Annotated in this window: 39 protein-coding genes and 1 pseudogene (1 of these 40 cut by a window edge); 28 read left to right on the top strand and 12 right to left on the bottom strand. The window is 55.0% G+C overall.

The features are described from left to right. The first annotated feature begins 386 nt into the window (after positions 1-386). The 3 genes from typA to K239x_RS10030 all read left to right on the top strand — a co-directional run bounded on the left by typA (position 387) and on the right by K239x_RS10030 (position 3,626). Entirely contained in the window at positions 387-2,201 is a 1,815-nt protein-coding gene (typA, locus tag K239x_RS10020; RefSeq protein ID WP_145417678.1) for a translational GTPase TypA, read from the top strand. A gap of 285 nt (positions 2,202-2,486) precedes the next feature. Further along, on the top strand, positions 2,487-3,107 hold the full coding sequence (locus K239x_RS28425; RefSeq protein ID WP_419189893.1) for a hypothetical protein: 621 nt from the start codon (positions 2,487-2,489) through the stop codon (positions 3,105-3,107). 12 nt (positions 3,108-3,119) lie between these two features. Continuing rightward, positions 3,120-3,626 (top strand): hypothetical protein, encoded by a 507-nt coding sequence (locus K239x_RS10030; RefSeq protein ID WP_145417679.1) that lies wholly within the window; start codon positions 3,120-3,122, stop codon positions 3,624-3,626. A 54-nt stretch (positions 3,627-3,680) separates the two neighbouring features. Here K239x_RS10030 and K239x_RS10035 read toward each other — a convergent pair whose 3' ends face one another. Beyond that, positions 3,681-4,196 carry an acetolactate synthase gene (locus K239x_RS10035; RefSeq protein WP_145417680.1) on the bottom strand — a complete coding sequence of 172 codons (516 nt, stop codon included), beginning with the start codon at positions 4,194-4,196 and terminating at the stop codon, positions 3,681-3,683. A 145-nt stretch (positions 4,197-4,341) separates the two neighbouring features. On the opposite strand from K239x_RS10035, the gene K239x_RS10040 reads away from it, so the two are divergent. From K239x_RS10040 to K239x_RS10095, 12 genes are all read left to right on the top strand, one after another. Further along, a complete protein-coding gene (locus K239x_RS10040) occupies positions 4,342-4,752 on the top strand; it encodes an acyl-CoA thioesterase (protein WP_419189894.1) in 411 nt (136 codons plus the stop codon). A 229-nt stretch (positions 4,753-4,981) separates the two neighbouring features. Further along, complete coding sequence (locus K239x_RS10045) at positions 4,982-7,498, top strand: DUF1592 domain-containing protein (RefSeq protein WP_145417681.1); 2,517 nt, start codon at positions 4,982-4,984, stop codon at positions 7,496-7,498. Between the two features lie 88 nt (positions 7,499-7,586). Further along, positions 7,587-8,969, top strand: coding sequence for a DUF1552 domain-containing protein (locus K239x_RS10050; protein ID WP_145417682.1), 1,383 nt, complete (start codon positions 7,587-7,589; stop codon positions 8,967-8,969). A 93-nt stretch (positions 8,970-9,062) separates the two neighbouring features. Further along, positions 9,063-9,818: a bifunctional demethylmenaquinone methyltransferase/2-methoxy-6-polyprenyl-1,4-benzoquinol methylase UbiE gene (gene ubiE, locus K239x_RS10055; RefSeq protein WP_145417683.1), complete on the top strand. Its 756-nt coding sequence runs from the start codon at positions 9,063-9,065 to the stop codon at positions 9,816-9,818. Beyond that, positions 9,811-10,467: a UbiX family flavin prenyltransferase gene (locus K239x_RS10060; protein WP_145417684.1), complete on the top strand. Its 657-nt coding sequence runs from the start codon at positions 9,811-9,813 to the stop codon at positions 10,465-10,467. The genes ubiE and K239x_RS10060 overlap by 8 nt, the downstream gene beginning before the upstream one ends. Positions 10,468-11,490: 1,023 nt before the next feature. Then, positions 11,491-11,841 (top strand): cation transporter, encoded by a 351-nt coding sequence (locus K239x_RS10065; RefSeq protein ID WP_145417685.1) that lies wholly within the window; start codon positions 11,491-11,493, stop codon positions 11,839-11,841. Positions 11,842-11,945: 104 nt separating this feature from the next. Next, entirely contained in the window at positions 11,946-13,100 is a 1,155-nt protein-coding gene (locus K239x_RS10070; RefSeq protein WP_145417686.1) for an ABC transporter permease, read from the top strand. Positions 13,101-13,158: 58 nt separating this feature from the next. Next, the gene (locus K239x_RS10075) at positions 13,159-13,680 is read left to right on the top strand and encodes a hypothetical protein (RefSeq protein WP_473163577.1); all 522 of its coding nucleotides are present in this window, start codon (positions 13,159-13,161) and stop codon (positions 13,678-13,680) included. Between the two features lie 19 nt (positions 13,681-13,699). Next, positions 13,700-15,259, top strand: a complete 1,560-nt coding sequence (locus K239x_RS10080) for an efflux RND transporter periplasmic adaptor subunit (RefSeq protein WP_145417687.1) — start codon at positions 13,700-13,702, stop codon at positions 15,257-15,259. Between the two features lie 52 nt (positions 15,260-15,311). Continuing rightward, positions 15,312-16,034: an ABC transporter ATP-binding protein gene (locus K239x_RS10085; protein ID WP_145417688.1), complete on the top strand. Its 723-nt coding sequence runs from the start codon at positions 15,312-15,314 to the stop codon at positions 16,032-16,034. Between the two features lie 62 nt (positions 16,035-16,096). Beyond that, on the top strand, positions 16,097-17,230 hold the full coding sequence (locus K239x_RS10090; protein ID WP_145417689.1) for an ABC transporter permease: 1,134 nt from the start codon (positions 16,097-16,099) through the stop codon (positions 17,228-17,230). Positions 17,231-17,515: 285 nt separating this feature from the next. Further along, positions 17,516-19,897, top strand: a complete 2,382-nt coding sequence (locus K239x_RS10095) for a heavy metal translocating P-type ATPase (RefSeq protein WP_145417690.1) — start codon at positions 17,516-17,518, stop codon at positions 19,895-19,897. A gap of 837 nt (positions 19,898-20,734) precedes the next feature. Here the strand turns inward: K239x_RS10095 and K239x_RS10105 are convergent. Continuing rightward, entirely contained in the window at positions 20,735-20,971 is a 237-nt protein-coding gene (locus K239x_RS10105; RefSeq protein WP_145417691.1) for a hypothetical protein, read from the bottom strand. A gap of 495 nt (positions 20,972-21,466) precedes the next feature. On the opposite strand from K239x_RS10105, the gene K239x_RS10110 reads away from it, so the two are divergent. From K239x_RS10110 to K239x_RS10120, 3 genes are all read left to right on the top strand, one after another. Beyond that, positions 21,467-23,026, top strand: a complete 1,560-nt coding sequence (locus K239x_RS10110) for an efflux RND transporter periplasmic adaptor subunit (RefSeq protein ID WP_145417692.1) — start codon at positions 21,467-21,469, stop codon at positions 23,024-23,026. Between the two features lie 72 nt (positions 23,027-23,098). Continuing rightward, positions 23,099-26,467 carry an efflux RND transporter permease subunit gene (locus tag K239x_RS10115; RefSeq protein ID WP_145417693.1) on the top strand — a complete coding sequence of 1,123 codons (3,369 nt, stop codon included), beginning with the start codon at positions 23,099-23,101 and terminating at the stop codon, positions 26,465-26,467. A 178-nt stretch (positions 26,468-26,645) separates the two neighbouring features. Then, positions 26,646-27,167: a hypothetical protein gene (locus K239x_RS10120; protein WP_145417694.1), complete on the top strand. Its 522-nt coding sequence runs from the start codon at positions 26,646-26,648 to the stop codon at positions 27,165-27,167. A gap of 146 nt (positions 27,168-27,313) precedes the next feature. Here K239x_RS10120 and K239x_RS10125 read toward each other — a convergent pair whose 3' ends face one another. From K239x_RS10125 to K239x_RS10140, 4 genes are all read right to left on the bottom strand, one after another. Next, positions 27,314-28,216, bottom strand: a complete 903-nt coding sequence (locus K239x_RS10125) for an alpha/beta hydrolase (protein WP_145417695.1) — start codon at positions 28,214-28,216, stop codon at positions 27,314-27,316. A gap of 190 nt (positions 28,217-28,406) precedes the next feature. Then, the gene (locus K239x_RS10130) at positions 28,407-31,238 is read right to left on the bottom strand and encodes a serine hydrolase (protein WP_145417696.1); all 2,832 of its coding nucleotides are present in this window, start codon (positions 31,236-31,238) and stop codon (positions 28,407-28,409) included. A 60-nt stretch (positions 31,239-31,298) separates the two neighbouring features. Further along, on the bottom strand, positions 31,299-32,993 hold the full coding sequence (locus tag K239x_RS10135; RefSeq protein WP_145417697.1) for a DUF4886 domain-containing protein: 1,695 nt from the start codon (positions 32,991-32,993) through the stop codon (positions 31,299-31,301). 79 nt (positions 32,994-33,072) lie between these two features. Then, positions 33,073-38,886: a PVC-type heme-binding CxxCH protein gene (locus tag K239x_RS10140; protein WP_419189895.1), complete on the bottom strand. Its 5,814-nt coding sequence runs from the start codon at positions 38,884-38,886 to the stop codon at positions 33,073-33,075. A 295-nt stretch (positions 38,887-39,181) separates the two neighbouring features. Between K239x_RS10140 and K239x_RS10145 the strand changes: the two genes are divergently transcribed. Genes K239x_RS10145 through K239x_RS10155 form a run of 3 tightly spaced genes read left to right on the top strand, consistent with a single transcriptional unit; the run spans position 39,182 to position 43,317 of the window. Further along, positions 39,182-39,910 (top strand): FadR/GntR family transcriptional regulator, encoded by a 729-nt coding sequence (locus K239x_RS10145; RefSeq protein ID WP_145417698.1) that lies wholly within the window; start codon positions 39,182-39,184, stop codon positions 39,908-39,910. A 42-nt stretch (positions 39,911-39,952) separates the two neighbouring features. Further along, positions 39,953-41,365 (top strand): DUF1501 domain-containing protein, encoded by a 1,413-nt coding sequence (locus K239x_RS10150; RefSeq protein ID WP_145417699.1) that lies wholly within the window; start codon positions 39,953-39,955, stop codon positions 41,363-41,365. Further along, entirely contained in the window at positions 41,365-43,317 is a 1,953-nt protein-coding gene (locus K239x_RS10155) for a DUF1549 and DUF1553 domain-containing protein (protein ID WP_473163578.1), read from the top strand. Before K239x_RS10150 ends, K239x_RS10155 begins: the two co-directional genes overlap by 1 nt. An 85-nt stretch (positions 43,318-43,402) precedes the next feature. Here the strand turns inward: K239x_RS10155 and K239x_RS10160 are convergent, their stop codons facing one another. The 5 genes from K239x_RS10160 to K239x_RS10180 form a co-directional block, all read right to left on the bottom strand. Beyond that, positions 43,403-45,493 carry a transglutaminase family protein gene (locus K239x_RS10160; RefSeq protein WP_145417700.1) on the bottom strand — a complete coding sequence of 697 codons (2,091 nt, stop codon included), beginning with the start codon at positions 45,491-45,493 and terminating at the stop codon, positions 43,403-43,405. 351 nt (positions 45,494-45,844) lie between these two features. Next, on the bottom strand, positions 45,845-46,336 hold the full coding sequence (locus K239x_RS10165) for a CBS domain-containing protein (RefSeq protein ID WP_145417701.1): 492 nt from the start codon (positions 46,334-46,336) through the stop codon (positions 45,845-45,847). Positions 46,337-46,339: 3 nt separating this feature from the next. Beyond that, positions 46,340-46,813, bottom strand: coding sequence for a CBS domain-containing protein (locus K239x_RS10170; RefSeq protein ID WP_145417702.1), 474 nt, complete (start codon positions 46,811-46,813; stop codon positions 46,340-46,342). 568 nt (positions 46,814-47,381) lie between these two features. Beyond that, the gene (locus K239x_RS10175; RefSeq protein WP_419189896.1) at positions 47,382-48,692 is read right to left on the bottom strand and encodes a hypothetical protein; all 1,311 of its coding nucleotides are present in this window, start codon (positions 48,690-48,692) and stop codon (positions 47,382-47,384) included. Positions 48,693-48,972: 280 nt separating this feature from the next. Next, positions 48,973-49,851 (bottom strand): helix-turn-helix domain-containing protein, encoded by an 879-nt coding sequence (locus K239x_RS10180; protein WP_145422288.1) that lies wholly within the window; start codon positions 49,849-49,851, stop codon positions 48,973-48,975. Between the two features lie 169 nt (positions 49,852-50,020). Here K239x_RS10180 and K239x_RS10185 point away from each other — a divergent pair, with 169 nt between their 5' ends. The 7 genes and pseudogenes from K239x_RS10185 to K239x_RS28440 all read left to right on the top strand — a co-directional run bounded on the left by K239x_RS10185 (position 50,021) and on the right by K239x_RS28440 (position 57,447). Further along, a complete protein-coding gene (locus K239x_RS10185) occupies positions 50,021-51,304 on the top strand; it encodes an L-rhamnose isomerase (RefSeq protein ID WP_145417703.1) in 1,284 nt (427 codons plus the stop codon). 89 nt (positions 51,305-51,393) lie between these two features. Further along, entirely contained in the window at positions 51,394-52,890 is a 1,497-nt protein-coding gene (locus K239x_RS10190; RefSeq protein ID WP_419189898.1) for a purine-cytosine permease family protein, read from the top strand. 61 nt (positions 52,891-52,951) lie between these two features. Further along, complete coding sequence (locus tag K239x_RS10195) at positions 52,952-53,149, top strand: hypothetical protein (protein ID WP_145417704.1); 198 nt, start codon at positions 52,952-52,954, stop codon at positions 53,147-53,149. Between the two features lie 194 nt (positions 53,150-53,343). Further along, positions 53,344-55,686, top strand: coding sequence for a family 78 glycoside hydrolase catalytic domain (locus tag K239x_RS10200; protein WP_419190073.1), 2,343 nt, complete (start codon positions 53,344-53,346; stop codon positions 55,684-55,686). 76 nt (positions 55,687-55,762) lie between these two features. Then, complete coding sequence (locus K239x_RS28430; protein ID WP_419189899.1) at positions 55,763-56,053, top strand: glycoside hydrolase family 78 protein; 291 nt, start codon at positions 55,763-55,765, stop codon at positions 56,051-56,053. A gap of 102 nt (positions 56,054-56,155) precedes the next feature. Further along, positions 56,156-57,020 (top strand): annotated as a pseudogene (locus K239x_RS28435) (alpha-L-rhamnosidase N-terminal domain-containing protein). Positions 57,021-57,045: 25 nt separating this feature from the next. Beyond that, a complete protein-coding gene (locus tag K239x_RS28440; RefSeq protein WP_419190074.1) occupies positions 57,046-57,447 on the top strand; it encodes a family 78 glycoside hydrolase catalytic domain in 402 nt (133 codons plus the stop codon). A 167-nt stretch (positions 57,448-57,614) separates the two neighbouring features. Here K239x_RS28440 and K239x_RS10210 read toward each other — a convergent pair whose 3' ends face one another. Then, positions 57,615-57,671: the final stretch of a sialidase family protein gene (locus K239x_RS10210; RefSeq protein ID WP_145417706.1), read on the bottom strand. The gene runs 1,344 nt beyond the window's last position; the window shows 57 of its 1,401 coding nt (coding positions 1,345-1,401); its start codon lies beyond the right edge, outside the window; its stop codon occupies positions 57,615-57,617.

Consider the following 57,671-nt stretch of genomic DNA (forward strand, 5'->3'; position numbering starts at 1 on the left):
GGTGTCCCGCAACCCGCCCGTAGGTCACCCTTTCGGTCGCGCTGCTGATCAGAAGCGTCGCTGCAATGATTTGCCGCAGCGGTTGATATGTGCGAGCTGATCACTAAGTGAACGCACGCCCCCGTGATGATCGTTAACGCTCCGCTGGGTCGCATCCGCTGGCTTGCTATTTCGCAGATGCTCAAGAATCGCCACACTTCTGAACCAAAACCCATGCCTGTCATGAGCGATCATTTCCGCTCGAGCAGCCATTTCAACTCAGACGCGAACCGCCAGCGAGCGACGAGGCAAAAATCCTGCCGCTCTCTGGCGGTTCGCGTTGAGAAACTGACTTTACGGCTTGGGGATTATTCGTTCGCGTCCTTTGAAAATTTGAGTCCTGTCCGTTGCGCCGCACCGACATCCGAAACGTCGTCATCATCGCCCACGTTGACCACGGAAAAACCACCCTCGTCGATTGTCTTCTGCGTCAAAGTGGCCAGTTCCGCGACACCGAACTCAAAGGCGAACGAATTCTCGATTCGAACGACCTGGAACGCGAACGTGGCATCACGATTCTTTCCAAAAACATCGCGATCCCGTATCGCGGCGTCAAAATCAACTTGATCGACACTCCAGGTCACGCTGACTTTGGCGGCGAAGTCGAACGGGTCGTCAAAATGGCCGACGGTTGCCTTGTGCTCGTCGACGCCGCCGAAGGCCCGATGCCACAAACCCGCTTCGTGCTCGAAAAAGCTCTGGAAGCCGGCGTGCAGCCGATTTTGGTCGTTAACAAAGTGGACCGACCGGACGGGCGTCCCACCGAAGCTCTCGATGAAGGCTTGGAATTGCTGGCCGACTTGGGCGGCGAAGACATTCTGGATGACGTCAAGTACGTCTATACCAGTGCCAAAGAAGGCTACGCGACGACGGATCCCGAATCGCCAACGACTGACATGCGTCCGTTGCTGGACTTGATCGTCGACTCCTTGCCCGGGCCTGAAGTGGACGCTGATGCTCCGCTGCAAATGATGGTCACGACGTTGGACTGGAGCGAGTACGTTGGCCGAATCGCGGTGGGACGCATCAATGCAGGCACGATCCAGGCCGGTCAAACCATCGAACTGCATCAAACAGGTGGCCCCAAGAAGCAAAAGATCGCCGCGCTCTACACGTTTGACAATTTGGGGCGGGCAGCGGCTGAACAGGCCGAAGCCGGCGACATTGTTTCGATTGAAGGTCTGCTGGACGTTGAAATCGGCGACACGATTAGTGCGGTCGACGCGGACAACGCTCTGCCGCGACTGACCGTCGATGAACCAACTTTGGAAATGGTGTTTAGCGTCAACTCGTCACCCATGGTTGGTCGTGAAGGCAAGTATGTGACGACGCGTCAAATCAAAGGACGTTTGGAAAAAGAACTGGAACGCAACGTGGCGTTGCGAGTCGAAATGGTGCCAGGCACCGAAGCGTACGCTGTCAAAGGCCGCGGCGTTTTGCACCTGGCGATTTTGATCGAAACCATGCGCCGCGAAGGTTACGAACTGAGCGTCGGAAAACCTCGCGTGATTTTCAAAACGGTCGACGGCAAAAAGCACGAGCCGTTTGAAACTTTGCGAGTCGAAGTTCCTACCGACGCGATGGGCCCAGTCATGGAGTTGGTCGGTCACCGCCGCGGACAGTTGGACGAGATGGCACAGCGCGGCGATTATAGTTTGTTAAGTTTTACGATCCCGTCGCGTGGATTGATCGGGCTGCGAACACGTTTGCTGAACGCGACTCGCGGAACAGCGATTATCAATCACCGGTTCGAGAGCTATCGCCCATTCGAGGGTGATTTGCCAAGCCGAGCCAACGGGGTCTTCATCTCGATGGTCCCCGGAAAAGCGGTGCCGTTCGCGATGTTCAATTTGCAGGACCGCGGCGAATTTTTGATTCCGCCAGGCGTCGAAGTCTACGAAGGAATGATCGTGGGTGAGAGTGCGCGTGACAAAGACGTCACCGTGAATCCCTGCAAGGAAAAGAAGCTGACCAACATGCGAGCTTCGGGGAGCGACGAGAACGTCTCGTTGAAGCCGCCGCGCGACATGGGCTTGGAAGCAGCTTTGGAGTACATCGAAGAAGACGAGCTCGTCGAAATTACTCCCGAGAACATTCGTCTGCGAAAGATCTTGCTCAAAGAAGCTGATCGTCGCCGCCAAGGCCGAAGCGCGTCGGCGTAAGTAGCAAGTCTGATCTCGGTTTTTCCGTTTGACTGCTCCACTGCGCATAGTCGTATGGGCGAAGTTTTTGCGTTTGAATTCGCGATTGTTTTTATGTCCTAGGTCCTTATTGGCGACTTAGGCACAGAGGGCGATTTGCGAAGGTGCAAGCGTGGTTGCGGGTTTGAACCGGAGGGCGTGCTTTGCCGATTCCCTGGCACAAACTTTCGTGCTGAACCAAACGGAACGGATCGCGTATCATTAGTGCAACAACACTTTTTGCACTTACACACGCAGGGACATTCGATGCGAATCACTCAAGTTACTCACGCATTTTTGCTGGGCTTTTGCCTGGTTGGTTTCACGGGTTGCGGTGGCGACACCGCCACCGAACCGGTCGCCGAATCGCATTCGGAACATGATCATGACCACGGTGACCATGATCATGAAGGTCATGATCACGATGAGCATGCGGGCCATGATCATGAAGGGCACGACCATGATGGAGACGGGCACGATGATCACGCGACTACCAAACAGATCGATGCCAGTGCGGCAGGCCTGACGACGGACGACTTGGTGTCGCTGGACGAACCGCCGTTGCCCGAAAGTTACAGCGCCGCTGTCGCTGAGCTGGATAAATTGTCATCCAAGATCGCGCAGCAAATCAAAAGCGGCGACATCAAGGACGATCACGGGGCGTTGCATGGCGTGTCCGCTTTGCTGGATGGCGTCGATGCACTTGCTAATAAGTCTTCGATGGATTCGGACGCCAAGGAAGCGATTCATCAGTCGGTCGAAAAACTCTTGGATGCCTACGGTGACGTCGACTATCGACTGCACGATTCCAGTAAGGGAAAAGACTACTCGGATGTTGCCGAGCAGATCCAGTCAGCGATCAAAACGCTTCAAAGTTACGCTAAGTAAACGATAGAAATCATGTTTCGAACGAGCACTTTTTTCGCGGTCGTGTTGTTGGCGGCCGTCGGTTGCCATTCGTCTACGGACACCGGTTTGGACGAGCAGCGCGATGCGTTGATGCTGTCACAGGAGCCTGCCGATGCGATCACTCCCACGGACGCGATCGAAGCGGCCAGTGATTCAGTCGAGCTCACGTTGGCGGGGCGCATTCACGCTGGCGACATTGATCCGTTCCAAGCTGGTCAAGCCGCGTTCATGTTGACGCAGTTGCCAGATGAAGGCCACGGTGCCGACGATCCTGACCACGCCGACAACTGTCCGTTTTGTAAACGACGATTAGAAAAGGCGCCCAAGGCAATCGTTCAGTTCAAGGACGACGACGGCAAAGTGCTTGATGTCGATGCCAAAGAGTTGTTCGGTATCAAGAAAGGTGACGCCGTGGTCGTTCGCGGAAAGGTCGCTTACCAGGAAGCGACCAACACGCTGACAGTCGACGCGACGGGCTTGTTCAAACGCAAGTCGTAGCGAAGCAGCGAGCCTGACTCACTAGCCGGCCACAGGTCGCTGGTTGGATAAGGGTCACTGTTCGACGGTTGGGTCGTCTTCCAGGTCGCCTTCGGTGATGATGGTGAATCCTTCTTCGGTCAACGTCTCCATCGCCATTTCGATGTTTTCCACCATGATCGCGACGGCAGGTTTGCCGTTGGGCCGAATGATCAACGGGTACGCCTGGATGATGTTCAGTTCCGCCTGCAGCAATGCCGTGCAAACGCGTAGCAGTGGTTGAGGGCCTTCGGGCAGTTCCACCCCGACCAGATCGGTTTCGATCATTGCCAGCCCGCTTCGCTCCAGGATCTCACGTCCACGGTCGGCATCGCTGACCAGAAACCGTACAAAAGCACATTCCGCAGCGTCGCTAATGGAAAGGGCGCAGATGCGAATTCCGGTGCCTTCAAAACGACGGACAACTTCTAGAAGCTGTCCGACGCGGTTTTCTAAGAAGATAGTGAACTGCCGTATTGCGGGGTAATTTCTACCGCGAATGGTTTCAAAATCAGTTCCACTCGAAGAGCCTGATCCCTTATCAAAACTCATCACAAACTCTTTCGTTATGGGCGTACATGGGCGTCAGGTAGTACCTGAATCGACGCAAGTGTAGGCTGCCACAATGGTAAGGGTCAATTGAGACACGGTCGGCGAGCAATCGACGCGGCCTTGCACCGGCGTGAAGGAGCATCAGATGACGCAAAAAGGCAGCATGGGACTGTATTCCGCCCACCAAATTCAAATTCGTGTCGGCTATCACGAAACCGACGGACAGCGACGGGTTCATCACGCCAATTACCTAAATTACTTCGAACGCGGGCGTGTCGAAATGCTGCGAGCGGTCGGATTGAGCTACAAAGCCTTGGAGGACGCCGGGAATATGCTGGTCGTCACCGAGATGAATGTGCGGTATTCCGCCGCGGCCGAATTCGACGATTTGTTGACGTTGACGACCAAAGCAATCGAAATCCGCAAAGTTCGCATCCGTCACCATTACCAGATCCATCGCGATGACGAACTGATTGTCGACGCAGACTCCACAATCGCTTGCATTAACAGCAGCGGAGCCCCAAGTCGTCTGCCGCCAGAATTTTCGCGGTTTTGACTCGCCGGGGATTGGTCTGACCCTCAGCGGAGTGTGTGCGTGTGATCACTTCGCCAAGTTCTGAGTTGGCATCATTCGACGGTTCTTCTACAATAAAGCGAGTCGACGAGTTGCGACCTTCGCATCGGTTGGCTCCTACCTAGAATCCCTCCCCACAGGCCAAGACTGGTTTTTCGTACTTAGGACGATTGACCAAAGCAATTTCCCTGGCCGATCTATCCCTCCTGGAATGTCCTCACTCGTGATCGATCACCTGATCGCTGCACGACGGCGATTGCTTGCTGCAATCCTGTTGATGCTCTGCATTCATACGCCAACGACCCAATCGGTCGTCGCTGACGAAGTGTCTCAAGCGACGGCTGCCAAGGAAGCGACCAGCGATTGGAAGAAGACTGGCTGGCCGATGGTCAAGCGATTCTGCATTGACTGTCACAACGCTGACTACCAAGAAGCCGAAATTGATTTGAGCCTGCTAGAGAATCTTGACGGAACGGATTCGTCCAGCGCATCGATGCAGCGAGTCTTGGAAATGGTCCGTTTTGGTGCGATGCCGCCTGACGATTCCGATTTGCCAACCGATAGCGAGCGAAAAGAAATGGTGCGGTCGATTGACCGCGCGTTGTTCAGCGTCGTGTGCGACATGCGTCCACGACCGGGCAAAGTGACCGCGCGTCGATTGAACCGTGCCGAGTACAACAATTCGATTCGCGATTTGTTTGGAATGGATTTGCGTCCCGCCGATAAATTTCCGTCCGATGAAGTCGGCGCGGGTTTTGACAACAACGGCGACGTCCTTTCGCTTTCGCCGCTGCAAATCGAAAAGTACATCGCAGCGGCTGAATCGGTTGCCGAAAAAGTCATCATCGATCCTGCGACTTTGCCACAAATGGAGCTTTCCATTGCACCGGATCAAATCTTGGTTCATGGCGATACACGAACGGGCAGTTTCAACGGTCGCTTTCTTGCGCCCGACGCGTTTGCATGGGTTGACGTCACAGTACCGGTCAAAGGCGAATACGAAGTTCGTGTTCGCGGCGGTAAGACGTCCAAAGGCAAACCCAAGACCAACGTTGCGGTGTACGACGAACGAGGTACTTTGGTCGAACTGGATGACTTGGAGTACTACGGCGGCAGTGGTCGCGCCGATACCTTTCGCTTTCACGTCAATTTGAGTAAAGGAAAGCACCGGTTCGCGATGGAGCCTTTGGAAGAGAAACCCGAGGGGTTGAAAATAGGCAAGACTTATTCCAAACGTTTCGACACGATGGACAAAAAAGTGGTTCGTGATGCTCACGAACGCCGCAAGAAACCGCTCAAGCCGGATCGCGATATTGAGCCGAGTGATTTTCCGTTCATGCTTCGAAGTGTCGAAGTCGAAGGGCCGATCAAGACGCCAACTCATCTGCTGCCTCCGTCGCAGTCAAAGATCATTCGCCGAACCGCGAGCTATTCGCGAGGAAAATGGAGCAAGGTTGAGGAAGCGGCCAAGGAGAGCTTGAAGCCGTTGATGCAGCGTGCTTTTCGTTCGGATGTCAGTGACGAAGAAGTCGCTCGATACGCGAAGCTGGTTCAGATGATGTGTGACCGTGACAAGAGCTACTACCGCGGCATGCAGGTCGCGGTCAGTGCGATCCTGACTTCGCCACGATTTTTGTTTCGAGTCGAAACGCCCCCTGAAGACTGGAAGGCCGATGGTGACGACAACTCCGCTCCTTTGACTCAGCACCAACTTGCCACGCGGTTGTCGTATTTTTTGTGGAGCAGCACGCCGGATGATTGGTTGCTAGCCGAAGCTGGGAAGAACCGGCTCAACGAAAAAAACATGGACGCGGTCGTTCGCCGGATGTTGGCGGATCCAAAGTCCGAGACGCTATCGAGTCAGTTTGCCGCACAATGGTTGGGGCTGAGGAATTTGGCGGAACACGAAGCCGATACAAAAATGACGTTCAAAGATTTTGACCCGAAGCTGATCGGTGCGATGTCGCGCGAGACGGAGATGCTGTTTATGCATATGGTCCGCGAAAACAAGCCGGTCGCTGAAATGTTGACTGCCGATTACACGTTTTTGAACGGCGACTTGGCTCGCCATTACGGCATGAAACTGGATGCCGAAGAATTCCAAAAGGTCTCACTGAAGGGAACGCCTCGTCGTGGCATCCTGGCTCACGGCAGCATGCTGACGTTGACCAGTAATCCGACACGCACGTCGCCCGTCAAACGTGGCAAATGGATTTTAGAAAATGTGCTCGGAACGCCTCCGCCAGATCCACCAGCCAACGTGCCCGAATTGGACGAAGCGAAAGTGGCAAGTCAAAACGCGTCGCTGCGTGAACAAATGGAACTGCACCGCGAATCGCCTTCGTGTTCGTCTTGCCACCGAGTCATGGACCAACTGGGGTTCGGGCTGGAGGAATTCGATGCGATCGGACGATACCGGAAGATGGACGGAAAGCTAAAAGTCGATGCGAGTGGCGTTTTGCCGGGCGGACGAAAGTTTGCCGGGGCCGCTCAATTGAGTGACGTGCTGGGAAAAACCGAGCGTGAAGCGTTTGCAAAAACCGTGACCGAACGTTTGTTGACGTTTGCGATTGGCCGCGAGCTTTCGCCATCGGATCGCTGCGTGGTGGACGAAATTGTTTTGGGTACACGCCCAAATGATTTCCGGTACGTCGACATTATCCTTGCCGTCGTTAGAAGTCGTCCGTTTCAGTTTTACGATTGGCAACCGCCCTCCCCTTCATCCTAGTGCGCAGCAATACAAAACGCTGGCACTACAAAACTAAGACGTTCTCCCCATCAAACAATCACACCTCGACTCGAGTAGAATAAAGATCATGAATAATTCAAACGATCCGAAGCCTCTGCATCGTAAAAATGTCGACCCCAAACTGGTTGATCGGCGCACGCTCTTGCGTGGTGCCGGACTAGCCGTTGGGCTGCCGCTGCTTGAAGCGATGACGCCGATGGCTCGCAGTGCGTTTGCTGCGGGCAAGCCGGAATCGGCGCCGGTGCGAATGGCGTGTGTGTTCTTTCCCAATGGCGTGATCGTTCCGGATTGGACGCCTGACGGCAAAGGCAAAGGTGATCAATGGAAACTTTCCAAGACGCTCAAACCGCTTGCTCCGTACAAATCAAAGATTAATGTGCTGGGCAATCTTGCTCACGACAACGGCCGCGCTCATCGCGATGGCGCCGGCGATCACGCTCGATGTGCCGCCACGTATCTGACCGCAGCGCGACCCGTCAAAACTAGCAGCAACATCCGCATCGGTGTCTCGGTGGATCAACTTGCTGCTTCTCAGTTGGTTGGCAAGACTCGGTTGCCATCGATCGAACTGGGCTTGGTTGGTAGCCGCAACGCGGGAAGCTGCGACTCGGGATACAGCTGTGCATATTCGTCCAATATCTCGTGGCGCAACGAGACGACTCCCATGCCGAAAGAGGTGACTCCGCGAGCTGCCTTTGATCGAATGTTTGCCAGCGGTGATGTGGGGGATCGACGCGAGCAAAATTTTGTTCGCCAAAGCATCTTGGATGTGGTTCGCGACGACGCGCAGCGAATTATGAAGCGAGTGGGCGCGACCGACCGACGAAAACTGGACGAGTATTTCACCAGCGTCCGCGAAATCGAACAACGGATCGTGGCATCAGAACAGCAAGACGCTGCTGCCATGCCTGATTTGGACGTGCCGCACGGCCGCCTCGAATCGTTCCGCGAACATGCTCGGCTGATGTATGACATCATGGCGGTGGGGTTCGAGACCGACACGACGCGAGTGGCCACGCTGATGTTGGACCGCGCCGGCGGTAACCGCCGCTACACAGAAATCGGTGTCAACGATGATCACCACGGCATGAGCCACCACCGCAACAAAGCCGAGCTGGTGGAGAAACTGTCCAAGATTGATCATTATCTGGTGGAGCAGTTCGCCTATTTCCTGGGCAAGCTGGATTCGATCAAAGACGCCAACGGAACCCTGTTGGACCAATCAATGATCCTGTACGGCAGTGGAATCAGTGATGGGAATCGTCACCGGCACGAAGACTTGCCTTTGGTGTTGGCTGGTGGAGCAGGCGGCCGGATCGAAACCGACCGGCACATTGCACCCGGCGGCGAAATTCCGATGGGCAACCTGTTTTTGTCAATGTTGGACATTATGGGAACACCGTCCGAATCGATTGGTGACAGCAGCGGTCGGCTGGATCAACTGGCGTAAGCAACGCCGCTGGCGCGAACGGGGTTATGCATTGGCAGCGGATGCGGTTCAATAGGCAATCGCTATGTCCGTATCCTTTCTGACCGCAATTTTATGGCTACCGCCCAACTGCCTCCCTCAGAAAACGCATCTCAGCTTGATAAAAGCAATTCTCGTGTCCGAGAAATGTTCCGTCAGATCGCGCCGCGATACGATCTGATGAACCACGTCTTGTCGGCGAATGTCGACAAGTACTGGCGCTGGCGTGCGGTTCGTCGCTTAAAAATGAATTCAGGTAGCCCCGTGCTGGATACCTGCACCGGCACCGGTGACTTGGCGATCGCGATTGCCGGCAAGGCTCCCGAAAACGTCGACGTGGTCGGAACCGACTTTTGTTTTGCGATGCTGGAAATCGCGCGTAAAAAGACAGCTGCCGACGACATCGTTTTCTTGGAAGCGGATTCGCAGCAGTTGCCGTTCGACGACAATTCATTTCAATGCGTGACGGTCGCGTTTGGTCTGCGAAATGTGGCTGACACGGATCGTGGAATCACCGAGATGACGCGAGTCTGTCGCCCCGGAGGCCAAGTGATGGTGCTCGAATTTTCCCGGCCGCGTTTGATTGGGCTTCGGCAGATTTATGGATTTTACTTCACGCACGTCCTGCCTCGAATCGGTCAGCTGTTCGCACGCAACGACAAGTCTGCGTACAGCTATCTGCCTGAATCGGTGGGCCAATTTCCCGACGGGCAAGCGTTGGCAGATCGCATGATCGCTGCAGGACTAAAAAACGTCGGGTTCAAGTCAATGACATTTGGCGTAGCGACGATCTACGAAGGCTTCAAACCAGGTGAATCCAGCAATGCCTGATAATGGCGAGAATCGAATCGTCCTGGCAATCACTGGAGCAAGCGGCGCGATCTATGCCATCCGACTGCTGGATGCATTGTGTCGAAGTGATTTAGAAATTCATTTGACGATCAGCCCCAGTGGTGCAGCCGTCATCGGCGAGGAAACGGGGCTCGCGGTCGATGTTCGCAAACCTAACTTGATCGAGCTAATCAGCCACGTGCCGAAGTGGTCTTCGGTGGCGAAGCCTGATGCAGCAAAGTTGGAAACAGCGATTTCGCAGCGTGTCCGCTTTCATCAGTACGATGACTACATGACTCCCATTGCCAGCGGATCCTTTCGAACGCGAGCGATGGTCGTGTGTCCCTGTAGTGGTAGTACGCTAAGCGGGATCGCTCGCGCCGCTTCAACGAACTTGGTCCAGCGTGCTGCCGAAGTCCATTTAAAAGAACACCGTAAGCTCGTGTTGGTGCCTCGCGAAACTCCGCTCAGTTCGATCGCGCTGGAGAACATGCACCGGCTTTCCGTCGCCGGAGCCGTCCTGCTACCAGCGATGCCAGGTTGGTATCACGGAGTGGACTCGCTCGATTCATTAGTCGATTTTGTTGTCAGCCGGATTCTGGATCAGCTGCAAATCGACAACAGCATGATCGCTCGTTGGGGCGAATAGAGCGGCCGCGATCGATGGACGCGCGTTCTTCGCTGTTAGCCGCCTGCCGAGGACGGAGCGTTAGCCCAATTTGGTGTCGAAGCAAAAACGCGATTGGGGGCGATCATTGGCGGCATCGGTGCTCGCGAAACTTTTCACGGCAACGCATGGGAACTTCGGAACGAAAAGAAGTTCGCTTTACCGAAATCATCGCGGACAAAAGTCTGTAAAGTTGCCGTGCTCGGTCCGCCTAACGCGTCTCGGTTGGCAGGATGTACTTGCCCCAGCGCCCTCGCAAAATTATAGTAACAGTATGGGACGTCTCGTTTTTGCAATCCTGTTGTGCGTCAGTTTGTTGGCGTGCCCGTTGCGTTGTTATTCCTGCCAAGCAGGTGCGGCGTCCGGCGGAGATTGTGCGGCGACTGTTTGCCCTTGTTGTCACGACTCCGGGAATTCGGACGAAACCGAAAAGCCTGCGGACGCTCCGAGCGACGAATGTTCTTGTCCCAGTTGCATTTGCGAAGGGGCAACCGTCCAGGCTGCCCCTGAGTTGCCTGAGCCAGTTTCGCACTTCGTCAGCTTCGTCGACCGGTCGGATTCGAACAGCGCAGATGTTCGTGAACTTTCGTCCCGACGTTTGCATGTTTTGGAGCCGCCATCTCTTTGTTCTCTCTACGGTCGCGATGCGCTGGTTGCGTACCAGTCTTGGTTGATTTAGACGACCTGATCTGCGGTTCGCTATACCGCAACTTTTAGTTCCGCGTTGAATTCGTTTCCGCCGGAATCATCTGTGTTTGCCCTTTCGTGCAACCGGTTTCTGCGTTGCGCGATTGGCGTCACCTACCACACGATTGCTCCTTCCCCAGGAAGATCGTATTCCCGAATTTGGTTCGCATTCGAGCGCGGGATGCATTGACGTTCGTTGAATATCGTCGGGCGTGAAGTTGTTTTTTTACTGTTGGAAGAGTCGTTTGAAGCACGTTCGGCGTTCGCTCGTCTTCACGGCTCAGGGCTACTTTGCCTTTTACAAAATGGAGTGTTGGAATGTTGTTATTGAATCGTCGAACAGCGTCGTCAATCGTTGTTGCTTTGCTGGCCGTTGCTGTTTGGTTTCCTTCGGTGGCGTCGGCGGCGGGAACTGAGAAGACAAACACCTTGATGACGGTGGGCGAAATGTGTGGTGGTTGTGTGAAAAAGATTAATGCACGTTTCGATGGCGTGACGGGCATTGCCAAAGTGCAATGCAGCATCGAGAAGAAATCCGTCACGCTGATCCCTACCAAGGGCGTTCGGTTGAGTCCCAGAGGGGGCTGGGAAATCATGGAGAGCATCGGCAAAACGCCTAAAAAAATGGTGACCCCCGTTGGGACGTTTACTTCCAAACCAAAGACATAGTTTGAGAAAGTTGGGGACGGGAGAGTGCGCGCAGGTGCCTCGCTCTGCCAGTTCCGCCTAGGAGTTTCTTCCGTTTCAATCGCAAACTGCAGACGTCCAACTTCATGCTTCTTCCTTGGGAATACGGTGTTCGCAATCTGGCCCGACGGCCGGTACGGACGGCATTGACGCTCGTGGCATTGGCCACGGTCGTCATGTTGGTATTCGTCGTCGTTGGATTTATCCGCGGACTAGAGCAGTCGCTGTCGGTCAGCGGCGACGACGATGTCGTGCTGGTCTACTCGGTCAACTCGGAAGAGAACATCGAAAATTCCTCGATTGCAGCTCGTACGCCAGCACTGCTGACAGCCAGTTTGGATGGCACGGTCAAGCGTTTTGGCATCACCTGTGTCTCGCCCGAACTGTATTTGGGGACGCGAGTAACAACGGAGCAAGATGATGGTGGTCTCGGTTTGGTGCGTGGCGTCACCACCACTGCACCGCTGGTTCGCCGGTCCGTCAAGCTGATTGAAGGGGAGTGGCCCAGAGAGGGCGAAGTGATGGTTGGACGATTGGCAGCCGCCAAGATGGGCAGTAAAGATGAGGCAGTTGCAATCGGCAAGAGCATCGCATTTGAAGGACGAGATTGGCAAATCAGCGGACGCTTTGCCGCTGGCGGCGCCGCGTATGAATCTGAAGTCTGGTGCCGACTGGGTGATTTTCAGACGGCAACCAAACGACAGGATTTGAGTCTGGCGGCGATGTTGTTGTCGCCGGGAAAGTCGCCGGCCGAAGTGTCGTTGTTTTGCAAAGAACGCACGGACTTGGAGCTAAGAGCGATTCGCGAAACCGACTACTACGCATCGCTTCAGCAGCACTACAAGCCCGTGCGATTGTTGGCATGGTTCGTCGTCATTCTTGTGTCCGGCGCAGGCATCTTTGCTGGGTTAAACATGATGTATGGCGCGGTGGCGGGACGTATTCGCGAGATCGCCACGTTGCAGGCGATCGGTTATCGCCGCCGAGCGATCCTCCTCAGTTTGGTTCAAGAAGGCGTTCTGTTGGCCGCAGCCGGATCGTTACTGTCAGGTGTGATTGCGTTAACCATGCTCAACGGTATGGCGGTACGTTTCACGATGGGAGCGTTCGTGTTGCGGATAGATAGCGTTGCGATTTTGATCGGTTGCGGCGTTGGATTGTTACTAGGTGTCTTGGGCGCGCTGCCACCGGCGCTGAAAGCTCTCCGTGGATCGGTGGCGATCAGTTTAAAGGCAGTCTGAATAATGAAGACTGCTGGTTTTTGATTGAAGATTTAACACTCTATGGGATTGAAGAACGATGATGAAAATTTTGAGATGGATTGCGGTTTCGTTTGCTTGCTTAACCCTGAGTTTCGTTGGGTGTGGGAAATCACAGACGGCGCAGGATGCCGATTCGACGAACGTTGATTCGCAGTACGTGGTGCAAACCGAACCCGATGGTGCGGTCGCCGTCGGTGAAGCAAGGAAGTCGGTCGAAGACGAACAGACGATCACGTTGGTTGGCACAATTGGTGGGTCATCGGATCCTTTTGTTGAGGGTATCGGCGCGTTTACGATCGTCGATCCGAAAGTGCCTTACTGTTCGCCGGACGAAGGTTGTCCTACTCCCTGGGACTACTGCTGCACTCAGGACCAAGTCAAAGACAACATCGCGACCGTGAAAGTCGTCGATGACGGGGGCAACCCGGTCACTCAAGGCGCGCGCGGATTGTTGGGTGTGAAAGAACTTTCGACGGTGGTTGTCGAAGGAAAAGCCAAGCGTGATGAGCAAGGCAACCTCACCATCGCCGCAAGCAAAGTGTTTGTCAGAAAACCATGAACGTGTTTGTTAGAAAACCATGAACGAATCAAAACTCGATCTCAGCCAGCTTGCTCTGGACCGTTCGCCCACCGGTGAATCATCTTCCAAGATGCCGCGACCAAAGCGGTGGTTGTCTCGGTACGTTTTGCCAATGGGGATCTTGCTGGGGTTCATTGCCCTGCTAGGTGCAGCGGCCGGGCGGCAAATGCTGCCTTCGCAATCCGTCACGGTCACGCCGGTGATCGTCAAACGCTCTGCGGTTCAACAAGCCGGGACGACGCTCTTTCAATCGCCCGGCTGGATTGAACCTCGGCCGACGGCAATTGAGATTGCGTCGCTTGCGCCGGGGGTAATCGAGGAACTCTTGGTCGTCGAGGGGCAATCGGTTGAGGATAATGAGCCGATTGCAAGATTGATTACGATCGACGCTGAGTTGGATCTCGAGCAAGCCAAGAACTCGCTCGCGATCCGAGAAGGCGAACTCAATCGTACGAAAGCAGAACGTGATGCGGCTCAGATTCGTCTGGACAATCCCGTCCATTTGCAGGTCCAACTGGCTGATGCACAGAGTTCACTCGCAAAAGCACAAACGGAACTTGCCAAGTTGCCGTTCTTGATCCAAGCGTCCGAGGCGAATGCCAAGTTCGCCCGCGGAAGTTTGGAGAGGCGACGTGCTGCAAAAGGCGCCATTGCAGGACGCATTTTGCAGGAATCCGAAAACAATCACGCTGCCGCGGACGCCACGCTTCAGGAACTGTTGCAGCGTGGTCCGAATCTGCGGAAAGAGGTTGATGCCTTGCAGGACAAAGTAGCCGCGCTCGATAAACAATTGGAGCTATTGGTCGAAGAGACTCGTCAGTTGAACGAAGCCGAAGCCAAGGTAATCTCCGCAGCTGCGCTCCGCGACGATGCGAAATTGCGAGTCCGTCAGGCGGCGTTGACCCTGGAGCGAAATACGATCCGGGCTCCGATGAAGGGGCGTATTCTCCGGCTCGTCGCTTCACCGGGGACGCGAGTCATGGGACCTGGCACCACGCCGGGACAAAGCTCCAGCACGGTGGTCGAGATGTATGACCCCGCGCGGTTGCAGGTGCGAGCCGATGTCAGGTTGGAAGACGTGCCGATGGTGATTAGCGGTCAACCAGTCGAGATCGAAACAGCATCATCGGCAGGAGTAATCCACGGGCGAGTGCTGCAAGCAACGAGTTCGGCGAATATTCAAAAGAATACACTCGAAGTCAAAATCGAATTGATCGACCCGCCGTCGACCGTCAGTCCCGAAATGTTGGTGACAGCCACGTTTCTTGCGCCGATGGTGGCAGACAGTGTCGCCGAATCCACGGAGACCGAGCGGATGTTTATTCCAAAATCACTGGTGCAGTCCGACGGCGAAGGCGACTTCGTCTGGATCGTTGATGCTGATGAACTTGCTCAGCGGCGATCGGTCACGCCAGCGAAAGTCGGCGCCGACGGTTTGGTGCATATTGAATCCGGCCTACGAGCGACGGACAAATTGATTGTCGGCGGAGTGGATGGACTATCGAGTGGCAGCAGGGTGAAGGTGACGGGGGACGACCAAACGTTGGGGTTGAAGTAGTTGCGGGACTCGAAGTAGCGGACGGTCGATCGTAAATAATTGGAAATCAAGCATGGCATTAGTAGAACTTCGTGGCGTCAGTAAAAGCTTTCGCAAAGGTGATGAAACAATCACGCCGTTGGACAACATCGATTTGGTAATCGAAGCGGGAGAGTTCGTTTCGCTGATGGGGCCCAGTGGTACGGGCAAAAGCACGCTCTTGAATTTAGTCAGCGGAATTGACCAGCCGGACTCCGGAACAATCTCGGTGGCTGGGACGGTCGTGACGGGATTGTCTCGTAGTAAGCTGGCCGATTGGCGAGCCGCGAACCTGGGCTACATTTTTCAGACGCACAACTTGATTCCGGTACTTACCGCCTACGAGAACGTCGAACTGCCAACGTTGTTGCTAAAGTTGACGTCGTCGCAGCGGCGACAGCGAGTCGAACTGGCTTTGGAAGCGGTGGGCCTGAACGATCGCGCCGATCACTATCCACGCCAGCTTTCGGGCGGTCAGGAGCAACGTGTCGGAATTGCCAGAGCGATCGTTGCGCATCCCAAAGTCGTTGTTGCGGATGAACCCACGGGCAGCCTTGATACCGAAACCAGCGAACAGGTGCAGGATCTGTTGCAGCGACTCAACCGAGAATTGGACATCACGATGCTGATGGTCACGCACGATAGTGACGCCGCCTGCATCGCCTCGCGTCAGCTGATTTTGGATCGCGGTAAGTTTCTGGAGAAAGGTGTTGGGGGTGCCGGAATGGTGGTCGACAGCGTCGGAGATAAACGATGATGAAAAAACATGGCTAGTGTTTGCGTCCTAGTTGTCAACTAACCTTCAGGCTCCAATGGCAAATGTTCAAATACGTCTTAAAAACTTTGTGGCGTCACCGCACGCGAACGCTACTCACTGTGACCGGTGCGGCGGTGGCGATGTTTGTGTTCTGCTTCGTTGGATCAGTGCAAGAAGGTTTGCACCGCTTGACCACCGGAGCCGATGCGGACCGCAGCCTGATTGTCTTTCAAGAAAGTCGGTTTTGTCCGACCAGCAGTCGATTGCCGGAAGACTATGCTCGCAAGATTCGCGAAGTGCGCGGTGTTCGCGAAGTGATGCCGATTCAGGTGTGGACCAATAATTGCCGAGCCAGTCTTGATATTGTTGTTTTCAACGGCGCCGATCCTAAACAAATTCAAAAGACTCGGCCGATCACACTTACGAGCGGTGACTGGCAGCAGTTCATGTCGCAACGAGATTCGGCGATTGTTGGCCGCAATGTCGCACAGCGGCGCGGGCTGAAAACAGGCGATCAATTCTCGATCGGCGAAATTTCGGTGAAGGTCGCGGGCGTGTTTTCCTCGACGGTTCCATCCGAAGAGAACCTGATTTATACGAGCCTAGTGTTCCTGCAATACACACGCGGACTTGATGCCGCCGGATTAGTTACGCAGCATGAAGTTCTGTTGACCGAAGATGCCGACGCCGATCGAGTTGCAGCGGAGATTGACGCGAGTTTGCGTGCAGGTTCGATTGCCACGAAGACGCGGCCTAAGGGAGCGTTTCAAGCGAGCACGCTTTCGGACTTGGTTGACTTGATCGGTTTCGCGCATTGGCTCGGGTATGCCTGCGTGGGACTCGTTTTGTCGTTGGTCGCGACCACGACCGTAATGAGCGTGCAAGATCGGATCAGAGAATATGCCGTGTTGCAAACCATCGGCGTGCGGCCGTTGCGTGCCATGCGACTGGTCTTAGCCGAAAGCACAATCTTGTGTTTAACCGGAGGAGTCGCAGGCACACTGTTAGCAACAGGAGCCCTCGCGGTGGGCGGATTTGCGATCGGTGCTGAAGGAGCCACGATTGCCTTTCGGCCGTCCTATACATTGCTGGTAAGCGGTACGGGGGTGTCATTGCTGGTCGGCATCGTCGCAGGAATTACTCCCGCTATTCAAGCCGCCACCGTGCCGATCGTTAATGCGTTGCGGCAAGCATAGTGTGTCTTTCTGGCGGTTACTTGATCGTTGAAAAAATGGGCGCGAACGGAGCTCCTGAGATTCCCGCCACGTTTTACGTTTTGGCTACCTCTTCGGTGCTTACTTCATCCTGACCGAAACAGTCGAAAAGTCTCGCGCCGGGCTGAGTGCCTTAGCCAGACGGGGCCACCGAAGCGTTGTTGATGCGTTCATTCTGCGGCTTCGTCGGAGAGTGGATGGCACACAAGTTGCGTACTTCAGTGGGGTATAGTGAAGGCTGCCCAATAGTCAGGATGAGGTTTCAGGATGTCGAAGACGAAACGGTCCGCGGTTGACCCGGTTTGCGGAATGACTGTGAATCCCGATGACGCTCTTGCAAGCGAATTTGAGGGGGGGGCGTATTTCTTCTGTTGCCGAAGTTGTCAAACCAAATTCGATGCCGATCCAGCCGGGACCTTGGCGGCTCGCACGCGTAAAGATCAAGCGAAAGACGAAGCGGGGCAAGGCGATTGTTGCCATGGTCGCGGAAGTTCTTCAACCAAGGTGATTGCAAATCAGTCGGATTCGTCGGCGATCTATACCTGTCCGATGCATCTGGAGATTGAACAGGTTGGGCCCGGTGATTGTCCGATCTGTGGGATGGATTTGGAACCGAAGGTCGTCGATTTGACATCCGATGATGACGATGGACAGTACGTCAGGGTGAAGCGGCGATTCTGGATCGGCCTTGCATTGTCAGTGCCGTTGTTGGTGATTGCGATGGGGCCGATGGTTGGGCTGAACATCGGACGCTGGGTGTCGCAAACCGCGTTTGGATGGTTGCAGCTTGCGCTCGCCACGCCGGTGGTGTTCTGGTGTGGCTGGCCATTGTTGTTGCGTGGGGCAAAATCGTTTCGCGGGATGAACTTGAACATGTTCTCGTTGATCGCCGTGGGCTCCTTGGCCGCTTACTTTTTTAGTCTGGTGGTCGTGCTTTTGCCGGGGGTGATACCCGAAGCGTTCTATGAGAACGGGGTACCTCCGCTGTACTTTGAAGCCTCGGCTGTGATCATCACCCTGGTTTTACTCGGCCAGGTGCTGGAGTTAAGGGCGCGTCAGCAAACCGGCGGCGCGATCCGTGAACTGATGCGTCTGGCTCCGGAAACGGCTCATCGGATTGTTGGCGACGACGAAGAGGAAGTCTCGTTGAACGCGGTCCAGCAGGGCGATCAGTTGCGAGTTCGTCCGGGCGAGAAGGTTCCCGTCGATGGCCGCATTCTAAGCGGCAGTAGCAGCGTCGATGAGTCAATGCTGACAGGCGAGCCGATGCCGGTGACGAAATCCGAAGGCGATGATGTCACGGGGGGAACGCTCAATCAGACAGGGGCACTTGTGATGGAAGCGGTCGGCGTCGGCGGCGATACGGTGCTCAGCCGAATCGTGCAGATGGTGGCTGCTGCACAGCGAAGTCGCGCTCCGATCCAAAAACTGGTTGATGTGGTCGCACGCTATTTCGTGCCGATCGTGATTGTGTGTTCCATTTTTGCATTCATCGGCTGGGCGGTGTTTGGGCCAGAACCGCAGCTCGCTCATGCATTCGTGGCGGCCGTGGCGGTATTGATTATCGCCTGCCCGTGTGCGTTGGGGCTGGCAACACCAATGTCCGTCATGGTCGGTGTTGGTCGTGGTGCGAAAGAAGGCGTGTTGATCAAGAACGCGGAAGTCTTGGAGGTGATGGAGCAGGTTGACACGATTGTCGTTGACAAGACTGGCACCTTGACCGAAGGCCGTCCGGAAGTGACCGCTGTGGAGACATTCGACGAATTTGCAGAAAGCGATGTGTTGCAATGGGCAGCCGCTGTCGAAACACATAGCGAGCATCCGCTGGCACAAGCGGTGGTGCGACGCGGGAAAGAAGCAGGGGGGCGGGAAGTCGAAGCCCGCGAGTTCGACAGTATCACCGGTGGCGGCGTACGCGGTAGCGTGGATGGGCGAACCGTTTTGATCGGCAAAGCGGACTTGCTAGTGGAACAGGGCGTGACTGGCGTTGATGCTGGGCGTGCAAAAGCGGGCGAACATCAGTCCAGCGGAGCGACGGTCATCTTCATCGCCATCGACGAACGATTGGCTGCAATCATGGCCATTACCGATCCGATCAAACAAAGCACGCCGGCAGCACTTGCAACGCTTCACGAACTTGGTTTGAAAGTAGTGATGTTGACCGGTGACGCAGAGCCGACGGCAAAAGCGGTTGCAGTCAAGCTTGGGATCGACGAATTTCATGCAGGGGTTTCGCCAGAGGAAAAGCACGAATTCATTCGTAAGCTGAAGTCAGACGGAAAAATCGTTGCGATGTCGGGCGATGGAATTAACGACGCGCCGGCACTTGCCGAAGCAAATGTGGGGATCGCAATGGGCACTGGGACGGGTGTCGCGATCGAATCGGCAGGCGTGACATTGGTGGGCGGTGACTTGCGAGGCGTAGCGGCCGCGAGCAACCTGAGTCGCAAGACGATGAGCAACATCCGGCAAAACTTATTCTTTGCGTTCGTCTACAACGCGCTGGGAATTCCCGTGGCGGCCGGCGTGCTCTATCCGATCTTTGGACTGATGCTAAGTCCGATGATTGCTGCGGCCGCCATGAGCTTGTCCAGTGTGTCGGTGATCGCCAACGCTCTGAGGCTGCGAAATGTTCAACTCCATCGTTAGCGTGCTATGAAGAAAATGGTGCAAAGAATTGACGAAGAGCGGACTTTTGCATTGGGGTGATGCCGCGGAATCGTTCTTCTGTGAATGCTTCGGCAACTGCACTCTCCCGGGGAGGAGGACGGTGAATATTGCTCGCGGCCTAGTTCCAGTTTGACTTTTGCCGAGCATGATTTTTCCGGCTCCAGGCACATGGCTGAGTCCGGTCAATGTTGGCTGCAAAGCAAATGGCGTTTGATATTTGCTGAACCGCACGTGTCTGCGATGCCGACCAAGCCTTCTGCTGGTCAGCTTTTCTGGAGAAGACACATTGCGCACGTGCAAAGCCAGGTCGTTGTTTCAACGCCAGCATTTCGAGTTGCTGGTTCTATTCGGCACAGTCGCAGGCTGTCAATCGACTGGCGATCGCGTTGCTTGTGACGCCAGTGGTGTCATGAACGTCGTGGCGTCGGCGAACGAATTGGCAAACGCATCGTCCGGCATAGAGCAAGTTCAGTTTGTAAGAATCCAGGCTTGCTGGAGCTCTGGCACGATTCCAGGTCGCACGGCAACAGTACGAACGAATTGATGACAGTGTCCTGGAAAGTGCGCGTGAAACAGACAAACTAGCGAAGCAAGCTTTCAATGCAGGCGAAACGGACTACCTGCAGTTGCTTACAACTCAGCGCACCCTGTTTAATACGCAGCTAAGTGCATTAGGCAGTGCGGCGCAAGCGAAACGAGCGATTGCGGAAATTGAGCGCATGTTGGTGACCATCGCAGATTTGACAACGCAGCAAACTGTCAAGGTTTCCGCTTTACCAATGTCCATAAAGAGTCGATAATACAGAATAGCCCGAATCAGGAATCCGTTGCGTGACTACCGCGTGTAAACTTCTTACCGTCGCCGCGATGCTGCTGCACTCCGTTTTTGGATGCAGTCTGGATCATGCTTGCGCCTGTCAGACTCATCTGCATGGCGAGAAGCACGATGTCGCGCAGCCTGTGAGCACTGGTTCCTGTGGTCACGAACACGCTGAAGTGCGTGATGACCAAGACGTCGATGGCAACGCCGATCACAAAAAAGTCTGCCATCATGATCATCAGCATGACAATGGCCAAAGCTCCGCAGCTACGCTGGGCTCCATAGGTGCGCTGTACTCCGCGGGTTCACTGGGCTCTGTGGGCACGCTGGCAAATGCCACCTGCGATTGTTGCGAAAATACGCCATGTGATCATGGTGGTTCGGCTTGCTGCTCCGACGTTCAGTGCAGCTTCATTCCCGCCAGCAATGTTGAGTTCTGCCTTGATGGCGGACTCGTTCAATTTGTTATTGTCCAGACTGATTTGTCTTTGCTGGCGTCGCTTCGTGCCCGCAACCTTGCCGACATCGGTGGCGGGAGCTCGGGCTCTGACGACTCTCTCTCGCGGTGCGCGCTGCACTGTTCTTGGCAGATTTAAAGTAGCGACTACATCGCTGTTTTATCTCGTTCTGAATTGCCGACGATCGTGAATGCGGAAACGCATGGGTCGTTGATACATGTTAGCGTTTGTCCGAAACGCTAATGTGTCGCCTTGCTGGAGACTGTCACGATGCCTGCGTCAAAAAATTGGCTTGCGCGATTGCGTACCGCCCTCGTTACGATCATCGCCATTTTGCTGGCGGTTGTCGTCGGTGCCTTTGCACTGACTGACCTACCGGTTCGGCTGGGAATCATTGATGCACAACGTGCGGCAAACGCGGATGATCATTCAGGGCATGATCATGATGCGCACGAGGGGCATGACCACGCGGCAGACGATCACGCCGCAGATGACCATTCGGGCCACGATCATGCAAACCCCGTTCATTCAGGTCACTCTGAATCCGAATCAGTCGAATTGAGCAAGCAGGCACGGTCCAACATGCGACTGCGTACGGCGGCAGTTGCTGTCGGGTCGTACACCCAATACGTCGAAGTGCCCGGTGTGATAACGAATTGGCCTGGTCGAACCCATGTCGCCGTCACGTCGCCACTGACGGGGGTTCTTAATTCGATCTTGATCTCTCGGGGCGAACTGGTGAAAAGCGGAACACCCTTGTTCACACTCCGGCTGACGCATCAAGATTTGGTTAACACGCAGGAAACATTTCTTGCCAAACTTGGTGAGCTGGATGTTGAGGAAGCCGAAATCAATCGGCTCTCTACGATATCGAGCTCGGGTGCCATCGCTGGCAAAGCACTTATCGCCCGGAAGTACGAACGCGACAAATTGATGGCTGGCGTCAGAGCAGCCCGTCAAGCAATGTTGCTGCATGGTTTGACCGAACTGCAGATCAATCGGATCGAGCGTTCGCGGGTGCTGGTCCGCGAAATCACCGTCTACGCTCCCACGCTTCACGAAGATCGTTCGCTGCATCACGAGTCGCTTGATCATGCCAACGATCGACTGTCCGGTTCGACGGGGGAACGCTATGCCTCCATGCTGCAGCCGCCGGTACCTGACGCTCATCCTCACCATATCGAAGCTGATTTTTTGGTGACGGAGCTAAATGCGAGACGTGGCGAATCCGTCAAAGCGGGCGACGAACTTGCCCAGCTATCGGATTTCAGCCAGATTTTGATCGAGGGGCACGCGTTTCAACGCGATGGCAAAACACTTCAACGGGCAGCTGATACAGAAGCCAACGTGCAGGCTGTGATTGATTCGTCGGGCGAAGGTCCCCAGTTGGTTGATGGACTGAAAGTCGTGTATATCGGTGCCGAAGTAGGGCTGACATCGCGAGCGTTGCCATTTTATGTCGCGATTGATAACAAAGTCGAACGCACCGAACAACGCGGTAAGAAACGCTATATCAGTTGGCAATTCAAACCCGGCCAGCGACTGACAGTCAGGCTGCCTGTTTCGCGAATCGATGACGCGATCGTCGTCCCCAAAGACGCGGTGGCCGAAGAAGGATCGGAGCGATACGTATTTGTAGAAAACGGAGACCACTTTGATCGTGTTCCTGTCGCCGTGATTGCTCGAGATTCGGTGACGGTTGCAATCGCCAATGATGGACAAGTTTGGCCGGGCCAGTTTATTGCGGTCAAAGGCGCGCACCAGTTGCAAATGGCGTTGAAGAACAAGTCGGGCGGAGCGATCGATCCACACGCGGGCCATTCGCATTGATCGTTGGACGAATTAAGCGTCACCAACTACACATCGCTCTCATTGGGTTAGGGATAACTTCCCGACTACGTCATGCTTGACAAAATAATCGCGTTCTCGCTTCAAAATCGGCTGATCATCCTGATGGCGGCCCTGGTCATGATGGGCCTTGGTGCTTGGCAAACGACCAAGTTGCCGATCGATGTCTTCCCAAATTTGAATCGGCCTCGTGTGGTAGTCATCACCGAAGCGCCGGGGATGGCTCCCGAGGAAGTCGAAGCACTCATTACGTTTCCACTTGAAACGGCATTCAACGGTGCAAGCGGCGTCGAAGCGGTCCGCAGCAGCAGCGGCATTGGGCTTTCGGTGATCTATGTCGAATTTGAATGGGACACCGATATCTACAACGATCGGCAAGTTGTCAACGAACGGCTCCAGCTTGCCGCCGAACAGCTACCCGACAATGTCAAACCGACACTTGCTCCCGTGTCATCCATCATGGGGCAAATTTTGATGTATGGCATGTGGAGCGAAGGCGGCGAAACGGAGCCAATGGAGGTCCGTACGCTGGCCGACTGGGTGGTGCGCCAACGATTGTTGACCATTCCGGGCGTTTCGCAAGTGTTCACGATGGGCGGCGGTCGAATGCAGTACCAAGTGCTAGTCGATCCCAACGCGCTGCGGTCCTACGGTTTGACGATGGGTGACGTTCACACTGCGGTTTCGGAATCGAATCTAAACGCCACGGGCGGTTATTTGGATGAACGCGGGCCCAATGAGTTGTTGGTGCGCGGTTTGGGGCGGATCACCAGTCTGGACGACTTGCGCGGAATCGCCATCGCGATGCGGGCGGACCGTCCCGTTACCCTGGCCGATGTTGCCCGCGTCGTCCAAGGTGCTCAAGTGATGCGAGGTGACTCGTCGGCGTTTATCCGCGGCCCGGACGGGAGTGTTCAGGGTGGTCCGGCCGTTGTGTTGACGATCAACAAACAACCCGGAAGCGATACGCGGGCGGTCGATCAAGCGATTGCAAAAGCGTTGAAAGAAATGCAAGTCGCGCTGCCAGATGACATCCGTATTGCCAACGTCTATTCGCAGCGGTCCTTTATCGATCGAGCCATCGAAAACGTGGTCGAAGCACTTGCCGATGGTGGCGTGTTGGTGCTGGTAATCTTGTTTCTGTTTCTACTGAACTTTCGCACGACGTTTATTACGCTGACGGCGATTCCGTTGTCGATCATTGTGACGGCGTGCGTTTTTGCCGCGTTCGGACTGTCGATCAATACGATGACGCTAGGCGGATTGGCTGTCGCCATTGGAGAGCTAGTTGACGATGCCATCGTTGACGTCGAAAACATTTTTCGGCGTCTCAAGGAGAATCGGCACTCCCGAGATCCAAAGCCTTCTCTGAGGGTTGTCTATGACGCCAGTATCGAAGTCCGAAGCAGTGTGGTTTATGGGACGGCAATCGTGGTGTTGGTTTTTCTGCCGCTGTTCGCGCTCGAAGGCATGGAAGGCAAACTATTCGTACCGTTGGCTCTGGGGTACGTCGTTTCTCTCATTGCGTCGCTGGCGATATCGCTGACGGTGACGCCCGTGTTGGCATCCCTGCTGCTGGTTGGTCGAAAATTCTGGCAGGTCGTCTTGCCGATGTTGGCGTTTGGCATTTCAGCGTTGACGATGTACTGGGTCGTGCCGCGAGTCGTGCACATCTTGGGTTTGCCGGTGGAGTTAGCTGCAAATCCCCTTTGGTGGGCGATCGCCGGTACGCCGGTGGTCTGGATTGTCATTCAAACCTTGGAACGCCTGCTGGGTGGCGAAGATGCAGCCGAAGGACGTTTGCTGGAAGGACTGAAGGGAATTGTCGGAACCGCGATCACTATCAGCACTCGGTTGCCAGGGCCTGTGCTTGGTGTGGCTGCCGTGCTGGTCGGGTTTGCTGTGATTTCGGTTTCGCAGTTGGAACGTGATTTTCTGCCACCATTCAACGAAGGTGCCGTGCAAGTCAACGCGCTGCTTGCTCCCGGCACCTCTTTGGCAACAAGCAACGAGATTGGTCAGGCAGTGCAGCGTCGCTTGATGGAGATCGAAGACGTCAAGTCAATTGCTCGCCGGACGGGACGCGCTGAATTGGATGAGCATGCCGAAGGTGTCAACGTGACGGAACTCTTTCTGGAAATCGCGGACAAGGCCGACCGTGAAAAGACGATCGACGAAATCCGCCATGCAATGGAAGAAATCCCCGGAGTCGTCTCCAGCACTGAACAGCCGTTGGCGCACTTGATCAGCCACATGATCTCAGGAGTCAAGGCGCAGATCGGCATCAAACTCTACGGCGACGATTTGGATGTGCTTCGCAACAAGGCCGACGAAATGAAGCTGCGTATCGCAGGTGTCGACGGTTTGGCTGACGTGATGATCGAACAGCAAACGAACATTCCTCAGTTGCGAATCGAATTGAATCGCCGAGCACTGACGCAAAACGGACTCCGTCCAGCGCAGGTCATGGAGCTAGTCGAAACGGCGATGAATGGTCAAGTCGTCAGTCAAGTGCTGCTGGGGCAGCGAACGTTCGACTTGTTAGTGCGACTGGACGAACCGTTTCGCGAAGACGTTTCCAAACTCCAGCGGCTAGCGGTTCCTCTGCCAGACGGCGGATTCGTGCCGCTCGATTCGGTTGCCAATGTGTATGAAAGCGGCGGCCCAAATATGATCAAGCGCGAACAGGTCCGTCGGCGCATCGTGCTGCAAGCGAACGTGTCCGGCCGTGGTGTCGTGGACGTGGTGGGAGACATTAAGACAGAACTGGCGGACATGGAATTGGAGCCAGGCTATTTCTTGGAATACGGCGGTCAATTCCAAAGTCAGCAGTCGGCATCCAGACGACTGGCGATCCTTTCGTGTGTCGCGCTCGTCGGAATGTTTCTGGTCTTGTACACCTTGTTTCAGAACGCCAACTTTTCATTGCAGGTTCTGGTAGCGTTGCCGACGGCATTTATCGGGGCAGTTGCTGCACTGGTTATCACGGATCAAAATTTGACCGTCGCCGCGATGGTTGGGTTCATTTCCCTGTGCGGAATCGCCAGTCGCAACGGCATTTTGCTGTTGAACCACTACATCCACTTAGTCGAACACGAAGGCGAATCGTGGACGCGCGAGATGGTAAAACGCGCCGGCCAGGAACGCATGGCTCCCGTCTTGATGACGGCACTGACCAGCGGGATCGGGCTGCTACCGCTAGCGATGGCTGCGGGCGAACCGGGCAAAGAAATTTTGTATCCGATCGCGACCGTCATCGTCGGCGGATTGTTGACGAGCACCTTGGCCGAGTTTTTCGTTCGGCCTGCTTTGTTTTGGACCATTGGCCGTGGTGCTGGCCAGCAGATTTTGGCGAACAAGTCTTCGCAGGTTTTGAAAATCGCCCCAAAGCCAGTTGCGGCGACGGATTCATTTCCAGGCTAACTCACGAACGCTGACACCCACGCGTTGAAGTTTTGGATAGACCGCTTTGGTGTTCCCCACGGTTTTCGTGGTGGATCGGTGAACACCGCCACGTCGGCTACCTTGGCACCCATCAACTTTTAAGCTTTGACAGACACCGCTGCGTGTCGCACTTTCTCCTACCCATTAAGAGATCACTATGACGAATGCACTTACTCGACTGGCTCTTGTCGCACTGACGATCGGTTTCGCAGGATGCAGCCAATCGACGAACGATTCGACGGAAGCTACCGGTGGACCGGTCGTCATGGACGAATTGCCGCCGACGCTGGACGACGCTGGTGGGCATCCGGTTCATGGACCGCACGGTGGCGATCTTGTGGAATTAGGCAAAGAAGACTTTCATGCGGAACTAGTGCATGGTGGCGACGGTATTTCGATGTATGTGCTGGATGGATCCGCAACCAAAATGGTGCCAATTCCTTCCGAGAGCCTTGTCATCAGTCTGAAGCACAATGGCCAAGTGGCGACTTTCGATTTGGCCGCCAATCCTGAACCGGGAAGCACCTCTGGGCAAAGCGCTCGGTTCACATCCACGGACACAAAGCTTGATGAATGGCTGGATGCTGGTGCCGAAGGGGCAGTGGTGATTCAGATCGACGGCAAGTCGTTTACTGGCAAGGTCGTGCACAGTCACGACCACGCTGGACACCAACACTGAATCAGGCAATGGTCATCGGCTGCAACTGCAGCCGATGTCCATTGGTCCGCTTTGGCAGCCAGCTAGCGTGTTACCCGCAATCGCGTGGTCGGAATCGATCGCGGTTTTTACGGCCCGGTGACCGCAACTTTCTGCGTACAGAGATATCAGTTCTGGTGAAACGACTCTGATACGAAGCTTAACACGTTGGGCAGTGCCGATCGCCAATAGCTCCAGCGATGTCCGCCGTCGCGTACGCGAAATTCATGAGGGATCTCTCGTTTTCGCATCGCAATGTGAATCAGCGAATTGCCTTCGTACAGAAAATCATCGTCGCCACAGTCAATGTACCATCGCACGCTTTTCAGATCTTTGGCTGGCATGTCGTCTACCAGTTGCAGAACGCTGTGGCGTTTGATGTATGCTTCGATCTTGTCGTCGGCCACCGGTTCCAGCTTGACGTTCGGATCATTTCGTCGAGGGCGATTGTATCGTTTTTTGGCGTCTTGCAGATTCCGTGGTCCGGTGCTGGCGCTCAGTGGGCAAGCCGACGAGAACAATTCGGGATGATGAAGCGCGTACATAAACGAACTGCCTCCGCCCATAGAGAGTCCAGCGACCGCACGGTATCGTTTGTCCGATTTCACGCGATAAGTGTTCTCAATGTGCGGGATCAACTCCTTGAAGAAGAAATCTTCGTAATCCCAGTCGCCGCGAATGTCGTTGAAGTAGCCCCGCCGTCCGGTGTCCGCGTCCGGCATCACGATCACCATGGGAGTGGCTTTGCCGTCGGCGACCGATTTGTCTGCAATGTGCTGGACTTCGCCAAACTGAATCCAGCCGGTTTGGTCGTCGCCGCTGCCATGGAGCAAGTAGAGGACGGGATAGCTGCGCTGCGATGTTGAGTAGCCCGGCGGAAGATAGACCGCGTAGTGTCGATCGCCGTCAAGTATTTCGCTGACCATCGAACACGTGTCTTTTACTACGCTGTGATGAGTAGATTGCGCGCAGACATTAGCTGCAAAAAATAACGCAGTGACTGCGGTAATCGACAAAAGTGGCTTAATCATTGGAGCTCGTTTCGGGATCGTTCTTGCAAGCGCCGCGAAGAGCCAGGCAAGAAGCATTGGTGAAGTTAGCGGGGAACACGTAGGGCAAGAAAGTGGAGCAGGATTTACCCAACTCGGTTGCCGGTCAATTATTGTTGGCTTGGTAAATCCGCTCGCGCATCGAATCGATCACGTGTGGATCGTTGGGCAATCACTGCTCGGGCCAGTCAGTCACTTCGTTGGCCATCTTGTGGAGCAACTGATCGATTTCGCCGCCCACTGATTTGCCGGTCGGACTGACCCGCGAGTTCAGAAGTGCGACGAAGTTTTTGCCATCGTGCCGGCGAATCATGATGGTGGCCGTGCCATTGAGCGAACCGCCGTGCCAGTGGTTTTTCTTACCGTCACTGAGATCGCGGTTGCTCCAGCCGAGCGAATAGTAGCGACTTATCTTCTTGCCGTCTTCATCGTGACCAGCCAATCCGGGAGGTCGGCCATACATCAATTCGATGCTCTGGGAGCTGAGGATTGCACAGTTCTCTGGATCGTCAAAGGCCGCGGCGAACTTGGCCAAATCGGTCGCCGATGCAATCCAAGCACCGTGCGAATCCATCGCTTCCAAATTCCAGGCACCGTAGGTCCAAGGCACAGTTTCGTTCAGGTCGTCTGCGAAAACCGATTTGCCAGTGCCGGGGTGGTAGTAGCGAACTTCATGATCCGCTCTGCCTGCCAAGTGGGTCGCGCCGATTCGCATCGATGTAACGCCGATGGGTGAAAGGACATTCTGCCTGACGTAATTTTCGTAAGTTTGGCCGCTCAGTTTCTCAATCACGCGTCCCAGCAAGCAGTAGCCAAAATTGGAATAGGCGTATCGCTGGCCAGGATCAAAATCCAATTTTTGCTGAAACATGGCCTTAATGACTGCTGCTTGATCGGCGGGCGGGGGCACACCGACTTGCTCAGCAAAACGCACCGACTGAAACATTGCATCAAACGATTTGTCGCGATCCCAGCCACCGCGATGTTCCAGCAGATGTCGAATCGTGATTTCGCGATATCGTTCGTCGAAACCATCCGCCGCGCTGTGGATGTCGTCTTCGTAGTCTAGCACCGCGAGGATTTTGTCGTCCAAATTCAATCTACCTTTCTCGATCAATTGCAAAATTGCGACCGCGGTGATCGGTTTGGAAATGCTGGCGATACGGAAAAGACTTTCAGGATCCACCTGCTCCCGGGTGGCGACGTCGCTGTATCCATAGCCGCGTGCAAAGACAACGCGACCGCGATCTGTAACGGCGATTGACGCACCGGGAATCCGATGCTGCTTCATGAATTCCCGCATCGACCGATCGTAGTTTGCGAATCGTTTGTCTTGCGGGCCGGAGGACACACTGGACGCGGCGCGTTTGGCATCGTACCCAGGGCCTCGCAGGACACGACCGGGGCGTGCGCCCGTGAACTGTCCGTCCTTCAGGACAAGCTGGCCATTGACGATGACATGCTTGACGCCTTCGGATCGGGAATGAGGATCCTTGAAATCAGCCCGGTCGACAAGATTTTCGTAGTCCAGCACGATGATATCGGCGGCTAAACCGATCGCGATTCGCCCGCGGTCATAAGCCATGATGTTGTTTGCTGCGGCCGCACTGGCTTGCGCGACTGCACGTTCGAGCGAAATTGCGCCCAGATCACGAACATACTTGGAAAGCAGTCGTGGGAATGATCCGTAAGCTCGCGGATGTGACGCTGATTTACTTCCGCCAGCCGGTCCAACGTCGGTGCAGAACGAAACGAAATCTTGTTGAATCGCCAGGATCTTGTTGGCGTCGGTCATCGTCTGAGGAAGTGCAAAGGCGCCACTGCCGACTAGGTTAAAAAAGGTCTCCCAGGGATCTTCGTTCAATGCTTCTGCGATCTTCTTTACCGACAGACCGTTGTGAACGCGATAGCGTTTGTGATTGCTACGTCCAATGATGATGCGGTCCCAGTCGTTGCTGGCGTGGCGGAACCAATTCTCCCAGCCTTCGGTCGACTCCATCTCGTTGCGGATCGTTTTTCGCAACTCAGGGTCATCCAATTTGGCCAAAAGTCGCTCACGGCCTTCGGAGAAATGCCGCGGATGGATCAGGGCAGCGATCCCGAGTCCGTTGTTGATGTACGGGTAGATATCGGCCGTCACTTGTTGACCGTCTGCTCGTGCTGCCTTGATGCGAGCGATTGCCAATTGCATCTTTCCCCAGTTTTGCTTGCCCGCAGCTTTCAGGTGAAAGATGTGAACCGGCGTGCCGCCATCGCGTCCGATTACCATCGCCTCGTCGATCGCTTCGAGCAATCGATCGCCCTCGTTTCGCATGTGCGTGTAGTATCGCCCGCCGTACTTGCCCGCGGTTTTTGCCAGAGCAGCGATCTCTTCGGTGGGGGCATACACGGCTGGTGGATAGATCAGTGCCGTCGAAACACCGATCGCGCCCGCTTCCATCCCTTCGCGAACCAAGTCCTGCATCTGCCGCAGTTCTTTGCTGCTTGGTCGCCGCTCGACATCACCGAGCACGATCCGGCGGACTTGGGTGTGTCCGACCGTTTGCGCGACATTGACTGGCAGTCCTTTTGATTCGACCAGCGTGAAGTACTCGGCCATCGTCGTATAGCCGCGGCGTCTGCCATCGTCTTGGCTGAGCGGTGCAGCAGAGCCACCTTCCCCGGCGTTGATCGTAGTGATTCCTTGAGTCAGCAGGTTGATCGCTGACTTTGGGTTTTCGATCATCGGGGATGCTGTTTGCCCCATCATGTCGATGAAGCCGGGCGCAACCACCTGCCCCGTCGCGTCGATGACCTGCTTGCCCTCTTTGTCAGCAATCCGTCCGATCTGAACAATCAGCCCGTCGTTAATCCCAATGTCAGCCACATACCAGGGGGCGCCGCTGCCATCGACGATCCGGCCGTTGCGAATTACCACATCTAGTTGGTCCGCCGCATGGACGTGACACGCAGACGATCCGTAGACGATAAATATCAGTATCAATGCAGTCGCTGGACGGTACATAACGTTCTTCCTGTCGCTGGTGAGAGGTTTTGTGGTGAAGGACACAGCCCGATTGCCTTGCTACTTTGTTGCTGGGCTTTTGCGTCCACTGACTTCGTGCGCGACTTCACGCATCAACGATGCATCGGAATTCTTGACGCCTTTGGGAACGTATTGAATGTCGCGGGAGTCGTTGCCCGTTATGGTTTCGTACCAGACTAAGCCCGCCATGTAACAACCGGTCGGATTGGCATGTTTGAAATCCAGTCGAAGTGATTTTTTGCTTTCGCGGTTGTCCCAGTACCAGCCCGTGACGAGCGAATTTGTTTGGTCTGGTCGTTTGGGGTGATCAGGAGACTCGAAATCGTAGTTGGGATCGGGCACAACGATTTCGCGCCCCGGGATTTGCCTGGCTTTCTGAAAAGCTGTACCGACAGGGATGATCTTCGCGCCAAATTGTTTAGCTGTGTTGGCGTACGCACGGGAGAGTCCTTGGTACATTTCGTCTTGGGTGATCTTCCATTGTTTCAAGAGAGGCGAATCGGGACGGTACGCCCACGTTTCGTGGATTAAAATCTTGGCCTGCGGTGCGTGCTGGCGAATAAGGGCCACCAGTTCGTCGACGTGCGGATGATAGGTTTCTTCTCGATGGCTCAAAGCACTCATTTGTTGCAGCGTTACATAATCCCAGGGCTGCAACTGCAGATACTCTTGTAGGCTCAGTTTTGACGATCCGGATTTGGATTTCCAATTGTAGGGTCGATTGGTTGGATCCGACTGAGATTGTTTTGCCAACGTCGCATGCCGTTCCAGGGTGCAACCGCCAAGGTTGGCCGTTCCGATCACGAGTTCGACGCCTCCATTGGCAGCGATTTCATTCAGGTACTTGCAGGCGTTGCCGGCGAAACTGTTGCCGATCGTTAACACGCGTATCGGACGGTCGCCCGTTTGATCGTCCACGCTGAGTTGACCGTTCAAGCGTTCCGACAGAAACGCGATCATGGTGTCGCCCGCCAGTTCGTAGTACTTGCCTAGGTTGTGATTGGTATCGGGGAGCGTCACGCTTTTATGGTTGATTCCCAGCGACGCAAGTGTCTTGGCCAAGGGCTTGAACCCGTCCGGATGATCTTTGTCACCGTTGACCGTCAGGAGTGAATAATGGTTCTGTTGCAGCGTGTCTGCGTTTTGCTTTGCAGCGGGCAACAGCGGACTGTCTTCACCGCTTCCTCGTCGGGAGAGTGCGCCGCCCCAACTGCCTGCGGCACAGAACAATTCCGGATGCTGAATCGACAGCGCCACCGAACCAGCGCCGCCCATCGAAAAGCCAGCGATGACTCGAGCGGATGCGTTCGCTTGGGTCGGATAGTTGGCGTCGATCAGTGGAACCAATTCATCGATGATCATCGTGGCGACTTTGCCGCGATAACCGCTCATTCCACCGTTGGGAAAGACACAAATCGCCGCCGGGAACTTCCCTTGACGAATCGCTTTTGCCACACGAGAGGCAAAGCCGCCCGCGTCGGATGCTTCGGATCCGCCGGCACCGTGCAAGAAATAGACGACCGGATATCGCGTCGTGCCGCTGGCATCAAAATTGGGCGGAGTCCAAACCACGTAGCCAACGTCATGCCCAAGCGATTTGCTGGGCAAGACTTTGTGTGCGAGTCCCTTGACGCTGGGGATATCAGGGTTGACCCATTTTACTTCGCGATTGCGTTGGGCCGATACGTTTTGACTTAGAAGGAGTGCTGTCAGTATCAAAGCAAAAGTGCGCATGCCGTCGTATTCTCTCTGTAACTTTGATCTTCAATGGGAACGGGGATTTGTCGAACTAACGAATGATATTTCGTCGTGGTTATTGCTGACCACCAGCGGGCGGAGTCTCTTGACGTAAGACCTCCAGTTTCATTTTTCGGAATCGGACCTCGGTTTTGCCGCCGCTATGCAACTGGAAAGCGATGATGCCGCGAGTAGCGCCTTTGCGGTCAATCAGATCCACACAAGGATGGCCGTTGATTAACGTCCGAAGATGATTGTTTTGCGCGATGATTTCGTATTGGTTCCACTGGCCTTGGCGAACATGTTGTTTGGCCGATTTGTCCCACAGCAAACCGCGACCATGTTCTTCATAGAGTTTTCCCCACCACCCAGCTCCAATGTCCGCTTGGTATCCGGAAACTTCGTCGTCATGAGACTTGCTGCGAAACTGAATACCGCTGTTGCCCGCGTTGTCGACCAGCTTTACGTCGACAGTCAATCGGAAATTGTCCGCCGAAAGATCGCTGACGATCCATTCGTTTCGCTTGAGGCCCTCGGTTCGGCCGACCAGTTCTCCGTTTTCGACTGACCAGAGTCCGTCGGTTCCTGTCCATCCAGTGAGATCCGTGCCGTTAAAGAACGTGGAGGCATTCTCTGGCGTTGCTGCCATCGGCGTTTGCTCTTTGCCACGCAGGTAGGCGACGAGCGATCGCACTTGATGAGGCGTAAATTGTTTTAGCTGGTCATCGGGCATCATCGATTTGTCGCCTAGGCGACGGTCGTCGATCTCGTCGATTGGAACGACTACCAACGCATCGGTTGTTTGAATGCTAACCGAGTTTTTGTCTTCGGCTTTGACCAATCCACTGACGATCCGGCCATCCTCTGTCAGCAAGACCGTGGGTTGGTATTCTTTGGCCATCACGCTGCTGGGATCGACAATGTTGCTGAGCAAATAGTCCAAATTCGCTCGGTTCGATCCCGTCAAATCAGGCCCCACTTTGAAGCCGACTCCGTACAGCGTGTGACATTTCATGCACGTGTTTGCAAAAACGGCTCGGCCGGTTTCCAGTTCAGCTTGGGGGTGATCAGTCGATTCGATCAGTGATTTGTATTCGGCGATCAATTTCAATTTGTCGCCGGCGGATTCGCGTGCGGCGCCCCAGACGCGTTTGAGTTTCGCATTGACTTGTTTGTCGTTTAGGAACTGAAGTTGCATGACAAGGTCGGCGGTCAGATCAGCGCCGGGAATTTTTTTTGCTTCGATTGCATCTAGCAGGGTGCTGGCTGGTCCAGGACGCGAACAAAGTGTTCCCAGGGCTATTCGACGTTGGTCGGGCGTTAGCCCCGAATAGGCTGCCAGCAGTGAAGGTGCGACCGATGCATCGTCGAATTGCGCAAGACCACGAATGGCAGCCTCGCGAAGAGGAGCAGCGTCGGCAAGCAAACGTGTTAGTGTTGGCACCAGTCGGCGGTCGTTCGCATCAAGCAAAGACTGCAGGGCAGTGGTTCGGGCTGCGATGCTGCCCGATGGATCAACGATTTGTGAACGCATCGTTTGCATCGCGGCCGGGTCCCCAAAGGTCACACCAAGCGCGGTCGATTGCAATCTTACTTCGCTGTTCTCGCTGGCCAAAAGCGATTTGGAAACGTCACTCCAGATCGGCGGGGCCTCGACCTTGCGTTGGCCTTGGAGAGCCGTTCGGATTGCTTTTAGATAGGTCAGTTTCAGCGCCGGAGTCGCGGCATCACCCAAGCCCTTGACCAGTACTTCCAACGACGATTCGGACCCGCCACTGCCGATTCTTCGCAACATGAATTCTCGCAATAACGGTATCCGTTCGCCTGCGGACATTGCCAGCGCCAGGGCTCGAAACGGATCGACTTCGGCGAGCGGTTCGGCGGCATACCAGTACATCAACGGCAGGTTATGGTCCGTTGCGTCCTGGGCGTGTGACGTCAGTGATTTCAGCAGATTCCATCGTGATTCCGGCGGCAATTTCTGAGTGGCTGATGTCAAGTAGAGTCGCACGATCGGCGACGGATCGGTGGCGGCCATCGACGCAAACTTTGCAAGCTGATTTGCCGAAGGTTGGTCGCCAGCGGTCTCCATCGCCAGTTGGACGGCCCAACCGCGAACATAGGCACTCGCATCATCGCAGAGCTTAGTCGAAAGATTTTTGTGCAGTGATTTGGTTACATGCAAAGCCCAGGCCGCACGCAGTCGACGTGTATCGTCATCATGGCTGATCGCGACTTGCGTCAGTCGCGTGATTGCTGCGGCGTCGATTGGTCGTTTGGCGGCACGCTCTTGAAGCACGCGTCGGCTGTGACGCACGTACCAGTCGTTTGGATGCAGGACCATTTCGGCGAGCTGCAAATCGCTGGCTTTTGCAAGGTCCACCGTCGGTGCGGCGAAACCTTGGTCGCCGTAACTGATTTTGTAAATCCGGCCGTTGGTGCGGTCGTGCAAACTGGTTTTGCCATGGTGGCAGGCTTGCATGTCGTACCAGTCGATCATCCACGCGTTGCCGTCAGGCCCGTAACGCAGGTTCAAAATTTGTGATGCATTGTCACGAGCGAGCAGAAAGTCTGGTCCATGCGATCCCACGTAACCAGAACCGTTGGGTTTCAGAATGTCGACGTTCAATCGTTGGCCATGAATGTTGTTCATGAAAATCTGATCGCGGTATTTCTGTGGCCAACGATCGCCTAGGTAGATCATCGCACCGGCATGGGCGTGACCACCGCCGGCTGAATTCGATTTGCTGTTGCCGCCATGCGGAGTTGCACCCAGGTAATGCAAGTGATCGGCAATGGTGACGATATCGCGATAAGTATGCGGATTGAAATGCCGCCCACCTTGGCGTTGATAACGGGCGCCTTGGATGATGTGGTAGAGGTGCGGAATCACGCAGGCAGTAATAAACGCTTGGCCGTGGTCATTGAAATCGACGCCCCATGGATTGCTGGTTCCGTTGGCAAACACATCAAATTCGTGCCGCGTCGGATGGTAACGCCACACACAGCAGTTCAGCGGAATGCGATCGGCATCGGGAGTGCCTGGCTTTCCGACTCGCGAATGCGTGAACACGCCGTGGCATCCATACAGCCAGCCATCGGGGCCCCAGATAAAGGCGTTCAGTGTTTCGTGTGTGTCTTGCAATCCCCAGCCATCGAGCAAAATTTCGGGTTCGCCGTCGGGGACATCGTCACCGTCTTTGTCGGGAATGAACATCAGATACGGCGCGGCTCCGACCCAAACGCCACCAAAACCGACTTCTAGTCCGCTGACTAAGTTCAAGCCTTCGGCAAACACTTTGCGGCTGTCCAGCGATCCGTCACCGTTGGTGTCTTCAAAAATCAAAATCCGGTCGCGGCCCGTGTCGCCCTTGGCTCGCACGGGATACTCGTACGCTTCGGCGATCCAGACTCGGCCGCGGTCGTCCAGTGCCATCGCGATTGGTTGTTTGACGGCGGGTTCCGAAGCGCCGACCGTGACATGGAACCCATCGGGAACTTTCATCTCAGTGGCCGCTTGCTGGGCACGAAGACCCGAGTGCGGGTACTCGTCGGCCGTGAGCGCGACCAAAGAAGGTGTCGGACGTGCAGGACGATTGGCGTGTAGCAAAAAATTGTCAAAGTTGACGTGCCCCCATCCGCCCTTGTGTTCGTCGACAATCCGAATTCGAATCTCTTTGCCGACATGACCTCGCAAGTCCACGACGACACGACGCATGGTTTCGGTTTTCGTTCCATTGACCTGAAAGAACACTTTTCCGGTGTCTTGGCGAATTAGTTCAACGCGCGTTGTGTCATGTTGACCGCCGTTGGTAAGAAATGATCCGTACGGCTGCGAAACGACGAAAGGTTCCGAGGTCAACGTTCCGGTTCGTTCGTCACCAAACTTTTCGAATCCGCCGATCCAAAAATCGCCCGAATGATTGCTGGGCATCGAGCTGCGACGTACCTTGGCTAGGTCGCCTTTGATCGGCTGGCCTTCAAATCCGTCGCCGGTTGCGGTCCAGTCGGCCAAGGTCCCAAGTTCGAACCCTAGATTCAGGACACGTCCGTCGCGCGACTTGGGACGCTCACCTGCGTCAGCGTTTCGTTCACCAGCAGGTCGTTTCGAAACAGGTGCGTCGACAAATTTGCCGTCCGGCTTTTTGATGCGCAGATAGTCGATCGCAAACATGTGTGATTTAGCGGCCTTGGGATTTGCACCGATAATCTGCACGCCAAGAGTATGCTTGTTTCCTTGAACCGACTGCTTGGGAAACGAAAGCACTCCAGTCGTAATGACGCTGGTTTCGTACAGATCGATCGGATCGCCCAACGGTTGGTCGTCCAAAGACAATTGCACGACGCCGTAGTCCTTGGCACATGTCAACACGACATCCAGATCGACGACGCCCGTGAACGCTGGAAGCTCGAGCGTGAGCGTGTCGCCAGGTTTCGCACCGGTCCACCACAATTGTGATTTGCCGCTCCAGCTGTCGCCGTTGAATCGAGACATGTCCTGCGCTTTGGTAGCACCACCGGTTGTGCGTCCCTTCAACGATTCGCCTTCGATGGCACCCTCGACACGAGCCGTCTTAACGTTGACTTTTGACTTGGGACCTCGCAGCGCTTTTGCTCCGTTCATCGAAGGCAATTTGGGGCCCGTGTAGACGCGTGGTTGGGCGGCCTTCCACTGCTCGGGGGTTGCTGGCGATGTTTTGTGAGTCAGAACGTGGGCGCCTTTCATACCGCCAAGAACGATGTCGGTCAGCCCATCCGCATTCACGTCCGTGACGGAAACTTGACGACCAATACCTGCGTCGCCGTCGGCGAGATAAGGGACCCAGTCAACGCCATCGTCAGCTCGCACCAGTTTGAACCAATAGACGACCGCGCCGGCATCCCACATCGGGCTTTGTTTGTGGTGGGACCAGTACGTCTTGCCGGTCACGATGTCTTTGAGTCCGTCGCCATCTATGTCGGCAAGGGCGACCGAATGGGGCTCGCTAAACAGGACGCCGTATTTGTTTTCCGAAGGGTGCGATCCCATGATCTGATGTCGTTTGAAAGTGAACGCATCGCCGTCGGTGACTTGTTCGTACCAGGACAAACCAAATTCGTGGGCGCGTTCGCTGGTGATGACGTCGTTGTCCCCGTCTCCATCGACGTCGTAGGCATGCATCTCTGCGCCGCCGTATCCGACAGTCAGTTTCACAGGGTGATGTTTCCAGCGTGAAGCATCTGCCTTTGATGGCGGTTGTTCGTACCAACCGCCCGCGTGAATGATGTCTTGTCGTCCGTCGCCGTTGATGTCCCCGATGCCCAGTCCGTGACCAAACTTCTTGGCGGTCACTTGCTGCGAAATCGGATGAAAATCCCAGGTGCCCAGTGGGTCACTGGAGTCGATGGTTGCAAAACCAAAGAATCCATCGCGAGTGCACACGAGTTCGGGTTGTTCATCGCCCAGCAGGTTGATCAGTTGCGGAGACTCGTTGGATACCCAGTCGAAAACTTGATGCTTCTTCCAGTGTTTCTTCAGCCCATCTGCTTTTGGATTTTCGTAGACGTACGCAGGCGTGCCAGGAAAACCGACCACGAATACGTCGTTGAATCCGTCTTTGTTGAAGTCGTGAACCCAAGAAAAAAAGTTGTCGGCGTAGCGATTCACATCCTGCTTGACCGGCTTGTAAATCTCATGCTTTGCTTCGTAATCCGGTCCAGCAAACCAGTACGGTCCGTAGACGATGTCGGCCACGCCATCACCGTTGATGTCGCCCGCATTGGCGCCTTCGGAAAAATAGGTGCCAGTGAGTTGCTTGGATTCGAATGAGTGAATCGTTCGCTCATCCGCGTTTGTCCCCGCGACGGCAAGGATGCAAACAGACGCTGCGAAAGCTCGAAGAGCAAGCATGAGAGAGCCTTGAGAATTGACTTAGGTGGGGTGTCGTACGTCGATGGCAGAACGCGATGGAGTGATCGAGTTTGCTTTATCCAGATCACGTCATCCAAGGGGGGACCCGGGACTTGATCGGCTGATGCCATAGCAAGTGTCTGGTCATACCAGACTAGCGAGATCTTAGTCCGTAATCAATCAATGAGGTGGACTTGTTCACCATTCTTGTAAATGCGACCTCGGCTGGTATGATGAGACGGCGGCGAGCTTCGAGCTCCAAGTCTTAATTCTTTTGGACCGACTGGGACCAAGAATGGTCGAAGCAAGCACTTCCACGCAAACCGTTTTTCAGAAAATGTTGCTGAATGTTCAGTCGGGAATTTGGGAGACGGGAGCCAAGATTCCAAGTGAACGATCGCTGATCGATCAATTTGGTGTCAGCCGAATTGCGATCCGCGAAGCCCTTTCGATGCTGAGGGGCTTGGGCGTCCTGGAGATCAATCACGGTCAACGAACTCGCGTCAAAACGGTTGACGCTGTCACGTTAGGCCATTTGTTGCCGTTGATGCTGTCGAGCGGCGGACAGCAAACGTTCGACCAAGTCTTTGAAGTGCGGCTGGCGATTGAATCTCAGACGGCATCGCAGGCCGCCAGGCGACGGACTTCGGAGCAGCTTGAACGTCTGAAAGAACTCTTGGCAAGTTTCCGCGATGCGATGCGGAACGATGGCAACACAAATGCTCAGGCGATTGATCTTGAGTTTCACTTGGAGATTGCCCGAGCGACTGCCAATCCACTTTTTCCCGTGTTGTTAGAAGCTCTCGCAGGCTTTGTGTCGTTTGCACAGAAAGCAAGTTGCCAAAACGATTCGGAACGCAGCCAGCGTGCCGTGCTGGCGCATGAATCCATCTTCGAGGCGATTCGCGATGCTGATGCGGACCGAGCGCGTGTGGAGATGGAGTCTCATTTGCGATATAGCATGACCCGAAAGATTCGTCCCGACGAACCGCTTTTTGACGACAGCGATCCATCAGCGCACTGATTGAATTACTTGCCAAATCACTGATCCGCTTACTGAACGACCATGCGCACCAGAGCAACTCATCCGATCCCGAGTCAATCGCGCCGAAGCTTTCTCGCCAGCGCAGGCGGTGGAATGGGCATACTTGCCTGCGCGTCGCTTGCGCAATCCAACGAAGCAGCGATCGAGGGTATCCGCACGCATTTTGCTCCTCGGGCAAAACGCGTGATCTGGTTGTTTATGCATGGTGGTCCCAGCCATGTGGATTTGCTGGACCCCAAGCCTGCGCTCGCCAAGTACGGCGGCCAGCCCTTGCCAGACAGTTTTGGCAACGTGATGACGCGCCGCGACGTAAAAAAAAATCCGCTCTTGGCACCCCTTCGCCGGTTTCGCCCACGCGGGCAATCGGGTTTGGAAATCAGTGATTTTTTGCCGCACATTGCGCAGCATGCCGACGACCTTTGTGTGGTTCGTTCCATGCACGGTGATAGCGTCAATCATCCGCAGTCGGTGTATCAGATGAATACGGGCAGCATTCTGATGGGCAACCCGAGTGTCGGGAGCTGGGTGGCGTACGGTTTGGGTTCGGAAAATCAAAATATGCCGGCATTTGTGGTGCTTCCTGATCCGGGAGGAGGACTCAAGGGCGGGCCGCCAGCTTGGGGGAACGGCTACCTGCCAGCGTCGTACCAGGGTGTCACGATGCGACCGGGGGCTTCGCCGATTTTGGATCTGCAGCCGCAGCCGGGGGTGAACGCCGAACAGCAACAACGCGATTTGTCGCTGATCCATAAATTCAATCAGCGGCATTTGCAGCAGCGTGATGCGGACAATCGGTTGGCAGCTCGCGTTAAAGCGTACGAGCTGGCGTTTCGGATGCAAACAGAAGCTCCCGAGTTGGTCGATTTGCAAAATGAAACGCAACACACGCAGCAGATGTATGGCATCGATCAAAAGGAAACGCGCGAGTTTGGCGAACGATGTTTGTTGGCGCGGCGCATGATCGAAAGCGGAGTGCGTTTTGTGCAACTCTATTCCGGCGACACCAATGGATGGGATGCACACGCGGACGTCGAAAAGAATCATACGGAGTATTGCCGACGGACTGACAAACCGGTCGCGGGTCTTTTGCAGGATTTGAAGCAACGTGGATTGATGGAAGACACGCTGGTGATTTGGGGCGGCGAGTTTGGGCGAATGCCTATGAGCGAGCAGGGGAAAGGTCGTGATCACAACCCTTGGGGATACAGCCTCTGGATGGCCGGTGCCGGCATCCGTGGCGGACGAGCGTACGGTGCGACCGACGAAATTGGACTCAGGGCGGTTTCGGACAAAGTATCGGTCACTGATTTTCATGCAACGTTGTTGCACCTGCTCGGGATCGACCACTACCAACTCACTCATTTTCACAACGGACTGGACAAACGATTGACCGGACCGGACGAAGCAAAGCCAATTCAGGGGCTGATCAGTTGATGCAAACGCGACTCAATCCCCTAGCCAGAATTCGCGGCACGAGTGTGTTTCCGATGCTGCTGTTCATCGGTGCGGTGTCCACGTTGGTGGTTACGCCGCTGCGTCCACTTGCTGCCAGCGATGGCGAAGCGAAGTACGTCGAATTGCCGATTGACGAATACGATCGCGACCATTGGTCTTTTCAGCCGCTGGAAAAAGTCGATGTTCCTGTGCACGCAGATTCGCAGTGGGGCAACAACGCGATTGATGACTTTGTGCTCAGCGTATTGCATCGTCGTGATCTCCGTCCGCAGCCTGAGGCATCGGCCACGACGCTGATTCGGCGTTTAAGTTTTGACCTGACCGGGCTTCCTCCGACTCCCGAGGAAATTCACGACTTCGTAAACGATGCGCACCCCGCTGCCTACGATCGGTTGGTCGATCGGCTATTGGAATCACCTCGGTACGGCGAACGCTGGGCACAGCATTGGCTTGATCTAGCACGGTTCGCAGAAACCGATGGGTTCGAGCACGATAAGCTGCGACCGAAGGCCTGGACCTATCGCGACTGGGTCATCAAGGCCCTGAATGACGACCTGCCTTACGACGAGTTTATTCGCCGGCAGATAGCCGGCGACGAAATGTATCCCGGTGACCAATCAGCGGCGACGGCGACGCGTTTTTGTCTTTCGGGGCCCGACATGCCGGACATCAATTTGTCCGATGAACGGCTGCATACCGTATTGAACGAAATGGCTTCGACGGTCGGGGAAGTCATTTTGGGATTGCAGGTCGGTTGTGCGCAGTGTCACGACCACAAGTACGACGCGGTTAGTCAAGCGGATTTCTATCGTCTTCGCGCTGTCTTTGAACCCGCCGTCCAGCTGAAAAAGAATCGTTCGCTTTCGATGCTTCAGGAGTCATTTCCCTACAAACAAGCCAGCCACCTGATGCTTCGAGGCGATTTTCGTAGCCCCGGCCCGAAGATTCAGCCTGGCGTGATTCGCGTTGTTTCGTCAAAGACAAACCGCTACTCGCCCGCACCATCGGAAACCTCATCGGGCCTGCGAACGGCGCTGGCAAACTGGTTGGTGTCTCCCGAAAATCCATTGACCGCGCGAGTCATGGTGAATCGAGTGTGGCAGCATCACTTTGGCGTCGGAATCGTCAAGACACCCAGCGAATTCGGCGTCATGGGGGCCGACCCCAGCCATGCCGAATTGTTGGACTGGCTTTCGCTGGAGTTTATCCAGCAGGGCTGGAGTCTCAAATCGCTGCATCGATTGATCGTGTCGTCGGCTGCGTATCGCCAACGTAGTCGTCTGAGTAGTGACGCATCTTTGGTGCAAAAGGATAAGTGGCAAACGGCGTTGAAATCGGATCCCGACGCGCGGCTGCTTTCGCGGTACCCGCGTTGGCGATTGGAAGGCGAAGCGATTCGCGATGCCATTTTGGTTGCGTCGGGGCAGGTCAACTTCAAACCCGGCGGTCCGGGAGTGCGTCCGCCCCTGCCAAAGGAACTGGTCGGCACGTTGCTCAAGAATCAATGGAATGTGACCAAGGACAGTGCAGAACACAATCGCCGTAGCATCTATGTTTTTGCACGGAGAAATCTGCGGTACCCGATCTTTGAAGTTTTTGATCGTCCCAGTGCGAATGCAAGTTGCTCTGCCCGAGGCGCGTCAACGACCGCACCTCAGTCGCTGCATCTTTTGAATTCTCAGTTCTCCTTGCGAATGTCCAAGTTAATGGCAGATGCGATCATGCAAGGCAGTTCAGCGAGGGAGCATCAGATTGAAGAAGTTTTCCGTCGTACGCTTGGTCGATCGCCCAGTGCAGCGGAGCATCAGGACGTCGTGGAATTTTTAGGTAACGCATCGTCTGACGACGAAAGCGAGTCGTCGTTGCGCGATCGGCTGTCACATCTTTGTTTGTCGCTGATCAACTGCAGCGAGTTTGTGGTTGTCGACTAGCGATTGACATTCGTTGGGGTGATTTGTGGATTGAACGAGCCGTGGTTTGGCTGGCACCGCCGGCGGGCGTCCGAAGGAGTTGCGTCTACTTCCAACGCAAATCAACCACGTGCGAACCGATTGCTTCGCCAGGTGGATCGACGAGCGGGGTAGCAACACCATCGATTTTTTTGACCACGCAGCGTGCTCTCCGGCGTTCGCGAGCGTCGGTCATTGTTGCCGGTAATCCCGGGTAGGCGGCACCGTCGGGATCCCAGGGATGAATGGTGATTCGCCATGTTCCGTCGACCGGGTGCGAAAGACAAAACGTAAGCGGCGATTGCGAACCGAGCATGGGATGCAACCCACGATCGGGAACGTAGCTTCGGTATCGCAGCCCGACGACGCGTGCCGCTCCATCGGCGTCTTGTGCATCATGCTGCGGAATTGCCCAGTCATCGACAGACAGGTTCCAGTCATCCAATGTGCAGTCGTCCGTGGCAGAACGCAGGCGGATCTCGATCCGCGATGTACTGGCGTCGATTAATCGCGAACCGCCACGTTCTTGAGTTGCAACGTCGCCAACTAGGGGCCAGAACTCAATCGCTCGGCGGATTTCTAGTTGCATCTGTCCAAGCACGCACGTCGTCATCAGCAGATCTTTGTCCCGGAGCAAATGGTTGACCAGCGGCGGCTGAAGCCCAAACCCAGTTTTATCAAGATCAGCCAGGACTTCTTTGAAGTCTTGGTGTAGAAAAAATGGCAGCGAGAACCGTTGGTGAAGCTCGTCGCGCCAATCGATCAGCGGATCTTGGCAAGGATGGTCAGCAAGCATCGCGGCGACCGAACGCAGCAGCGCAGCGAGCGACGCCGTCGTTTCCGCCGAAGGCCCCATCCGCAAAGCACGAAATTCGACCAGGCCCTGCTGTCCGCGTGAACCCAGGAACGGATTCCAAAGTTTTTCGATGTTGATTTCCGAGCGATGCGAATTCCCAGACGGGTCCGCCAAAAACGGCGACAAAGTACCCCAGATGGTCTCAGGCGTGGGATTGTCGATGCGACGTAGCAGTGCAAGCGACAGCGAAAGTTCTGACAGCGCGCCCCGCACACCTTCGTCCACGCGCGGGGCCTGACTGGCCGGGCCTACCGATTCGAATGCGTGCAAGTACGACAGCGACGGATGCCGATTGAAATAGTGGACCAATCCAGGCAACAAAATCGGTTTCGTCAAAAACGGGCTGGCTTCAGGACTCGGGCCTCCCAACGTAATTTGCCCACCTCCGCCCGAATCACTTTCGTCACCGTTGTACTGCAGACGATACGACGACAATCCTTCGGCCACGGTTGCCGCATCCAGGCGCCGTAGGTCTTGTAAAAGATCGGCTGCATGCGCGGCCGGAGCCATGTTGATTTCGATAACGGCGGGGTCTGCTGTCACTGTCATCCAAGCGATATCGTCATCTACCGGCGGCGGGTAGCCGCACAGAATTAGCGCAGGAACACCAATCGATCGTGCAGCGGCTGACAATGCTGCAAGCAAACGTTCAAACAAGGCCGTCTCTTTGATCGCAGGAAGCTCGGCTCGCAAACAGCCATCCTCCTTATTGTCAAAGCAAATCAAATAGTGCCCTTCGCCAGACAGCGAATCGACCACCTCAGCATCTTTGACCCGTTTGCGATGCACTGATGGACGGGCCAGAAGCGGTTCCGTCTCGCCGCAGATCGTCAGCGGTTCGTTGTCGACTCGAAAAACAACGCGATGCTGCAATGGAGAATCAAGAACTGCCGCGGCAAAACCGTCGGCCGTCAGTGTTTGCGAAAGCGCTTTTGCCAGCTGTTCCGGAGCTGGCGCCGATGTCGGCTCGGACAGAAATGGATCCGGCGGACCCTCCCAAACCGGCTGGCCGTCACGCCTGGTGTACAAGCCAAAACTCCATCGCGGCAGTGGTTCGCCGCCGTACTGTCGTCCGACGCTACGCACGACCGCGGCACCGCTTGCGTCCTTAGCTAGTCGAGCCAGAATCTGGTGCGCGCGTTCTTTTTTGTCGTCACCCAACGCGTCAAAGAGCCACTCGGGCTGCTCCGACATTCGATCGGTATACGTTGGCTCGGCGCCCACCCAAATGCACTGACCCGATCGAATCAAATCTTCGTCGTGTGCCTTCAGAGCCAGTATCACATCGTCATCAACAGTCATTGCGAATTTACTTCACGACCAAGGGAGTATCAAAAAGGTCCCCTCGCCCGTTAATATCCCGCCTGTTGATATCTTGGGAACCGTCAACCCAAAATAATGCACGCTAAGCGATACTGGTATCCCCACTTGATCAATCTTAACGCTCTGCCAATCTTCACACTCGGGAATCGCACACTGTGACTGGGGCCCGGCGTGTACCGCAGCGATCGGGAGCGGATAGCTGCTTTGACGTTCAAGACGACTAACGGCGTAGAAGCGCCCGTAACGCTCGTATGCCCGCAACGCGCGGCGGCCAAAGAAGTCGAAGGGCCGTCGCTGGGATAGCTTTTTGAACAGCTGCCTCCGGATTGCTCAAGCGTCGTAGTGTGTTTGGATAAACTCGAATACCAGTCTCGGGCTGGCTACCGAATACGGAGTGTTGTCCAGACGTATCAGCGGGACGTGTCGGTGCCCCGCGACCGCGATCGCAGCCAAAGCCGCCGCCGCAGGATCGGTTTCGTAGATGACGGTTGGCTTCGCAGTCATCACTTCGCTGACCGAGTGTTCGGCCAGCTTGGGATAACGCTCCGCGACTTTCTCCAACACATCTCGTTCGGTAAAAATTCCGACCAGCTTTTCATCATCGATGACCAGCAGGCTGGATTCCTTTGATTCATACAGCGACTGGATCGCGTGCCGAATCGTATCAGTCGGTTTCACTTGAGCAAACGGCTGCGATCCAAAGACGTCAGCAGACTCTTCGGCCAACGCAAGTTGCAGTTTGCTCTCGTAGTCGATGGGGTCGTAATTGCTGAGCGGGTCTTCGTAAGTCGACGAATCCGACTGAGTGAGGTCATGATTCATGGTTTAAGCTCCTTCGCGTTGTTGCATCCACGGCGTGCTTCCCAGCCGCTGAACAGTGACTTGAGTGGCAAAGCAATCCGCCACATATTCCGCTACTCCACGCTGTCCAGTAATGCCAATCAGTTTTCCATCGTCGTCGATGACGCAAACGAATCGAACGCCATCTTGTTGAATCGCGTCCCAAACATGTTCGATGGGATCGGCATGATTGACCGAAAGAAAAGTAGGGTCGGCGAAGTCTTGGACCGGACAGTTATCCAGAGAAACGCCTCGCGCGAGTAGTTTGATGATGGACTGCTCGGTGAAGATCCCTATCGGATGTTGCGAATAGTCGACGATGACAGCGCAGCCAAGCGAGTGAGCACGCATTTGTGCGATAGCGGCACGAACCACCGTACCGGGCTGTACAACAATTGCTTCGCGCGTCGCCAAGGCGCTGACGGGGGTGGACGCTAAATCCTCTTTGAAGCTCAACATGGCTTGATCCTTTCTTCGATGAGAGGAATCAAATCATTAGCAGATGACGTGCCAAATTGGACTCACGCCACCATGCGTAATCGGCCGCGATTCGAATGGCTAGCTCTGGTTCAATGAATCGGACGAAAATTTCCACGCAATATTTGGAATCGTTGTCGTCGCGTTTTGTTTGAGAGAACCTTTCACGGCATTTACCTGCACAACAAATGTGCGGCGGTGCTTTCTTTGGCGGCAAAAATTACCCGTCAAACATCACGCGAAGAATCGCATCGATTCGCCAGGCTTCGATTGCAGCTCAGTATGCAGCTCAGTACGCAGCCTACCAATGACCTGCCGAAGTGAATTGCGAAGTGTGCGATTTCGTCATTCCAGAATTAATGCCCTGCCAAGCTTCGGGAGATCGAGTTGGACGGAGTGGCACTGGGGGGCGGCACTGGGAGTGCGGTACCGAATGATCGATCAAGACCAGATACCAAACTACGTATGTGTTCGGACCGGCGCAGGAACACGGGCGAGTTGCTTTGAGCGAGTGGTTGTGAGCCACTCGAGCTGCCAACACGCAATCCGATTACTTGACCACGAACGTCTTGCGCACCTTCAAGCGACCATATCGGTTCTCACCAATGACCCACGCTTGCGAGTTTCCGCGGTCTTTCAGCAGGCCTGCGGGAATGGTCACACTGCCATTCATACGATCCTTGTCGGTCGGGTAGACCATCGCTTGGGCGTAGCTGTTCTGATTGCTTCGGAAGTAAACCATGATCACCTTCATGTTGTCCGATGTGAAGCGAAGCTCCCACGGTTTGCCTAACGTCACATCCTGTTGACGTAACGTGACATCCAGATTGCAAATCGAGAACTCGCACGCTTGGCTTTCCGATCCGTCCGCAAGAACGCAGTGGGCGGTGTAGTCGCCGCATTCGGCTAACAAACGCTGAACCACGCCCTTTTGGGTCACCGGAATCTCTTCGACCGGTAAATCGCCACGCTTGATCACCAGGGACTCAATGCCAACATCGTCGCGATCCATCAGGTTGAATTTGACCGCCTGTCCTTTTTGGTAAGCCACCCAATCGCCGCGGTCCAGTAGCAGGACTCGATTGATCGTGGGCGTAGCAGAATCTTCAGCATAGTTGGGAAACAGAAATCGATCGGCGCGGTTGCCGTTTCGCCAAGCGTCGAAGTCCGTGATGCGTGACAGTTTGCGGTTCCGCGCCGCGAGGTGCTGGTCGAATTTTGCCGCTGTACGATTGCTGTTCAGCGTCGTTGGCGGACGACTTTCTTCCACTCGAACATGTGTGACGGTTCCTTCATCGTCTCGGGTCACGTCGGTGACAATTTCGATGTGCGAACCGCCGGAGGTTGTCTTGGGCGGTGTGAAAATGAGATCACCCACCTGGGTCGACTGAGCCGACTGCACTTTGACGATCTCCGTCCCTTCGCGATACGGAGGACCGTGCAAACGGCTGACGTACCAAATTCCGCACTGCAACGCATAACTGGTGTACGACGAGCATACTTTGCCGTAGTAGCACTCCGCATTGCTGACCTTGCCTCTCAAGTTCTCTGTATACAGCACACTTTCGGGATTCTCGACCGCGGCCAAAAACGTCTTCAAGAAAATATCAAAGCCGATATATCGGCCGACCCATTTGACGCTCGAATACGGAACGCCGGTGTACTGTGTCCCTTTCTCGAACACCCCGTTTCGCTTGGGCATGCCATCGGCGACCGGCGTCCATTGGACGTGCGACATCAAACCGGCAAACTCTACTGCTTGCTGCTGCCATTCTGAGGATTCATCCTGCTCAGAAAGCTTTGCGTTTCTCTCATCACCTTGAGCAGCGACGGCCCCAACGGACAGTAAAACCAGAGACATCAAGAAGCGGGGAGAACGAATTTCCAACAGACTTGTCATAAGGGCACATCGAAAATTGAAGGAACACAAACGCAACCAGAATTCGAGCCCCCATTCTACCAAGAAGCTGGACAGCAAACTTGCCACGGGGCACACGAATCTGCAATCCGATTCGCGCAAGAAAAGTTGTCCATGCATTGGGCAAGACGGATCTGCGTACTGAACAAATAGGCAAACGATAACGTTTGATTTTCTCAGGTCGTGAACGATCCATTTCGCATTACGTTTGCAACCAATCGATTTAGCGGCTCGAAAACTTGCTGGACGGCCGATTCCGGAATTCTCTTGGCGACGATCCGTTGAATAATTTGAATTGACGACTGAAATAGTTACTGTCGTTGAACCCGACTGACATTGCAATTTCAGTGATGCTCTGATCGGTTTGTTGTAGCAACTGGCAGGCTCGCTGCAGTCGCACGCCAATCAAGTACTTGATTGGCGGTGCGCCCATCGTGGTCTCGAACGTCCGAATGAAATTACGCCGAGACATACCAGAAATCTTCACTAGTTCATTCAGTGTGATTGGATTGGCGTAGTGCCTTTCGATATGCGAAATTGCATCGGCAATTCGTAACAACGACTTGCTTTGCGGATTTCGAGACTGGCTATAGCAACGCGAAAGAAAGGTCGCCAGTTGCAAAAGCGTGGTCGTCGCCATGGCTCCAAACCCGGGACGACGATGGGTTAGTTCTTGGTCCAGCTGGTCCACCAACCGGATCGTTTCGACGAGCTCGACGGGTGACAACTGCAGTCGACTGCTAAACATGTGACGCTTTCGCCACGCTGGCTCCAACGTAAAGAGTGCGTGGTAGCCCGGCAGTGAATGCAGATCGCTGAACGCCATCGGCAGTTCGTTGGAATCGAACAGCACATTGATCAGCCGTAGTCGATTCATGTTCAGATAATCATGCGGCCGATCGCCACCAATTACGAAGGTGTCACCCGTCGTCAGTTCGTAGGAGTCCTCGCCGGTGATATGAACTCCTTTGCCACCCGTGATGATCACGATCTCTGAAAATTCATGCGAATGAAGCCCGAAAGGTTTTTGCGGGTCGCGACGCTCCACGACGATCGGAAAGCCGTCTTCGTGGAACCAATCCTGCTTTCTGAGCTTGCGAATCACGAGAAAACCAAAGAGAAGGATCGGGGCAAAGGACTTGGCACTATTGTGCTAGTGAGTGACACGATCGTCAAGGTTTGGCCTGTGTCGTTCGGATAGATTGTGGATCTCGCAACTGTACTGCCGGATGCGTGGAACCCATTGGATGCCCCTGATACGGACTCGCGCAATGACGAACTCAGCCAATATCGAACAGGCTTTCCAGCTTGCCTGTGAACAGTACGAATCACTTGGCGTGGATGTGAAGGCAGCGCTGGACACGCTGCGTCGCGTCGCGATCTCGGTTCATTGTTGGCAGGGTGACGACGTGGCTGGATTTGAAGGAGACGACGGCGCACTTGGTAACGGCCTTGCTGTGACGGGCAACTATCCAGGGCGCGCTCGCACTCCTGGTGAACTCCGCAGCGATTTGGAACTTGCGTATTCGCTGATCCCTGGCAAACATCGCTTGAATTTGCATGCTTTGTACGGCGAGTTCGACGGACCGGTTGATCGAGATGAAATTGGTGTCGATCATTTTCAAGGTTGGATCGATTGGTCGAATAGTCAGGGTGTGAGCTTGGATTTTAATCCCAGCTACTTTTCACACACCAAAGCATCGGATGGATTCACGCTTGCGCACGCGGATTCAGGCATTCGTCAATTTTGGATTGACCATGGTATTGCTTGTCGCAAAATTGCCGCGGCGATGGGACGCGCACAGGGCAATGCTTGCGTCAACAATTTCTGGGTGCCAGACGGTTACAAAGACACACCGGCGAATCGAAAGGCACCGCGCGAGCGACTCGCTGCATCGCTGGATGCAATTTTTGCGGAAGCCTTGTCGCCAAGCGAGACTTTGGACGCGGTAGAGTGCAAGTTGTTTGGAATTGGAAGTGAAAGCTACGTGGTCGGTTCGCACGAGTTCTACATGGGGTATGCGATTTCGAGGAACAAAGTGTTGTGCTTGGACGCGGGGCACTTTCATCCAACGGAAGTGATTTCGGACAAGATTTCTTCGGCGCTAATGTACGTGCCAGAATTGCTGTTGCACGTTAGCCGCGGCGTTCGTTGGGACAGCGACCACGTTGTGACTTACAGCGATGAACTGCAGGCGATCATGCAGGAGATCGTTCGCGGTGACTATCTTGATCGTGTTCATATCGGGCTGGATTTCTTCGACGCCAGCATCAACCGTGTCGCAGCGTGGACCATTGGAACTCGCAATGCACTCAAGGCACTGCTGGCGGCTTTGCTGGAGCCCACCGAAAAGCTGCAGCAGTTGGAGCGAGAGGGAGATTTCACCGCTCGCTTGGCTCGGATGGAAGAACAGAAGACGATGCCGCTGGGGGCCATTTGGAATCACTATTGCCAGTCATCGGGAGTTCCGGTTGGCGCAGAGTGGCTTGAAAAGGTTCAGCAGTACGAGCATCAGGTGATGTCCAAGCGCAGCGACGTATCGGCAGCGGTATAGTCGAATTGTGAGACCGCCTCGCAGGCCGTCTTTTGCACTCCACGTAGGCCGGAAGCCTATCTCACAAAACCAATCAGGCGAGACTATTGATGAGCGAAGACAATTCAGATTCAGGCGGAGAATTTGAACGCGAGAGCGTGCCTGATTCGGCGTTATTGGGATCGGGTAAATTTTGGGGCATGTATGCAGGGGAGCACGCAGCCGGTACCGAGTTTATGATCGGACCGCTATTTCTTGCTGCAGGTGCCAGCCTGTCAGACCTGATCCTAGGTTTACTGCTTGGCAACATTCTGGCCGTGTTGACGTGGCGTTTTTTGGTCGTGCCGATTGCGATGGCCAAGCGTATGACGTTGTACTACCAGCTCGAACGCATCGCAGGCGGGGCACTGGTCAAGTTTTACAATCTGGTCAACGGGTTGCTGTTCTGTTTCCTGGCCGGAGCGATGGTGACGGTGTCTGCCTCTGCGGTTGGGGTTCCGTTTGGAATCACGTTTGACGTTCCCGATAGCATGTTCGGACTGAGCAATGCTTCGTTTACCGTGCTGGTTGCCATTGTGGGAGTTGTCATCGCGGCAGTTGCGGCGGGAGGATACGAACGCGTCGCACGCTTCGCCAATATCGCCGCTCCCTGGATGATCGGTGTCTTTGCGGCTTGCGGAATTGTGTCGCTCGCGCAGATGCACGCTACCAATGTGGCGGCACTCTCGGAGGGCAAGTTTTGGAGTGATGCGGTCGCGTTTGTCCAAGAGAAGAACGGACCTGCTGAATTTGGGTTTTGGAAGATCGTGGTGTTTGCTTGGCTGTGCAATGGAGCCATGCACTTTGGGATGGCAGACCTCTCGATTTTTCGATTTGCAAAGAGCAAAGCTTCCGGATGGGCCCCTGCAATCGGAATGTTTCTTGGTCACTACATGGCTTGGATTGCCGCCGCGTTGTTGTTGGCTGCTTTGATTAAACTTCAGCCCGAATTGGCCATGGGTGATGATGGAAAGGTCGTCGCAAACCCTGGTCTGCTTGCCTATCAATCGCTTGGCTGGGCCGGAATCATCTGCGTCGTGATCGCTGGTTGGACAACAGCGAACCCAACGATCTATCGCGCCGGGCTTGCGTTTCAAGGCGTGATGCCAAACAGTTCGCGGACCGCCATGACTTTGGTTGCGGGGATTGTCGCGACCATCGCCGGTGCTTTTCCGAACCTGTCGGCTCAATTGCTCGGTTTCGTCGGCACGTATGGAACGGTTCTTGGTCCGATGGGTGCTGTGATCTTCGTCGACTTTTATCTGATCAAAAAATTCGGCCTGCGAGACGAGTATGCGAATCAGAGCGGAACACAAGTCAACGTCGCCGTGATGATTGCATGGCTACTGCCCGTCGCGGTTGGGCTGTACCTGATTTTTGCGCAGGGTCTGTTTGCTGCTTACGCGGTGATCCCCTGTTGGGTCGCTTGCGGAGTCCTCTACTTGGTGATCAGCAAATTTACGCAGAACACTTCGGCGGCGGGGCACGCTACGCCGGAGACATTCGGTTCAGCATCGCCAACATCAAGTGACAATCCTTATTTACCGCCATCAGACAATGCTCTGTAAGCGTATGTAGTTTTCGCGAAACAAATTGTCCGAGCAATACACGCATACACGAAATCATTCTATGAATAACATCGCCAAAATCGTCTCACTGATAACACTTGGTCTCGTCGTGATTCCATGCCTCTTGTTCTTTGTCGGCGCCATCGGGCTTGATGCGGTGAAGTGGACCGCACTGGCGGGCACGATCGGCTGGTTCATCGCGACGCCCATGTGGATGAGCCGCGAATTGCCGGTAGATGCGGGCGAAGTTGAGATCTAGATATCCGCTGTAAACACCCGGAAATGTTCGCTGACCTAAACACTCTATTTCACGCCCCCGACATGACTTCAAGATTGTTGCCTGCCCTGTTAATCGCCTTTCTGACGATTGGTTTTTCCTCGGCTCAAGACACCTCAGTTCATTCCCTCTCGAAGCCAGCCAGCGATGTTGACGGGAAAGCCGGTTTCGCGGCGATGATCAGTCGCGGATACACGCCGCTGTTTAATGGGCACGATTTGACCGGCTGGCGGAATCCCTATCCGCATGGCGAAGCGAAAGTCGTCGATGGCGAGATTCATTTGCTTGCTGACAACAAGTTCTTTTTGGTGACGGACAAGAAGTACACGGATTTCCGCGTGAGCATTGAAATCCATTTACCCGAAGGTCCAGCGAACTCAGGCGTGATGTTTCGCTGCCATGTCGATGAAGACGCGGCTAAGAGGAAAGTGTTTGGATACCAAGCGGAATGTGATGGATCGGATCGGCGTTGGTCGGGCGGATTTTTCGACGAGGCGCGGCGGCGATGGATATGGCCGAGTACGAAGGGACGTTCGCTGGATCAGTTTCTGACGCACGAAGATGAATCTAAGCAGTTCTTTGCTGCACCGCGCGTCCGCGACGCGCTCAACCGGAACGGTTGGAATCGCTACGAAATCACTTGCCTGAAAGATCTGATCACGATCGAACTCAACGGCGTCCAAACCGTTCGGTTTCGCGACGCAACCGATGCCAGCGGGTTCATCGGCATCCAGCATCATGGAGAAGAAGGTCAGACGTATCGCTTTCGCAATCTCTTCATCAAGCCTTTGCCTGAAATCCCGGCGCAGCAATTCGCTGCATTGACGCAGCAGAAGCCCGTTTCCGTCAAACGCATCAATGACAAAGTCACGCTGATTGATTTTGGGAAGGCTGCGTTTGGCAACATCGTGATGCCGGTCCCTCAGGGGCGTGGATCTGCGAACGTGCATTTCGGCGAAAAGCTCAGCGACGGACGGATCGATCAGAATCCGCCGGGAACGGTTCGCTATGGAGTGACGCCGATTCACAAAGGCGGCCAACGTGGTAACTGGATCGTGCCGGCGCCCGTGATCCCGCGAAATGTTGAACAGGCAGGGCTGATTTATGCAAACCCGCCAGCGGTTTTGACGCCGCCCCAGTGGCGATCCGTGATGCCGTTTCGTTGGGTCGAAGTCGAAGGGCTCGATCCGGATTATCCATTTGACTTGATTCGGCGCCGAGCAGCCTATTCGGCAACTTGGAATGACGACGCGAGTGCGTTTGAATGTTCCGATGAAACACTGAACCGCGTTTGGGAGCTTTGCAAATACAGCATCAAGGCAACCACGTTTGCCGGCGTTTATGTCGACGGTGACCGAGAGCGGATTCCGTATGAAGCCGACGCGTATTTGAACCAGATCAGTCATTACACGACGGACGACGACGTCACGATGGCGGCCAGAACATTTGATTGGTTGATGGAAAACGGTACGTGGCCGACCGAGTGGGCGCCGCACATGGTATTCATGGCGCAGGATCAGTGGATGTACTCGGGCGACGACGATTGGTTGAAGTACCGTTACGAGTCGCTGAAATCGAAAACGCTTTTGAATCGCAGCGGCGACGATGGTTTGGTTCGCAGTTCAAAGTTGGATCAAAATCGACACGACATTGTCGACTGGCCCAAAAAGGAACGCGACGGATTTGTGTTCACGGAAATCAATACGGTCGTCAATGCGTTTCACATCCGAGCGATCAAACAGATGGCCATGATGGCTCGCGCGATCGGCAAGAACCAAGACGCCGATGCCTTCGAGGATCGCGCCGAGTTGGCGAAAGCCGCTTTCCAAAAAGCTTTGTTTGACGAAGCCGCTGGAATCTATCGCGACGGTATTTGTACCGATCACAGCAGCATCCATGCCAACTTTTTCCCTCTGGCGTTCGGGCTGGTTCCGGCAGACGAAATCGCTGGTGTTGTTGCGTGGCTGAACGAACAGGACATGCAGTGCAGTCCTTATGCCGCTCAGTACTTTATGGACGCTCTATTTAGCCAGGGCAGCGGCCAAAAGGCGATTGACCTGATGCTCGCCGATGGCGATCGCAGCTGGAAGCACATGGTAGACAGTGGCACAACGATCAGTTGGGAGGCGTGGGACCTGAAATACAAGCCGAACCAGGATTGGAATCACGCCTGGGGCGCAGCACCGGCAAATCTGTTGCCGCGATTTGTGTTGGGAGCGCAGGCAACTTCGCCAGGTTGGACGACGGCGATGATCCGGCCGTGTCCCGGCGGGCTCGAACATGCTCGTGGCCGAATTCCAACGCCGCGCGGATCGATCGAAATCGAATGGAAAAATGAGTCGACGTTTTCCCTGGCGTTGACTCTCCCTGATGAAATGTCGGCCAAGGTCAGTCTGCCCGCAAACGAAGGGACCACAGGCGTCTTTGTCGATGGCGCGCCTGTTCCGGCGACAAAGGCGGGGAACCGCTGGCTGGTAGACGCCCCCGTCCAAGGGACAGTCACCGTCCTGGCTAAGTAGAAACTAACTCAGCTGTTTGGCGCGATACGCTCCAAAAAGCACTGAAAATCTAACCCAACAAACCCTTTGGCCAACATTGACAACTCCATCTCTCCTGCGAGCATCGCTTCTGATCGCAGCCATCGCAGCGACCCCTTGCATGGCGATCGAACCCGGGCATTTGCGTTGCGAGTACATTGAGAATCCGCTTGGGATCGACATCACACAACCCCGACTTAGCTGGCGGGTGACATCCGCGGATCGCGGTCAATCACAGGCTGTGTATCGAGTGATGGTGGCGTCGTCTCTTGAGAATCTAGCGAACAACAAAGGCGACCTTTGGGATTCTGGAAAGACTGATTCCGATCAAACGTTGTTCGTGCAATAGGCGGGTCAACCGCTCACGAGCCGGCAGGTCTGCTACTGGAAAGTTCAGGTGTTCGGCGGGATCGATGACGATCCGGTCGAGAGCAAGCCATCGTCATGGTCAATGGGATTGTTAGACGGCACAGATTGGTCTGCCGACTACATCAGCTTTCGCGATCAGACGCCGATTTCAAAGGACGTCTCGCAGCTTCACCTTCCCGCGGCGCGACAGTATCGCAAGGAATTTTCGGCGGGAAAAGTTGTCAAACGGGCGACGATTTACGCAACCGCTCTTGGCATCTACGAACTGCTTCTCAATGGGCAACGTGTTCGACGCCCTCTTCGCTCCCGGCTGGACCGACTACCGCAAGCGAGCCTACCACAACACGTATGACGTAACGAAGTTGATTCAGTCGAGCGAAAACGCGATCGCAGCGTAGGTCGCCGATGGTTGGTACAGCGGATATGTCGGTTTCGGCTTGCTCATCGGGATGGGCACCGAAAATACCGGGCGGTCGACGTACGGAAAAACGCCGTCGCTGATGTCGCAATTAGAAATTGAATATGCCGATGGCACACGTCAGATCGTTGGAACGCATGCGAGTTGGAAAGTCACCGACGAGGGGCCGATTCAGGAAGCCGACCTGCTGATGGGCGAAGCTTACGACGCTCGCAAAGAGATGACTGGATGGTCGTCGGCCGGTTTCGATGACGACAGTTGGCAGTTTGCGATTCTCGCCAAAGACAACGGCAATCTGACCGCCACGTTCTACCAACGTCGCAATCCGACAAAGCCGGGGCAGGGTGTCAAGAACCCTGGGCGAGGAAACGGAGTTCGGTTTCAAGCGTCCCAAACTGGAAGCGTTTCCTGGTGTTCCTGTTCGTGTGATCGAAGAAATCAAGCCACTAGAGATCACCCCGCGAGAACCGGGGACGTTCACATTCAATCTTGGTTAGAACTTCGCGGGAACGATACGACACAAGGTTAGAGGCCCCGCCGGGCAGCGAATTCAGATTCGCTATGGTGAAATGTTGCATCCTGACGATCCGTTGATGACCGAGAATCTTCGTAAGGCACGTGCCACGAACTTCTACACCTGCAAAGGTGACGATTCGCAGGTGGTCGCAAGAATCGGCGATGCATCCAAGGGAAAACTGGTCATCGAATTACGTGCTCAGCCTGCGAATGGAGCGACCAGTCAATTTTTCTGGGCCCATCCCGGTCCAGGCTTTAACGGCCAGCAACAACGTAAGCGAACACTTCGCCAGTCGGATCAAGTGAACGCCTACTTGTTTGCTATCCCCGGTGAATGGGCAATCGGCAAGATTCGCTTCGACCCGTTTGCAACCTACGATAAATACGCGGACGCTGGCGAAATGATGATCGAATCCATTTCCATTTATCAACTGCAATAACGGTGCCGGTTCGATTCAAGGCCGACTAGCAGCGGCACTTGTTTGTGCTGCCAGTGGCCCCAGCAACGGGAAACAGCATGGCGGCGGTGTTACCCAGGTGCCGATCGTTTCACTAGGAACTGCTCCAGGAATGGTCCGGTGAAGGTGCGGAATGACTGCAAGCAAGCTTAGATCTTGTCGCCTTTGCGGCGCCCGCCGCCTTGGTCGCTGGGGCGACTAACGAT

It is taken from the genome of Stieleria marina (assembly GCA_007741555.1).
In the GTDB taxonomy this organism is placed as follows: Bacteria; Planctomycetota; Planctomycetia; order Pirellulales; family Pirellulaceae; genus K23-9.

Excerpts from the sequence above, each read along its gene's own strand:
- K239x_RS28425 (WP_419189893.1), top strand. The coding sequence starts at position 2,487 with ATGCGAATCACTCAAGTTACTCACGCATTTTTGCTGGGCTTTTGCCTG.
- K239x_RS10030 (WP_145417679.1), top strand. The coding sequence starts at position 3,120 with ATGTTTCGAACGAGCACTTTTTTCGCGGTCGTGTTGTTGGCGGCCGTC.
- K239x_RS10035 (WP_145417680.1), bottom strand. The coding sequence starts at position 4,196 with ATGAGTTTTGATAAGGGATCAGGCTCTTCGAGTGGAACTGATTTTGAA.
- K239x_RS10040 (WP_419189894.1), top strand. The coding sequence starts at position 4,342 with ATGACGCAAAAAGGCAGCATGGGACTGTATTCCGCCCACCAAATTCAA.
- K239x_RS10045 (WP_145417681.1), top strand. The coding sequence starts at position 4,982 with ATGTCCTCACTCGTGATCGATCACCTGATCGCTGCACGACGGCGATTG.
- K239x_RS10050 (WP_145417682.1), top strand. The coding sequence starts at position 7,587 with ATGAATAATTCAAACGATCCGAAGCCTCTGCATCGTAAAAATGTCGAC.
- ubiE (WP_145417683.1), top strand. The coding sequence starts at position 9,063 with ATGGCTACCGCCCAACTGCCTCCCTCAGAAAACGCATCTCAGCTTGAT.
- K239x_RS10060 (WP_145417684.1), top strand. The coding sequence starts at position 9,811 with ATGCCTGATAATGGCGAGAATCGAATCGTCCTGGCAATCACTGGAGCA.
- K239x_RS10065 (WP_145417685.1), top strand. The coding sequence starts at position 11,491 with ATGTTGTTATTGAATCGTCGAACAGCGTCGTCAATCGTTGTTGCTTTG.
- K239x_RS10070 (WP_145417686.1), top strand. The coding sequence starts at position 11,946 with ATGCTTCTTCCTTGGGAATACGGTGTTCGCAATCTGGCCCGACGGCCG.
- K239x_RS10075 (WP_473163577.1), top strand. The coding sequence starts at position 13,159 with ATGATGAAAATTTTGAGATGGATTGCGGTTTCGTTTGCTTGCTTAACC.
- K239x_RS10080 (WP_145417687.1), top strand. The coding sequence starts at position 13,700 with ATGAACGAATCAAAACTCGATCTCAGCCAGCTTGCTCTGGACCGTTCG.
- K239x_RS10085 (WP_145417688.1), top strand. The coding sequence starts at position 15,312 with ATGGCATTAGTAGAACTTCGTGGCGTCAGTAAAAGCTTTCGCAAAGGT.
- K239x_RS10090 (WP_145417689.1), top strand. The coding sequence starts at position 16,097 with ATGTTCAAATACGTCTTAAAAACTTTGTGGCGTCACCGCACGCGAACG.
- K239x_RS10095 (WP_145417690.1), top strand. The coding sequence starts at position 17,516 with ATGTCGAAGACGAAACGGTCCGCGGTTGACCCGGTTTGCGGAATGACT.
- K239x_RS10105 (WP_145417691.1), bottom strand. The coding sequence starts at position 20,971 with ATGATGGCAGACTTTTTTGTGATCGGCGTTGCCATCGACGTCTTGGTC.
- K239x_RS10110 (WP_145417692.1), top strand. The coding sequence starts at position 21,467 with ATGCCTGCGTCAAAAAATTGGCTTGCGCGATTGCGTACCGCCCTCGTT.
- K239x_RS10115 (WP_145417693.1), top strand. The coding sequence starts at position 23,099 with ATGCTTGACAAAATAATCGCGTTCTCGCTTCAAAATCGGCTGATCATC.
- K239x_RS10120 (WP_145417694.1), top strand. The coding sequence starts at position 26,646 with ATGACGAATGCACTTACTCGACTGGCTCTTGTCGCACTGACGATCGGT.
- K239x_RS10125 (WP_145417695.1), bottom strand. The coding sequence starts at position 28,216 with ATGATTAAGCCACTTTTGTCGATTACCGCAGTCACTGCGTTATTTTTT.
- K239x_RS10130 (WP_145417696.1), bottom strand. The coding sequence starts at position 31,238 with ATGTACCGTCCAGCGACTGCATTGATACTGATATTTATCGTCTACGGA.
- K239x_RS10135 (WP_145417697.1), bottom strand. The coding sequence starts at position 32,993 with ATGCGCACTTTTGCTTTGATACTGACAGCACTCCTTCTAAGTCAAAAC.
- K239x_RS10140 (WP_419189895.1), bottom strand. The coding sequence starts at position 38,886 with ATGCTTGCTCTTCGAGCTTTCGCAGCGTCTGTTTGCATCCTTGCCGTC.
- K239x_RS10145 (WP_145417698.1), top strand. The coding sequence starts at position 39,182 with ATGGTCGAAGCAAGCACTTCCACGCAAACCGTTTTTCAGAAAATGTTG.
- K239x_RS10150 (WP_145417699.1), top strand. The coding sequence starts at position 39,953 with ATGCGCACCAGAGCAACTCATCCGATCCCGAGTCAATCGCGCCGAAGC.
- K239x_RS10155 (WP_473163578.1), top strand. The coding sequence starts at position 41,365 with ATGCAAACGCGACTCAATCCCCTAGCCAGAATTCGCGGCACGAGTGTG.
- K239x_RS10160 (WP_145417700.1), bottom strand. The coding sequence starts at position 45,493 with ATGACTGTTGATGACGATGTGATACTGGCTCTGAAGGCACACGACGAA.
- K239x_RS10165 (WP_145417701.1), bottom strand. The coding sequence starts at position 46,336 with ATGAATCATGACCTCACTCAGTCGGATTCGTCGACTTACGAAGACCCG.
- K239x_RS10170 (WP_145417702.1), bottom strand. The coding sequence starts at position 46,813 with ATGTTGAGCTTCAAAGAGGATTTAGCGTCCACCCCCGTCAGCGCCTTG.
- K239x_RS10175 (WP_419189896.1), bottom strand. The coding sequence starts at position 48,692 with ATGTCTCTGGTTTTACTGTCCGTTGGGGCCGTCGCTGCTCAAGGTGAT.
- K239x_RS10185 (WP_145417703.1), top strand. The coding sequence starts at position 50,021 with ATGACGAACTCAGCCAATATCGAACAGGCTTTCCAGCTTGCCTGTGAA.
- K239x_RS10190 (WP_419189898.1), top strand. The coding sequence starts at position 51,394 with ATGAGCGAAGACAATTCAGATTCAGGCGGAGAATTTGAACGCGAGAGC.
- K239x_RS10195 (WP_145417704.1), top strand. The coding sequence starts at position 52,952 with ATGAATAACATCGCCAAAATCGTCTCACTGATAACACTTGGTCTCGTC.
- K239x_RS10200 (WP_419190073.1), top strand. The coding sequence starts at position 53,344 with ATGATCAGTCGCGGATACACGCCGCTGTTTAATGGGCACGATTTGACC.